Here is a 57,325-nt window from a genome sequence, read left to right on the forward strand (position 1 = left end):
CGCCGGCCCGCGGGGGCGGCCTGGCCCCCGCCGCCGACAAGGCGGCCGGGTCCGCCCCTGGGGGCCACGGCACCATCGGCGGCGCCCCCCCCCCGGCGGGGGGGGGGCGCGCCTCTCCGTATGTGTACGGCTCAGTCCTCGCCGAGGTAGGCCTTGCGGACCGAGTCGTCGTGGAGCAGATCCTGGCCCGTGCCCGAGAGCACGATATTGCCGATCTCCATGACATGGCCCTGGTCGGCGAGCGACAGCGCGGCCTGGGCGTTCTGCTCGACGAGCAGAATGGTGGTGCCCTGGGCCTTGAGCTCGACGATCGTCGCCATGATCTTCTGCATCATGATCGGGGAGAGACCCATGGAGGGCTCGTCGAGCATGAGCAGCTTGGGCTGGGACATCAGCGCGCGCCCCATGGCGAGCATCTGCTGTTCGCCGCCGGAGAGCGTGCCCGCGGCCTGCTTGCGACGCTCACCCAGGATGGGGAAGAGGTCGTAGGCGCGCTGGATGTCCCTCTCGATTCCGGCCCTGTCGTTGCGGAGGAAGGCTCCGAGCCGCAGGTTGTCCTCGATCGTCATGCGCGGGAAGATGTGCCGCCCCTCGGGGGAGTGGGCGAGTCCGAGCGAGACGATCTGGTGGGCCGGGGTCTTCTTCAGCGACTTGCCGTTGAACTTGATCTGGCCGCCGACAGGCTTGAGAAGGCCTGAGAGGGTGCGCAGCGTGGTCGTCTTGCCGGCGCCGTTGGTGCCGATGAGGGTGACGACCTCGCCGGCTTCGACGCTGAACGAGATGCCCTTGACGGCCTCGATCTTGCCGTAGGCGACGCGCAGGTCCTCGACTTCGAGAAGTGCGGTCATCAGTCGTTCTCCTTGCTGGCGGACTCGGCGGGTCCGGTGGACCGCGCTGCGCCGGTTTCGGCCGCTTCCACTTCGGCCACTTCTTCGTCGCCGGGGGCGCCTTCGAAGGGCTCGCCGAGGTAGGCGGCGATGACGCGCTCGTCGCCCTGGACGGTCTCGCTGTCGCCCTCGACGAGCTTCTCGCCCTGGACGAGAACCGCCACGCGGTCGCACAGGTTGAAGATGAAGCGCATGTCGTGCTCGATGACGAGTACGGCGATGCCCATGTCCCGGATGGCGAAGACGAGTTCTTCGGTGGCCCGGGTCTCCTGCGGGTTCATGCCGGCCGTGGGCTCGTCGAGGAGGAGCAGGCCGGGGTCGCTGGCGAGTGCGCGCGCGATTTCGAGCTTGCGCTGTTCGCCGTAGGGGAGGTTGCGGGCGAGGTGTTCCGCCTTGCCCGCGAGGCCGATGAACTCGAGGAGTTCCATGGCCCGTGCCCGGGACTTGGCTTCGGCCTTGTGGAAGCCGGGGCCGCGCAGGAGGGCGGACCAGAGGCCTTCCTTGGTACGGGTGTGGCGGCCGACGAGCACGTTTTCCAGAACGCTCATGTTGCCGAAGAGGCGGATGTTCTGGAAGGTTCGCGCGACGCCCGCCGCCGTGACCTTGAAGGACTTGGCGGGGAGGACGGTGCCCTTGTAGCGGACCTCGCCCTCTGTGGGGATGTAGAGACCGGTGAGGCAGTTGAAGAAGGTGGTCTTCCCCGCGCCGTTGGGGCCGATGAGGCCGACGATCTCGCCGCTGTTGACGGTGAGGTCGACCGAGCGTACGGCGGTGAGGCCGCCGAACCGCATGGTGACGCCGCGGGCGTCGAGGACCGTCTCGCCGGGCGCCGTGGCCGGGGCGGTGTCCTTCGTGGTGGTGTCGGTGGTCATGGATCAGGCCCCTGTCTTGCTGAGGACTGCGGGCGCTTCCGCGGATTCGTGGAATTCGAGCTGGCGGCGCCGGTTGGGGATGAGTCCCTCGGGCCTAAAGCGCATCAGGAGTACGAGCGCGAGGCCGAAGGCGAGGAGCTGGTAGTCGCCGAGGAACTGCAGCTTGGCCGGGATCAGGTAGAGCAGCGCGGCGCCGACGAGCGGTCCGCTGATGGTGCCCATGCCGCCGAGGACGACCGCGGCCAGCAGGAAGGCCGAGTTCGGCGGGACGACGTGGGCGAACTGGTACTGCTCCGGCGTCACCGTGTAGGTGACGTGGGCCTGGACCGTACCGGCGAGGCCGGCCAGGGTCGCACCGAGAGCGAACGCGATGAGCTTGACCCGGAAGCCGTTGATGCCCATGGCGAGCGCCGCGGTCTCGTCCTCGCGGATCGCGATCCAGGCGCGGCCGATGCGGGAGTCTCCGCTGCGGCGGAAGACCACCACGACGATCAGGGTGATCAGCAGCATCAGGAAGAAGTAGTTCGCGAACCGGCCGATGGTGATGCCGAAGATGCTGTGCTCGAGTCCGAAGTCGAAGCCGAACATCTGCAGGTTCGGGATCGACGAGATGCCGTTGGACCCGTTGGTGATGTCGGGGCCGGAGGTGCCGTCGAGGTTGTTGACGGTGATCCGGAAGATCTCACCGAAGCCGAGCGTCACGATCGCGAGGTAGTCGCCGCGCAGTCGCAGGGTCGGGGCGCCGATGAGGACGCCGAAGACCATGGATGCCGTGGCGCCGACGAGGACCGCCCCCCAGAAGGGGAGGTGGATGTCGAACGGCGAGGACGGCGACCCGGAGACCATGGCCGCGGCGTACGCGCCGACGCCGAGGAAGGCGACGTAACCGAGGTCGAGGAGTCCGGCGAGGCCGACGACGATGTTCAGACCGAGGGCGACGGTCGCGAAGATCAGGATGTAGACGCCGATGGTCGCGTACTGGTCGTCGGACTGGGTGAAGGGGAACGCCGCGGCGGCTGCGAACGCGCCGGCCATCGTCACGTTGCGGTGCTTGGCGGTGATCGCGGACACCCGTCCGACCAGGCCGGACTTGAAGAGGGCGGCGAAACCGAAACCGGCGGTGATGAGGAAGCCGATGAACAGTTCGTCATACTCGGTGCCGATGCCGTACGTGAAGACGATCAGGCCGAAGCTGAGAGCCGCGATGATGATCAGGATCTCGACGTAGGAGGGCAGCTTGCGGGCGGGTGCCGCGGTGCCGGTGGCGTAGGCAGCCTTGGCGATGGTGATGCGGTTGCGCCGGTTGTGCTTGTACCGCTGCCACCAGCTGTCATCCGGGTCCGCCGGGTCGACCTTCGGCCGCTCGAAGGGCAGCGACCGGGCGCCGATGAGGGCGACGAGGCTGACGATGCCCGCGAAGAAGCCGCCGGGCTCCAGGTTGGCGAGGCCGCCGAGCTGCGTGCTGATCGCGATCAGCGTGAACCAGGTGGTTGCGAAGGCGGCGTAGGCGGAGAGCCTGATCGCCGGGTCGGCACCGGCGGGAGCGAGCCACTTCAGGCCCTTGACGCCGTATGAGGAGAGTCCGAACAGGGTGGTCAGGGCGCCCGCGACGAGGACGAGCCACTGGAGTCCGCCGGGGTAGCCGTAGACGGTGAGGTCGCCGGGGAAGGCGGCCGTCCAGGTCCAGGCGAGGAACGCGGAGATGACGGTGAGTGCGCCGCCTCCGGTCGCGACGGCGCGCGCGATGTTCGGCGGGAGGGAAATGCGGCCCGTCTGTGCGCTGTCGGCCGGGGTCCGCGGGGTTTCCGCGGTGGGGGTCTGTGTCGTCATCGGTGTCACGCCCTGTCCGCGACGCGCTCGCCGAGGAGGCCTTGTGGCCTGACGAGGAGCACGACGATGAGAAGTACGAAGGCCCAGACGTCGGCCCAGGACTGGCCGCCGAGCTGCTGCATGCCGGGGATGTCGTTGATGTAGGCCGTTGCCATGGTTTCGGCGATGCCCAGGGCGAGACCGCCCAGCATGGCGCCGTAGATGTTGCCGATGCCGCCGAGGACGGCTGCGGTGAACGCCTTGAGGCCGAGGATGAAGCCCATGCGGAAGTTCACTTCGCCGTACTTGAGGCCGTACGCGACGGCTCCGACGGCGGCGAACGCCGCGCCGAGGGCGAACGCGACCACGATGATGCGGTCGGTGTTGATGCCCATGAGCTTGGCCGTGTCCGGGTCCTGGGCGGTGGCCTGCATACCGCGTCCGGTCCGGGTCTTCATGACGAAGAAAGCGAGGATCGCCATGCAGATGGGGGCGGCGATCAGCAGGAAGATGTCACCGGTCTGGATGGTGACGCTGCCCAGGTGGAAGGGGCCGCCTGAGATTTCGGGGAAGGTGCGGGAGGACTTCGCCTCGGGGTACCAGGCCCACACCGCCTGCTGAAGGGCGAGGGAGAGGCCGATGGCGGTGATGAGTGGTGCGAGGCGTGGTGCGGTGCGCAGCGGCCGGTACGCGAAGCGTTCCGCGCCGACCGCGATGGTGGTGGCGACGATGATCGCGCCGATGAGCATGAGTGGCAGGGCCAGCCACATGGTGGTGCCGGTGGGAAGGATGAGCCAGACCGTGAGGGCCCCGAACCCGCCGGTCATGAAGATCTCGCCATGGGCGAAGTTGATGAGCTGGACAATGCCATAAACCATCGTGTAGCCGATGGCGACGAGCCCGTACATGGATCCCAGTAGCAGGCCGTTGACCAGCTGTTGCGGCAGTTCGTGCACCGCAGGTCCTCCGAGTCTTTCGACGGATGTGACACCGCGCGGGGCGCATGGTCTTGCGGCGCCCCGCGCGGCAGGTGAGGTGTTACGGAGTGAGGATCAGCCGGCGAACGTGCCCGACTTGACGGCCTTCCAGGCAGTTCCCTCGTACTTGTAGACCGTGAGCTGCTTGTTGGTGGCGTCGCCGTACTCGTCGAAGGCGACCTTGCCGGTCACACCGTCGAAGGAGACACCCTGCAGGGCCTCGACGACCTTGGCGCGGGCGTCGGAGGGAAGCTTGCCGTCGTTGCCCTCGACGACCTTCTTCACAGCCTCGATGATCGACCAGGCGGAGTCGTACGAGTAGCCGCCGTAGGCCTCGTAGGCCTCCTTGTAGCCGCCGGCCTTGTAGTTGGCCACGAAGTCCTTGGCCGAGGGGAGCGTCTCCACCGGCGCACCGACGGAGGTGGCGAGGTCACCCACGCCCTCCTTGCCGGAGAGCTTGATGAAGTCGGCGCTGTAGATGCCGTCGCCGCCGACGAGCGGGATCGCGGCACCGGACTTCTTGATCTGCTTGCTGAGCGGGCCCGCGACCGGGTACTCGCCGCCGTAGTAGACGACGTCGGCCTTGGAGCTCTTGATCTGGGTGACGACGGCCGCGAAGTCCTTGGTGTCAGGGTTCACGTGCTCGGTGCCGGCGACCTTGCCGCCGAGCTTCTCGAACTCCGCCTTGAAGGTGGCGGCGAGACCGGCGCCGTACGTCTTCTTGTCATCGATGATGAAGACGTTCTTCTTCTTGGCGTCGTTGAAGAGGTACTGCGCTGCGAACGGGCCCTGGATGGCGTCCGTGGTCGCGGTGCGGAAGTAGGACTTGTACGGACGGGCCTTCTCGCCGCTGTTCCACTTCGGTCCCTGGGTGAGGGCCGGGTTGGTGTTGGCGGGCGAGACCTGGGCGAGCTTGGCGTCGTCGAAGACCTTCTGCATGGACTCGGCAACGGACGAGTTCAGCGGGCCGACGACACCGAGGACGTCCTTGTTGGCGACGAACTTGGTGGCGTTCTGCTGTCCGGAGGACGGCTGCGCCTGGTCGTCGTAGGCCTCCACCTTGAAGGTGACGCCGTCGACGAACTTCTTGGCGTTGGCCTGCTTGGCCGCGAGGTCGACGGAGTTCTTGATGCCGAGGCCCAGCGCGGAGAGCTCACCGGTCAGCGGGGCATCGATGCCGATGACGACCGTGGTGCCACCGCCGCCCTCGGCCCCGCTATTGCTGTCGTCGCGCGAGCCACAGGCGGTGAGCGCAAGGGCTCCCGCGGCGAGCGTAGCCGTCATGGCTAGTAGCGAACGTTGACGCACGATCAGTCCTTTCACCTGGCACGGCCGTCCCCCACGGGACGTACCGAGTCGAGCGCTGGAACCGAACTGAAGGTAATCCGGTGGCGCGGTGACTGGCGGTGACTCTAAGCGCGGTATTGGGGGAGGTGGAGTGGTCTGGCCAAGGATGTGACGCTCTTGTTATGCCACGGCGTAATGCATAGCGGACTTTCGTGGGGGGAAACGGGGAATTCCGGCCGGTTCGTCTTGTCCACATACTGAGAACGTGCAGGACCGTTCGGCGGTTTGAGTCCTGACGTCCGATCTTGGTGGCACGCAGTGCCAACAGTTCTGGCCAGGCCTCTGGCGTACCGCTCGCCCAGAATGTAACTGTGTTCCTGCATTGCGCGCGCATTACGCAGTGTTACGTCGAGGAAGGGGAGTCCGGCATTCCGTGCCACTTTTCCGCATTCGGACACATGGACCATGATGAGCACTTTGCGTGGCTTTTCACTACTCACAGTGAACGGCGCCGCCGGAGTGGTGGAGACCCACAGACCTGCGGAGTTCTGCGTGATCCGCTCGACCGTGACCGGTGGTCCCGAGACGGTGGTGACCGTGACGGTGAACTCGAACGAGTCACGTCCGGCGACCTGCCGGGCGGGTGCTTCGTAGGCGACGGCGACCGCCTGTGCCGGCCATGGCGTCGGGGGAGGCGGGGGAGGCGTCGGCCGGGTCAGACAGAGGTACGACACGCCTGTGGCGATGACGGCCACGGATGCGGCGGCGATGACCATGGAGCGATGCCGCCCGGCGAAGTCGCCCGCCCGGCTCTGCCAGGGGCCGGCCGGGTGGGGGGCGTCGGCGTCGCCCGGCGCGTAGGTGCCCTCGCCCGGCTCCACCGGGCCGACTCCGCTCATTGCCAGGGGCCCCCGGTCGGACTTCCGCTGCGGTGGCGCTCCGCGCAGCGGACCGCGGCCAGGGTGTCGATCAACTTCCGTGCGGCGGCGGCCCCTTGGCGCTTCTGCTCGGCGCGGGCGGCGGCCGTCACGTCCAGCAGAATCTCGTTCTGCCCGCCGGACAGGCCCATGGCCTGGTAGTCGAGGCCGGCCTGCCCGCCGCCGTCGAGGACGACCCGCGCCCAGTGGGAGATCAGCCGCTCGCACAGTTCCCGCGGTGGGGTGGTGCGCGAAGCCGGCGATGCGGAGTGGGTGGGACTGCCCCCGCAGCCGGTGAGGACGGCCAGGAGTGCGACGGAAGCGCACACCGCGGAGTGCCTTGCTCGGCGTGGTGGTCCTGGCCCCATGCCGCGACGCTAGCGGGGGGTGCCGGGAGAGGGCAATGGTGTGCCGGGTGCCGCCGGACGCGCGGTCCGGCGGCACCCACCCGGGGAGGCTGCGCGGGCTACGGCAGCTTGGCGAAGGGGGAGAGGAACGCGCGGGCGCCGGGGGTGTCCAGGCGGTAGGAGACATTCGTGGCGTAGCACGGGCCGTCGCCCGTGATGGTGGTGGCGACCAGGGTGCGCTTGCCGTCCAGGGTGGCGAAGTTGGGGCCGCCGGAGTCGCCGTAGCAGGCCCCGCCGTTGCCCTGGGGCGCGGTCATGGCCAGTCGCACCCAGGCGTTGTTGAGTGCGTCGAAGGTGACCGGGGCCTTCATCCGGACGCCGCCGCCGGGGTGGGTGTGGCCGCCGGGGCCGCGTGCGGCCTCCTGGGTTCCGTACCCCGCGACGAAGAACGAGGTGTCGTGCAGTCCTTGCGGGCCCAGCGCGTTGAGTGCTCCGGCCTTGGGGAGAGTGGCCGGGGTGAAGGTCCAGCGGGCCTTGACCTGGGCGGCGGGCAGCTCGATGACGGATATGTCGTGGTTGTCCGAAGCGGGGCCCGGGTAGTCGGGGTGGCTGTGGGCGCTGCCTTGGACCGCGACGGCCCTCGCCACGGCCGCCGGGTCGCCGGGGTGTTCGGCGGCGGCCTTGTCGAGGCCGGCCTGCACGTCCTGGTCGAGGGAGACGTAGAACTTCACGTTCGCCGGCCAGTCGGTGGTGCAGTGCGCGGCGGTCAGGAAGGTGTCCGCGTCGATCATGGTGCCGGAGCAGACCCAGTCGACCCGGTCGGGGGTGGCGGGGTTGTCGTCGTTGTCCCAGGTGGCGACGAGGGCGCCGACCTCGGTGCGCTCCGGCGCGGGCGTGGCGTTGTACGAGTTGATCGCTGAGGACGGCAGTGCCGCGCTGAGGACGAGTGCGCAGGCTGCCGCGGTGGCGGCACTCAGGCGTACGGGAACGGCAGTCAAGGGGAGACCCTTCGAGTCACGGGACGGGGGTTCTCCTGTGGGGTGGTCGACAGTGAAGCGCGCGTGTGGGGCGTGCGGCAAGAGTGCCGGGATTCTTTGGCTGTTGCTTGACTGATTCCTGTGACCAAGGGGAAGTCGGCATGGATTTGCGGTCCGGTGCCGGTGTGGGGCGCCGGACCGCTGTGCCGGTCAGCCCGTCGTGCCGTCCGGGTTCACGTCCCGCAGCAGACAGGTCAGTCGCGCCGTGCAGACCCGCTTGTCCTGCTCGTCGGTGATGACGATCTCGTACGTCGCCGTGGTGCGACCACGGTGCACCGGTGTAGCGACGCCGGTGACCAGGCCGGAGCGGACGCCGCGGTGGTGCGTGCAGTTGAGATCCACACCGACGGCGATCTTGGTGACCCCGCCGTGCAGCATCGAGCCGATCGAGCCGAGGGTCTCGGCGAGCACGGCGGACGCGCCACCGTGCAGCAGTCCGTACGGCTGGGTGTTGCCCTCGACCGGCATCGTGCCGACGACCCGGTCCGCCGCTGCCTCGACGATCTCGACGCCCATGCGGTTGCCCAGATGTCCGGCGGAGAAGAGCGCGGGCAGATCAACCCCGAGCGCGGCGTATTCGTCGATGACCTCTTGAGGGAACTTGACGGTTCTCTGCTCGCCCATGCGGCCCGGCTCCGATCTCAGTACGTCGCGTGCGGTGTGCACCGTCTTATCAGATGCCTGAGCGAACGCTTAGCCCGGTGGTCTCATTCCCGGTGCTCGAACCGGACGATCACGGACTTACTGACCGGGGTGTTGCTGACGTCGGCGGTGGAGTCCAGCGGGACCAGCACATTGGTCTCCGGGTAGTACGCGGCGGCGCAGCCCCGGGCGGTGGGGTAGTGCACCACGCGGAAACCGGCGGCCCGGCGCTCCACGCCGTCCTTCCACTCGCTGACCAGATCGGTGTACGAGCCGTCCGCCAGGCCCAGTTCACGCGCGTCTTCGGGGTGCACCAGGACGACCCGGCGGCCGCCCTTGATGCCGCGGTAGCGGTCGTCGAGACCGTAGATCGTGGTGTTGTACTGGTCGTGCGAGCGCAGCGTCTGCAACAGCAGCCGGCCCGCCGGAACCTTCGGGAACTCGACCGGCGCCGCGGTGAAATTGGCCTTGCCGGTGGCGGTGGGGAAGCGCCGCTCGTCGCGCGGGGCATGCGGGAGCGTGAAGCCGCCGGGGCGGGCGATCTTCGCGTTGAAGTCCTCGAAACCGGGCACCACGCGCGCGATGCGGTCGCGGATGGTCCCGTAGTCCTTCTCGAAGTCCTCCCAGGGCGTCAGCGAGCCGGGGCCGAGCACCGCGCGCGCCAGCCGGGCCACGATCGCCGGTTCGGACAGCAGATGCGGGCTCGCCGGTTTCAGATTGCCTCGGGAGGCGTGCACCATTCCCATCGAGTCCTCGACGGTCACCACCTGCCTGCCGCCCGCCTGTACGTCCTTGTCGGTGCGGCCGAGGGTGGGCAGGATCAGCGCCCGGGCGCCGGTCACGGCGTGCGAGCGGTTCAGCTTGGTCGACACATGGACGGTGAGCCGGGCCCGGCGCATCGCCGCCTCTGTGACCTCGGTGTCGGGGGTGGCGGCCACGAAGTTGCCGCCCATGGCGAAGAAGACCTTCGCCTCGCCGTCGCGCAGCGCCTTGATGGACCGTACGACGTCGAAGCCGTGGTGACGCGGCGGCGCGAAGCCGAACTCCTTCTCCAGCGCGTCCAGGAAGGCGGGGGAGGGCCGCTCGAAGATGCCCATGGTGCGGTCGCCCTGGACGTTGGAGTGCCCGCGCACCGGACAGACGCCGGCGCCGGGGCGGCCGATGTTGCCGCGCAGCAGCAGGAAGTTGACCACCTCACGGATGGTCGGCACGGCGTGCTTGTGCTGGGTCAGTCCCATCGCCCAGCAGACGATGGTGCGCTTCGAGGCGAGGATCATGGCGAGGGCTCGCTCGATGGCGGCACGGTCGAGCCCGGTCGCGGCGAGCGTCTCGTCCCAGTCGGCCCCTCTGGCCGCGGCCGCGAACTCCTCGTACCCATGCGTGTGTTCGCGTACGAACTCCTCGTCGACCGCGCCCGCAGTCTCAAGGATCAGCTTGTTCAGCAGCCGGAACAGGGCCTGGTCGCCGCCGATGCGGATCTGCAGGAACAGGTCGTTGAGCGCGACGCCCTTGATCATGCCGCGCGGCGTCTGCGGATTCTTGAACCGCTCCATGCCCGCCTCGGGCAGCGGATTCACCGAAATGATCTTCGCGCCCGCGTTCTTGGCCTTCTCCAGAGCGCTGAGCATCCGGGGGTGGTTGGTGCCCGGGTTCTGCCCGGCGACGATGATCAGGTCCGCCTGGTGGAGATCCTCCAGCGAGACGCTGCCCTTGCCGATGCCGATCGTCTCGGTGAGCGCCGATCCGGAGGACTCATGGCACATGTTGGAGCAGTCGGGGAGATTGTTGGTGCCGAATTCGCGGGCGAAGAGCTGGAGCAGGAAGGCGGCTTCGTTGCTGGTGCGGCCCGAGGTGTAGAAGAGCGCCTCGTCGGGGGAGGCCAGCGCCGTGAGCTCCTCCGCGATGATCGCGAAGGCGCGCTCCCAGGTCACCGCCTCGTACCGGTCGCCACCCTGCGGCAGATACACAGGCTGCGTGATCCGGCCCTGCTGCCCCAGCCAGTAGCCACTGCGTGAGGCGAGGTCCGTGAGGGGGTGCGCGGCGAAGAAGTCGGGTGTGACGCGGCGCAGCGTCGCCTCCTCGGCGACGGCTTTGGCGCCGTTCTCGCAGAACTCCGCGGTGTGCCGCTTGTCGCCCTCCGGCCAGGCGCAGCCCGGACAGTCGAAGCCGTCCTTCTGGTTGACCCTGAGGAGCGCCTGCGCGCTGCGGACCACGCCCATCTGCTGCTGGGCGACGCGCAGTGTGTGCCCGATGGCGGGGAGCCCCGCGGCCGCGTGCTGCGGGTCCGCGACCTGCGGCGCGTCCTGGACCGGATCGCCTGTCGGCGGCTTGCTGGCCATCGCGCTCTCCCTCGAGCCTGCTTCTGCGGTACGTCTTCGATCCTGCCACGGTTCCGGTCATGGACGGCAATGACCGCGGGTCGGGATTGTCAGTGGTACGTGGCAGGATCGTGTGCGTGGCTGAGACGGCATCGAAGAAGATCGCAGACAACCGACCGCGCCTGCTCCTCATGGACGGGCACTCCCTGGCGTACCGGGCGTTCTTCGCGCTGCCCGCGGAGAATTTCACGACCGCGACCGGTCAGCCGACCAACGCGATCTACGGCTTCGCCTCGATGCTGGCGAACACGCTGCGCGACGAGTCGCCCACGCATTTCGCGGTGGCGTTCGACGTGTCCCGCAAGACGTGGCGCTCGCAGGAGTTCCCGGAGTACAAGGCGAACCGCTCCAAGACCCCTGACGAGTTCAAGGGTCAGGTCGAGCTGATCGGGGAACTGCTCGACGCGATGCACGCCGACCGCTTCGCGATCGACGGCTTCGAGGCGGACGACGTGATCGCCACCCTGGCCACGCAGGCCGAGGCGGCCGGCTTCGAAGTGCTGATCGTCACCGGCGACCGCGACTCCTTCCAGCTGGTCTCCGAGCATGTGACCGTGCTGTACCCGACCAAGGGCGTCTCGGAGCTCACCCGCTTCACCCCGGAGAAGGTCTTCGAGAAGTACGGACTCTCGCCGCAGCAGTACCCCGACTTCGCGGCGCTGCGCGGCGACCCGTCGGACAACCTCCCGGGCATTCCCGGCGTCGGCGAGAAGACGGCCGCGAAGTGGATCAACCAATTCGGTTCGTTCGCCGATCTGGTCGAGCGTGCGGAGGAGGTCAAGGGCAAGGCCGGGCAGAACCTCCGCGAGCATCTGGAAGCTGTCAAGCTCAACCGCCACCTCACGCAGCTGGTGCACGACGTCGAGCTGCCCAAGGCCCCGCAGGACCTGGAGCGCGTTCCGTACGACCGGGCCGCCGTCAAGGGCGTGCTGGACGTGCTGGAGATCCGCAACCCGAGCCTGCGTGAGCGCCTCCTCGCCGTCGACCCGGGCGCCGAGGCCGAGGAGCCCGTCGCCCCGGCTGCCGGCGTCGAGCTGGACGGCGCGGTCCTGGGCTCCGGCGAGCTCGCGCCGTGGCTGGCGGAGCACGGCACGCAGCCACTCGGCGTGGCCACCGTCGACACCTGGGCACTGGGCACCGGCAATGTCACCGAGATCGCGCTCGCCGCGGCCTCCGGAGCGGCCGCCTGGTTCGACACCACCCAGCTCGACGAGTCCGACGAGCGGGCCTTCGCCGCCTGGATCGCGGACGCCGGCCGGCCCAAGGTCATGCACAACGCCAAGGGCGCGATGCGGGTCTTCCCCGAGCACGGCTGGAGCGTCGACGGCGTCACCATGGACACCGCCCTCGCCGCCTACCTCGTCAAGCCGGGACGCCGTTCCTTCGCACTGGACGCACTCGCCATCGAGTACCTGGGCCGTGAGCTCGCCCCCGCCCCGGCCGACGGCCAGCTCGCCTTCGGCACGGACGAACAGGCCGAGGCGGAAGCCCTGATGGCGCAGGCCCGCGCGGTCCTCGACCTCGGCGAGGCCTTCACCGAGCGGCTGCGCGAGGTCGGCGCGGCCGAGCTGCTGGACGACGTCGAGCTGCCCACCTCCGCCCTGCTGGCCCGCATGGAACGGCACGGCATCGCCGCCGACCGCCCTCATCTGGAGGCCATGGAGCAGCAGTTCGCGGGCGCCGTGCAGCAGGCCGTGAAGGAGGCGCACGCCGCCGTCGGGCACGAGTTCAACCTCGGCTCGCCCAAGCAGCTTCAGGAAGTCTTCTTCGGCGAGCTGAACCTCCCCAAGACCAAGAAGACCAAGACCGGTTACACCACGGACGCGGACGCGCTGGCCTGGCTGGCGGCCCAGACCGAGCACGAGCTGCCGGTGATCATGCTGCGCCACCGCGAGCAGGCCCGTCTGCGGTCCACGGTCGAGGGCCTGATCAAGACGGTCGCGGCCGACGGCCGGATCCACACCAGTTTCAGCCAGATCGTGGCGGCGACCGGCCGGCTCTCCTCCACCGACCCGAACCTCCAGAATGTGCCGGTGCGCACCGACGAAGGCCGGGCGATCCGCCGCGGCTTCGTCGTCGGCGAGGGCTTCGAGTCGCTGATGACCGCCGACTACAGCCAGATCGAGCTGCGCGTGATGGCGCATCTGTCCGAGGACGAGGGTCTGATCGAGGCCTTCACTTCCGGGGAGGACCTGCACACCACCGTCGCCTCCCAGGTGTTCGGTGTGGCGAAGTCCGCGGTCGACGCGGAGATGCGCCGCAAGATCAAGGCCATGTCGTACGGACTGGCCTACGGCCTCTCGGCGTTCGGCCTCTCCCAGCAGCTGAACATCGAGGCGGCCGAGGCGCGCGGCCTGATGGACACCTACTTCGAGCGGTTCGGCGGCGTCCGGGACTATCTGCGGCGCGCCGTCGACGAGGCCAGGGCCACCGGCTACACCGAGACGATGCTCGGTCGCCGCCGCTATCTGCCCGACCTGAACAGCGACAACCGCCAGCGCCGCGAGACGGCCGAGCGAATGGCGCTCAACGCCCCGATCCAGGGCACCGCCGCGGACATCGTCAAGGTCGCCATGCTCCATGTCGACCGTGCGCTGACGAAGGCGAAGCTCTCCTCCCGGCTGCTGCTCCAGGTGCACGACGAAATCGTCCTGGAGATCGCTCCGGGCGAGCGCGACCGGGTCGAGTCGCTGGTGCGCAAGGAGATGGCCGCGGCCGTGTCGCTGCGCGCGCCGCTGGACGTCTCGGTGGGTGTGGGCACGGACTGGGAGTCCGCGGCGCACTGACCACCCCCGGGGGCGCTGCCCCCGGACCCCCGCGCCCCAAACTCCCCCAGACTTCGTCCGGGGGGACCCACGAGGCTGAATGTGCGGCTGGGCCGCACATTCAGCCCGTCCGGCGGGGGACAGACCCGCCGCAGGCGCAGCCCGACCGACCCGCCCTCAGACCCGCTCCACCGCGCGCCCCCGCAGCCGCATCCCCGCCCCGTACCCCACAAGGCCCACCGCGAGCCCCGCGCCCGCCCCGAAGCAGGCCGTCGGGATGATGTCGAGGGGCGAGTTCGCCCACCCGTAGTACGCGTACCAGCGCGCACACCGCTGTACGACGCCGAGCAGCACGCACACCGCCAGCAGCGATCCGGCGAGCCACCGCCCCCGCCCGTCCAGCACCGGCACCGACGGGGGCGCGGCGACCGCGGGCTGTCGGCGCAGCGCCGACACCGTGAACCACACCAGCGCCACCATGGCCAGCGCCGAAGTGCCGTACTGTGCATACGAATACACCGGCAGCCCCGCCGCCGTCTCATTGAGCACCGGCAGCAACTCCGTGCCCCACCGGTCGTGGTGGGTGAAGGCGTCCCACACGACATGCGTGCTCGCGCCGATGACCGCAGAGACATAGAACCGGAGCGCGAGCGCCAGAGGCCGGTCCGCGCGCGGCCCACGCCCTCGTACGAAGGCGTGAACACGCCCCTGCCAGGTGGTGGGCAGCAGAGCCAGCAACGGCTCACGCACCATCAGCCACACCGCTGCCAGCACCGCTGTGATCGCCACATCGACGGTCAGCACCCCGAGAGGGGTGTGGGTGACGTTGCCGAACTCCATCGCGCCCGGAATGGCGTTGGCCGCGAAGTACGTCATGTCGGGGGCGAACGAGCCCATCACGAGCGCCGAGGCGAGCAGCGGACCGCGCGCCACCCCGTCCCTGCGGATTCCCGGCAGCACCGCGGCGGCATGGCTCAGCGTGAACGGCATGGTCGTCCCCCTGGTGACCGTTGTTGATCAATGGCGCCCAGTATGCGTGATGTTCCGACTCCGGATTCCTGGGCGACCTGGAGATGGCGGACTGGTGAAAAGCGGTCAGGGGCCGGTGTTCCGCGGCGTGGAGTTGCCGTAGGGTCACCTGAGGCCTCGCGCTGGGGAGCGCGGGCAGCCGCCGATGGGGAGGGAACAGACGTATGGCAGCGCAATTCGGCCGCCGACTGCGCAGGGGAGCGACCACGGCCGCTGTGGCCGCGGCCGCTGTGGCCGCACTCTCCGCCTCACAGGCGCCCGGCATCACGCATGCCACCACGGGCGACAGTCAGGGGGCTTCGGACGCCACCCCGCCCTCCGGCACCCCGGTCACCGGCAACTCCCCGTATTACACGGACCTTCCACCGCTGAACACCCCGAACAAACCGGGCACTTCGATCGATCTGCCCGCGACGGGCACGACGGAAGCGGGCATACCCGCAACCGTCCTCGCGGCGTACAAGCAGGCTGAGCGGACCATCGCCGGCTCGGACCCCGGCTGCCATGTCCCGTGGCAACTGCTCGCCGCGATCGGCAAGGTGGAGTCCGGCCAGGCGCGCGGCGGCCGCGTGGACGCCGAGGGGACCACGCTCTCGCCGATCCTCGGCCCGGTCCTCAACGGCGTCGGTTTCGCGAACATTTCGGACACCGACAACGGTGCGTACGACAGCGACTCGACGCACGACCGCGCGGTCGGCCCGATGCAGTTCATCCCGTCCACCTGGGAGACGTGGGGTCAGGACGCCAACGGCGACGGCCGCCGGGACCCCAACAACATCTACGACGCCGCACTCGCCGCCGGACGCTATCTCTGCGCCGACGGCCGCGACCTGGCGGTCAAGTCCGACCTCGACCGGGCGATCCTCGGCTACAACCACTCGCGGGAGTACCTGCGTACGGTTCTGTCCTGGTTCGAGTACTACAAGCGCGGCACGCACGAGGTCCCGGACGGCACCGGTGTGCTGCCGATCTCCAACGGGCCCGACGGCTCCGGGGCCGGCTCCGGCTCCGGACCGAGCCACCCGCCCACCCCCGCGCCGGGCGCCGGCACTCCCAGCCAGCAGCCCAGCACCCCGCAGCCCGGCGGCACCCCGACGCCCACGCCCCCGTCGACGCCCACGCCTCCGCCGACACCTCCGGCGTCGCCCGTCAGCGGCATCGAGAACGCGGGCACTGGCGAGCTGACCGCTATGGCCGGCCGCGAGTTCACCACGCGTGCCACCGTGCGTGTGAAGAACGCCGCCGGGCGGCCCGTCGCGCAGCAGGCCGTCCGGTTCCAGATCGTCGGCGACACCGAGGCCCGCTTCACCGGCGACAAGGCGAGCGTGGTCCTCTACACCGGTGCGGACGGAACGGTCACCGCGCCCGCTCTCCAGGCGGGGGAGAAGGCCGGCGCATTCACCGTCCGGGCCACCGTGGTTCTCGTCAACCGCACGCTGCCGCCCGTGAACTTCGCAGCGACCGTCACCCCCCGCGCCGCCGATGTGATCGCCCGGACCGACGACAAGGTCCTGACGGCCGCCCCCGGCGCGGAGTTCGCGGACATCGTCGAGGTCAAGGCCACCTACAAGGGAGCCGTCGCCTCGGGCGTCGCCGTCACCGCCACCATGATCAAGTCCGCTGAGGACCCGGCCGTGAACGACAAGGGCCCCTACTTCAAGGATGCCGACGGCAAGACGATCCGCACGCTCACGGAGCTGAAGACCGACGCCAACGGCGTGCTGAAGCTCCCGAAGATCTACGCGGACGACCAGACCGGCACCTTCCTGCTCCGCCTCACCACGCCGGGCGGCGGAAGCGTGAACATCGAGCTGAAGGTCGCCGCCCCAGCCGCCTGACACGTACCAGCGATTCCCGCACCGCCCCTCCGCCGCCGTCGGCAGAGGGGCGGTGCAACGTGTTCTCATCTCGCGGCTCCATTGCTACGGTGCCTCCGCCCTGACACCGCATCAGGTCCACATCGGATCCGAGCCCACCGGGAGGCCGAGCATGCGCGCCCTCGTCGCCGCCGCCATCGGGCTGGCCGCCGCCCTCGCCCTCGTCCTCACCATCACCGCGATCGGTGCGCCGCCCGGCGAGACATCCCCCAAGCCGCTGCTGACCACCGTCCCCGGCCCCAAGAAGTAGGAGGGCCGCACCATGCGCCGCCGCGCGAGCCTCGTACTCCTCGCCTTCGCCGTCTTCTTCGCCGCGCTCTCCCCGCTGCTGCGCTGGTACGCCTTCCCACGGCTCGCGAAGATCCCGCCCGGCCAGTACCAGGAGATGGTGCTGGAGGCGAAGCCCGCCATCCTCCTCGACTACGGCTCGCTCACGGCGAAGGAGGTCGAGAAGGTCACCATCGTGCAGACCCTCAAGGGCAATGTGGAGGAGTCCGAGAAGATCGAGCGCAGCGCGGGCAGAGACGTCGTCGTCTGGGACGGGCTCTCCTACGTCCAGGGCCCCGACGGCAAGATGGTCTCGCAGATCCCCGAGCGGTACATCTTCGACGCCCACAGTCAGGCGCCCGTGCACGCGACCGGCGAGATGGTGGACGGCGACGCCGTACGGCGCGAGGGCATCGAATTCAAGTGGCCGTTCCTCACCGAGAAGCGGGACTACGAGTACTTCGACGCCCAGGCCCGTACGTCCGCGCCCATCCACTACAAGGGGACGCAGAAGTTCCGCGGGCTCGACGTCTACTACTTCGAGCAGACCATCCCGTGGACCAAGGTGCCGTACCCGAAGAAGATGCCCATCCCCGGGATCGACGCGACGACGCTGGAGAAGCAGACGGGAACCACCCGCTGGTACACGACCAAGCGGATGTTCTGGGTCGACCCGGTCACCGGCGCCCCCGTCAACGGCGAGGAGATCCACAAGGAAGAGCTGCGCGGCGGTACGCTGCTGGGCGGCCGGGACAAGGTCACCGCGTTCGCCGGGCATGTGAAGATGCGCCCCGACTACATCGACTCGACCGTCGAACTGGTCAAGTCCCAGCGGCAGTTGGTGCTGCTGATGACCTCGTACCTGCCCTGGGGCCTCCTCGCGGGCGGTGGCACGCTGCTGGCGCTAGCGCTGGTCCTGGAGGCGCGCAGCCGCAGGCCGCGGACGCCTACGGCGGAACGCGAGCCGGAGCCCGTTCCCGCCTGACGGCCGGCCACGTCAGCCTCCGGATTGCCTCCCGAGGCGCGCCTTGGTGTGCCGGGTCGGCTCCGCCGTCGAAGGATCCTCGGGCCAGGGGTGCTTGGGGTACCGGCCGCGCAGTTCCGCCCGTACGGAGCGGTATCCGTCCTTCCAGAAGGACGCCAGGTCCGCGGTGACGGCGGCGGGCCGTCCGGCGGGCGAGAGCAGATGCACCAGCACCGGCACGCCCGCGACCGTGGGCGTCTCCCGCAGCCCGAACAACTCCTGGAGCTTCACCGCCAGGACGGGCTGCGCCCCGCCGTACTCCACCCGGATCCGCGAGCCGCTCGGCACCTCGATCCGCTCCGGCGCCAGCTCGTCGAGACGGGCCGCGTCCCCGCCGGCCCAGGGCAGCAGCCGCTGGAGAGCCTGCCCGGCCTGGACGCGCCCGAGATCGGCCCGCCGCCGGGCCCGGGCCAGCTCCGGCTCCAGCCACTCGTCGGTACGGTCCAGCAGCGCGGCGTCCGACACATCGGGCCAGGGCGCGCCCAGTTCCCGGTGCAGAAAGGCGAGCCGCTCGCGCAGGCCCTCCGACTCGCGCGTCCAGCGCAGCAGCCCGAGGCCCTCGCGCCGCAGCCCGTCCAGCAGAGCTTCGCGTACGAGAGCGGGATCCGGGTCCTTGAGAGCGCGTACGAACAGCTCCACCGCCCCCAGTCGCTCCACCTCCCGTGCGACGACGTCGCCGTTCTCCCAGTGGACCTCCTGGCCTGTGACGAGCAGATGCGCGGCGGCGCTGCGGGCGCTCTCCTCGTCGATGACGGCGGCCAGCCGCACCCGCGCGGAGGCCGCGTGCGCGGGACGGTCCGCGACGGCGACGGCCAGCCAGGGCGCGCTGCGCAGCCCCGATCCGGCGAGGAGCTCGCCGCCGGTCCCGGAGGCCATCAAGAACGCGCCTTCGCCACGGGCTTTGGCCACGCGCTCGGGGAAGGCGAGGGCGGTGACGATCCCGGCGGCGACGTCGTCGGAGAGCGGGTTTTTCCCCAGGGGGGAAATCTCCGCACCGTCCGCCGCGGCTGACAGCCGGCGTGCCTCCTGGCGCCAGCGCGTGGCGTACGCGTCGCCGCCCCGCCGCGCCGAGCGCCACGCCGCCGCCAGGTCGTCCCCGTACTCCCGCGGCGGCTCCTCACTGAGCAGCGCCACCACCTCGGCGGCCCGGCGCGCGCCCACCTCGTGCGCGCCGTCCAGCAGCGCCCGCGCCAGCCGTGGATGCACGCCCAACCGGGCCATCCGTATGCCCCGTTCGGTCGCCCGGCCCGCCGCGTCCACCGCGCCGACCGCGGACAGCACCGAGCGCGCCGCGGCCAGCGCACCGGCCGGGGGCGGGTCCAGCAGCGCGAGGCCCGAGGCCGCCGGATCGCCCCAGCAAGCCGCCTGCAGGGCGAACGCCGTCAGGTCGGCGACCTTGATCTCGGGCGACGGGAACCGCACCAGCCTGGCGTCCTCCGCCTCGGACCAGCAGCGGTAGACAGTGCCGGGAGCCTCCCGGCCGGCTCGTCCCGCCCGCTGCCGCGCCGCCGCCTGCGAAGCTCGCACCGTGGTCAGCGCGCTCAGACCTCGCGCATGGTCGGTGCGAGGCTCGCGCGCGAGCCCCGCGTCCACGACGACCCGTACGCCCGGCACGGTCAGCGACGACTCGGCGACCGACGTCGCGAGCACGACCCGGCGCCCCGAGCCCCCGGACAGCACCGCGTCCTGCACCGCCGCGGGCGCCCGCCCGTGGACCTGGAGCACCTCCGCCTCCGCATTCCCCAACTGGCCCGCCACCCGGGCGATTTCACCGACCCCGGGCAGAAAACACAGCACGTCACCGGCGTGAGCGGCCAGAGCCCTTCGAACCACACCGGCCACATGGGTCAACAGCGCCGGATCGACCCGCATCCCGTGCGGCGGCCGCACCGGCCGCGCGGGAGGGGCCCACACCACCTCCACCGGATGCGCCACGCCATGCGCCTGAACCACGGGCGCATCGCCGAGCAGCCGCGCCCAGCCCTCCGCGTCCGTGGTCGCCGAGGCCGCCACCAGCCGCAGCTCGGGGCGGAGCGTGGCGCGTACATCCAGCAGAAAGGCGGCCACCGTGTCCGCGTCCAGATGCCGCTCATGGCACTCGTCGAGGATCACCACATCGACCCCGGACAGCTCCTGATCGCGCTGCAGCCGCTGAAGCAGCACACCGGTGGTCACCACCTCCACCACCGTCCCGCGCCCCACCACGCGCTCCCCGCGCACCGTGAAGCCGACCTTGCCGCCGACCTTCTCGCCCAGCATCCACGCCATCCGCCTGGCCGCGGCCCGCGCCGCGATCCGGCGCGGCTCGGCGACCACGACGCGTGCGCCGCGCTCGGCGAGGACCAGTGGCACGAGGGTGGTCTTGCCGGTTCCGGGCGGCGCGCACAGCACGGCGCACCCGTGCTCGTCCAGCGCCCGCTCCAGGGCGGGCAGGGCGGAGCGTACGGGCAGACTGCCGAGGGCTTCGTCGCGGATCACCGCCCCAGTCTCGCAAGAGTCCTGAGGCAGTCCCGAACAAGTCCTGAGACCGAACAAGCCCTGAGGCCGACGCCGCCTCAGTCGCGCTCGCAGACGAAGATCGCTGTGCCCGGGATCAGATTCCCGCGCAGCGGGGACCAGCCGCCCCACTCCTGGGCGTTCCAGGCGGGCCACTCGGGCTCGACGAGATCCACCAGCCGAAAGCCCCCGGCCACCACGTCCCGTACGCGGTCGCCGATCGTCCGGTGGTGCTCCACGTACACCGCACGACCCGCCTCGTCCTGCTCGACGTAGGGGGTGCGGTCGAAGTACGAGGCGGCCACAGAAAGGCCCTCGGGGCCCGGCTCGTCGGGAAACGCCCAGCGGATCGGGTGGGTGACCGAGAAGACCCACCGCCCGCCCGGCCGCAGCACACGCCGCACCTCTCGGAAGACATTGACCGGGTCCGCGACGAACGGCACCGCCCCGTACGCCGAGCACGCGATGTCGAAGGAGCCGTCCAGGAAGGGCAGCGCCCCCGCGTCCGCCTCGACCAGCGGGACGTCATCGCCGATCCGCAGCGCGTGCTGGAGCTGCCGGTGGGAGAGGTCCAGGGCCACCGGGCGCGCGCCCTGCGCGGCCAGCCAGCGCGAACACTGCGCGGCGCCGGCGCCGATCTCGAGGACGTCGAGCCCCTTCAGCGAACCGGCCGGACCCAGCAGCCCGGCCTCCGCCTCGTCGAGGCCTTCTGGTCCCCATACAAAGCGGTCGTCGCCAAGGAACGCGCCGTGTTCGGTCTGGTACTCATCGGCGTTCCGGTCCCACCAGCCGCGGCTGGCGCGGCTGCTCTCCGAGTCGCCGGCGTTACGGCGGGTGGCTTCCGGTTCGAAATCTTGGAACATCGTCACCGTCGTTGTAGTTTGCGTTCAGCGCGACCAATGGCGGCCATTGTGGCCTCGGCAAACATTAGTTGTGCCGGGTATGGGGCGTTCCGCCCCGGGTGTGCGCCTTCGCGCATTGACCGTGTCCGGCTGCCCCCGTATGCTACAAGTTGCGCTGCGGGCCTGCGCGCCTCAGACAGAGCAGGTCGCGCTCGCATCTGTATGTATGTCCCCTCGGTTCACGAGGCGCCTCCTTCTCACGGGCGGCGCTTCCTAGGCTGTCCGGCTTCTGCAGCTGCGATACGGGCTCTCGGCGTAGCAGTACCTACGACTCACCGTCCGTACCGGAGCCCTTTCCCACATGACGAGCAGCACCGAGACCACCGCCACCACTCCGCAGGTAGCGGTCAACGACATCGGTAACGAGGAAGCCTTCCTCGCCGCGATCGACGAGACGATCAAGTACTTCAACGACGGCGACATCGTCGACGGCGTCATCGTGAAGGTCGACCGGGACGAGGTCCTGCTCGACATCGGTTACAAGACCGAAGGTGTCATCCCGAGCCGCGAGCTCTCGATCAAGCACGACGTCGACCCGAACGAGGTCGTCAAGGTCGGCGACGAGATCGAAGCCCTTGTTCTCCAGAAGGAGGACAAGGAAGGCCGCCTGATCCTCTCGAAGAAGCGCGCTCAGTACGAGCGTGCCTGGGGCACCATCGAGAAGATCAAGGAAGAGGACGGCATCGTCACCGGCACCGTCATCGAGGTTGTCAAGGGTGGTCTCATCCTCGACATCGGCCTCCGTGGCTTCCTGCCGGCATCTCTCGTCGAGATGCGCCGTGTCCGCGACCTCCAGCCCTACGTGGGCAAGGAGCTCGAGGCGAAGATCATCGAGCTGGACAAGAACCGCAACAACGTGGTCCTGTCCCGCCGCGCCTGGCTCGAGCAGACCCAGTCCGAGGTTCGCCAGACGTTCCTCACCACCCTGCAGAAGGGTCAGGTCCGCTCCGGCGTCGTCTCCTCGATCGTCAACTTCGGTGCCTTCGTGGACCTGGGTGGCGTCGACGGTCTCGTCCACGTCTCCGAGCTCTCCTGGAAGCACATCGACCACCCCTCCGAGGTTGTCGAGGTCGGCCAGGAAGTCACCGTCGAGGTCCTCGACGTCGACATGGACCGCGAGCGCGTCTCCCTGTCGCTCAAGGCGACGCAGGAAGACCCGTGGCAGCAGTTCGCCCGGACCCACCAGATCGGTCAGGTCGTCCCGGGTAAGGTCACCAAGCTCGTTCCGTTCGGTGCGTTCGTGCGCGTCGACGAGGGCATCGAGGGCCTGGTCCACATCTCCGAGCTGGCCGAGCGCCACGTGGAGATCCCGGAGCAGGTCGTCCAGGTCAACGACGAGATCTTCGTCAAGGTCATCGACATCGACCTCGAGCGCCGTCGCATCAGCCTCTCGCTGAAGCAGGCCAACGAGTCCTTCGGTGCCGACCCGGCCTCGGTCGAGTTCGACCCGACGCTGTACGGCATGGCCGCGTCGTACGACGACCAGGGGAACTACATCTACCCCGAGGGCTTCGACCCGGAGACCAACGACTGGCTCGAGGGCTTCGAGACCCAGCGCGAGGCGTGGGAGGGCCAGTACGCCGAGGCGCAGCAGCGCTTCGAGCAGCACCAGGCCCAGGTCATCAAGTCCCGCGAGGCCGACGAGGCCGCTGCTGCCGAGGGCGCTGCCGCCCCGGCCGCCAGTGGCAACGCCGGTGCGGGTGTCACGGGTGGTTCGTACTCCTCGGAGTCGGACGACAACTCCGGCGCCCTGGCGTCGGACGAGGCCCTGGCTGCCCTGCGCGAGAAGCTGGCCGGCGGCCAGAGCTGACGCTCTGACCCCAGCTGGTAACTAGCTGAAGTAAGGCCCGCTCCCTCTGGGGAGCGGGCCTTACTGCGTTGTGCGGTGCCGTGGTGGCGCGTGCCGTGGCGTTATGGCGTGCCGTTATGGCGTGACGGGGATGTTCGTCAGGCCCTTGCCACCGCTGACGGTGTTGCTGGCGTAGACGGTCGTCGGGCAGCTGGAGCTGTGGTTGGTGACATTGATGGCGAGCTGCCTGGAGCCGGAGGCTCCGCGCAGATCGGAGGTGTTGCCACGGAAGACGGTGTCGCAGCCCCAGCCGCTCTGCTGGGTGTGGGTCTCGAAGCCGTTGTTGGTGGTGTTCTTGCCGGTGTTGTTCTCGACCAGGGTCTTGTTGCCCTTCACGTCGATCCATGAGTCGTCGAAGTTGGCGCCGGTCAGGCCGCGGCCGTCGAAGGCGTTGCCGATGATCTTCGCGCCCGTGGTGCCTTCCTTGATGTCGACGGCCTCGCCGCCGACGTCCGGGCCGATGGTGTTGCCCAGGATCTGTACGTTGTCGCTCTTGTCGGAGAGCGTGTTCGCGGAGCCGACATAGACGCCCTCGCCCATGCCGCGGCCGTTGTTGTCGGTGTCGTAGATCCGCGAGTTCTTGATGACGCCGTTGCGGCTGGACTTGCGGAAGTGGACGCCCTCCATGTCCAGGCCGTGCACGGTCACCGAGTCGATCACGACGCCGTCGGCCGAGTCGGTCATGATCCCCTTCTGGCCGCCGGTGACGGTGATCCCCTTGACGGTCCAGTACGACGCGCCGTTGAGATGGAGACCGTAGCCGCCGCCGGCCTTGAGGACCGCCTTCGAGGAGCCGGTCAGGGTGATACGGGCGCCGGAGGTGCCGGCGGCGGTGGTCTTGAAGTTTCCGGTGTAGGTGCCGTCCGCGAGCTGGATCGTGTCGCCGGGGCGGCCTGCGGACAGTGCCGACTTCAGCTGAGCGGCGGTGGTCACATTGATGACCGCGGCGGCATCCGCGGGTGCGGCCAGTAAGGACAGACCGCCGGTCGTGAGTACGCCGGCCAACAGGGCGGGGAGCAGCCTTCGGGTGCGCATGGGGGGTGCCTTCCCGTTCTCGTATATAGACGATGGATGTGTTTCTGAATCACTGGCTGCCTCGTGACGGTAGGGACGGGTTGTAGACATGTCAAGGTCTGGACCAGATCGCGGTGACACCCGCCTCCGTGAACTGAGCTTCCCCTTCGATGTGTTCATCGCGTGAGGCGGGAATGCCCGTGCGTCACCAGGCGTTCTTCTGTACGAACACGAGGAGGAGCGTTAATCGTGCTTGATCCGCAGGGTTTGTACGAATGGGAGCCGAAGGGCCTCGCCGTCGTCGACATGGCGCTCGCGCAGGAGTCGGCCGGCCTGGTCATGCTGTACCACTTCGACGGATACATCGACGCGGGGGAGACCGGCGACCAGATCGTCGACAACCTGCTGGACACGCTGCCGCACCAGGTGGTGGCCCGTTTCGACCACGACCGGCTGGTGGACTACCGCGCCCGCCGCCCGCTGCTGACCTTCCGCCGCGACCGCTGGAGCGCGTACGAGACCCCGACCCTGGATGTCCGGCTGGTCCAGGACGCCACGGGCGCGCCGTTCCTGCTGCTGTCGGGCCCCGAGCCTGACGTCGAGTGGGAGCGCTTCGCCACCGCCGTCCGGCAGATAGTCGAGCGGCTCGGCGTGCGCCTCGCGGTCAACTTCCACGGCATTCCGATGGGCGTCCCGCACACCCGCCCCGTCGGCCTGACCCCGCACGGCAACCGCACGGACCTCATGCCGGGCCACCGCAGCCCCTTCGACGAGGCGCAGGTGCCGGGCAGCGCGGAGTCGCTGGTCGAGTACCGCCTGATGGAGTCGGGCCACGACGTCCTCGGCGTCGCCGCGCATGTGCCGCACTATGTCGCACGCTCCTCCTACCCCGACGCCGCACTGAGCGCCCTGGAGGCGATCACGGCCGCGACGGGTCTTGTCCTGCCAGCCATCGCGCATTCGCTGCGTACGGAGGCGCACCGCACCCAGACCGAGATCGAGCGGCAGATCGGTGAGGGCGACGAGGAGTTGGTCGCGCTGGTGCAGGGCCTTGAGCACCAGTACGACGCGATGGCGGGCGCCGAGACCAGGGGCAGTCTGGTCGCGGAGCCGGTGGACCTGCCGTCCGCCGACGAGATCGGCCGCGATTTCGAACGCTTCCTCGCGGAGCGGGAGGGTGACGCATAGCCCGCTCGCGTAGGCTGCGGGCATGCTGAAGGTGGGCCTGACCGGCGGAATCGGTGCCGGCAAGAGCGAAGTCTCCCGACTCCTCGCGTCGTACGGAGCAGTGCTGGTCGACGCCGACAAGATCGCTCGTGAGGTCGTCGCGCCCGGTACGCCCGGACTCGCGGCCGTTGTCGAGGCCTTCGGCCCGGAGATCCTCAACCCCGACGGCACCCTGGACCGGCCCAAGCTCGGCTCGATCGTCTTCGCCGACTCCGACCGCCTGGCGACGCTGAACTCGATCGTCCACCCACTGGTCGGGGAGCGTTCCATGGAGCTGGAGAAGGCCGCGGGGCCGGACGCCGTCGTGATCCATGACGTACCGCTGCTCGCCGAGAACAACCTGGCGTCGCTGTACGACGTGGTGGTCGTCGTCGACGCCTCGCCCGAGACGCAGCTGGACCGGCTGGTACGGCTGCGCGGAATGGCGGAGTCCGAGGCGCGTGCGCGGATGGCGGCCCAGGCCACGCGCGAGCAGCGGCGAGCCATCGCCGATCTGGTCATCGACAACGACGGGCCGCTGGAGAACCTGGAGCCGCAGGTACGGAAGGTCTGGGCGGAGCTGACCCAGCGCGCCGCCGCGCAGCCCGGCTCCCGTTAGGCATCTTGATCGGAATACCCTTGCCGGACGCGGTGTTGGAACCGGGCAGCAAGGGGAAGGATGCGACCGTGCCCAAGAGCAATCCGGAGACGCACGTCATCGACTACCGAGCGGCCGAGCAGTTGCTGGCCGCGAGGGATCCGCGCGGCGCCGTGAAACTGCTGGACTCGGTGATAGCGGCCCATCCGGAGAACACCGCGGCCCGGCTGTTGCGTGCCCGCGCCTTCTTCGCCGCGGCCCAACTGCGCCCGGCCGAGCTTGAATTCGAGCTGGTCCTGGAGCGCGAACCGGACAACGCCTTCGCCCACTTCGCACTGGCCCGCACGTACGAGCGGGCCGGCCGTCCGGAACAGGCCAAGCGCCATTTCCGCCTGGCGGCGGCGCTGGACCCGAAGCCGGAGTATGTAAAGGCCGCGCGCTTCGACGCGGAGGCCTGACGTTCGCGGCCCGACGTTCGCGGCCTGACATTCGATGCCCTGCCTCTCGCGGCCCGGCCTTTCTTTGATCCGCCGGCCGTCCAGCTCCAGCGATGGGGGCGCGCGCGTCTAGGGATGGGGGCGCGGGCCGCGGCCGCCGTGGTCCGGTTCGTACGGCGGGACGTCGCGGCCCGGCTGGTAATGCGGCCCCTGGTGGATGTGCCGCAGGACCATGAACAGATCAACGGTGACGATCAGCAGCAGCACCCCGCAAGCCACCGCCCAGCCGGGGCGCGCCGCGAGGGCGAAGGCCGCCGTGCCCGCCCCAGCCCAGATCAGGCCCCATACACTCAGCCAGAGCCGCAGCCGCAGGGGACTGCGTGCAGTTGTCGGTTCACTCCCAGTGCGCATGGCAATCGCGTCTCCTACTCCAGGATGCACCCCGAAGCTGATGCCGACGTCGAGGAGCCGAGCAGTGGAAAAGCAGTCATGGGAGAGCACAGCCGTCCGTCGGGCCAGGATCCGCGGATGCCTGCTCGGCGGGGCGATCGGGGACGCCCTGGGCAATCCGGTCGAGTTCCTCTCCCTCGGCGCGATCCGCGGGATGTACGGCGAGCAGGGTGTGACCACACTCGTATCGGATTCCGACGGCGTGACCGGGCGGATCACGGACGACACGCAGATGACGCTGTTCACGGCCGAAGGGCTGATCCGTGCGCAGGCCAGAGCGGCCGGGAAGGGCATCGGCGGCGGCGAGACGGCCTGCGTGCGCAACGCCTATCTGCGCTGGCTGGACACACAGAACTACCCGGCCCCGCCCGAGCCGGCTGAAGGCGACTACGTCAGGACAGGATGGCTCAGGCGCCAGCCCTTCCTGTACGCGCGGCGGGCACCCGGCAATGCCTGTCTGACCGGGCTCGCTCAGCGGTATGTCCCGGACGTGACGGCCGTGTTGGGGGATCCAGGTCCGGTGAACACCGGCTCCAAGGGCTGCGGCACCGTCATGCGGTCGGCGCCCTTCGGGCTGGTCGGGGCGGAGCCCCGGCGGGCGTTCGAGCTGGCCGCGCACTGCGCGCAGATCACCCATGGACACCCGACCGGCTATTACGCGGCCGGGGCGTTCGCCGCGATCATCGCGCACCTGATGCAGGGCGATTCGGCCGAGGGCGCGGTGCTGCGGGCGATGGAGCTGCTGCGCGGCTACGAGCTGCACGAGGAGACCACGGCGGCGCTCCGGGCGGCAGTGGACCTGGCGGCGGGCGGCGGCCGGCCGACCGCCGAGAAGGTCGAGTCGCTGGGGGCGGGCTGGGTCGCCGAGGAGGCCCTGGCCATCGCCGTCTACTGCGCCCTGGCCCGTACGAACGACGTTGCCGAGGCCCTGCTGCTTTCGGTCAACCACTCGGGCGACAGCGACTCGACCGGGAGCATCTGCGGAAATCTGCTCGGCGTGCGCTACGGCGACGTACAACTGCCTCCATCCTGGCTGGTGTTGACCGAAGGGCGGGGCGTGATCGCCGAGCTGGCAGAGGATCTGGCCCTGCAGACCGAGTACGCCACGGTGGGGTACGGCGAACCGGTGCATCCGAACGACCGGTATCCGCACAACTGATCTGCGTATCCGGGGCATCCCGCCCCGGGTAACCCGGGTATCCCGTCCCGGGTAGCCCGGATATCCGGGACGGTGAGGGGGAGGAGTCGCTGGTGACGACCGCGTTGGTGGAGCTGCCGGAGGCGGACGAGCTGGCAGAGGCGCTGCTGGATCTGGCGGTGCCGCACGAGGACATCAATGAACTCCTCGCGCTGCGTGGCCCGATGACCGCGGACCCCGTGCTGCGCGGGCTGCTGGAGACGGGCGTCCGCGAGCTGCTCCACGACATGGGCAGGATCGGCGGAGGCGGCGAACTGCCGCGGATGCCCGACGGCTCGGGCGTTCCGGCCCGCTGCTTCCCGGTGTACGTCCTTGTCGCGGCCCTCCCGTACGTACGGGCCTACCACCGGGAGCGTTCCGTGCCGGAGGACGTCTCCCGTCACACGCTGGCCGACCTCGGCCGCCATATGACCCTTCACCGCAGGCGCCGGGGCGCCGGCGGACTGTCGATACCGGGCTGGCTGGGGCTGCACTTCCGGGGCGAGATCTACCAGCTGGGGCGGCTGCAGTTCCAGCGGTCCCGGCTCGACGGGCGGACCGGCGAGACCGTGCGGGCGGCCGGACTGCCGTTCGGGCCGGGGGACTTCGCGCTGGATGTGCACATCCCCGACTTCCTCGGACCGATCACGCCCGCCGCTTGCGACCGGTCTCTCGCCCGGGCCGGGGAGTTCTTCGCGCGCCACTTCCCCGAGGAGAACTACCGGGTCGCCACCTGCCACTCATGGCTGCTCGACCCACAGCTCGCCGAGTATCTGCCGAAGGACTCCAACATCGTCCGCTTCCAGGACCGCTTCCGTTCCGCGTACGAGAGGAGGGAGGCGGAGGACGGCGTTCCGGTCGGCTTTGTGTTCGGCGATCCGGATCTGCCGCTCGACGCGCTGCCGCGCCGTACGACGCTGGAGCGCGCGATCGGCGACCATCTGCGGGCAGGCCGCCACTGGTACTGCGGGCACGGCTGGTTCGAGCTCTGAGGGCCGTGCTCTGAGGGCCGTGCCGGTCGAGGAAGGTGGAAGTTCTTGAAGTCGGGGCCCGGGGGCGATGAGTCCCGGGCCGCCTCCCGGTCTACCTCTGCGAAAGCACCACGAAAACGCTTACCGGGGGAGACCACGATGTCCGCAACGACCGCCGCCGCCGCAACGACCGCCGCCGCCACCACCGGGACCACCCTGGGCCGCCGCTCGCACCTCGCCGTGCGTACGCTCCAGATCGTGCTCGGGGTGTTCATGGCCATCGCGAGCGCCGCGCCCAAGCTCGTCGGGCACTCCTCCGCGGCGGAGTCCTTCGACAAGATCGGCTTCGGCGACTGGTTCATGTATCTGACGGGCGGTCTGGAGCTGGCCGGCGCGATCGCGCTGGTGATCCCGATCCTCTCCGGGCTTTCGGCGCTCGCCTTCATGGGCCTGATGATCGGCGCTTTCATCACTCAGGTGACGGTGTTCGACGGTCAGTACGCGATCACGCCGGTCATCCTCTTCGTCGTCTTCGGCGGGATCGCCTGGGTGCGGCGCAATCACACGGCGGAGCTCGTCGCTCTCGTACGCAAGCGTCTCTAGCCGCAGGGGGTTCCGCTCGGTCTGCTCGCCCGCTCAGGAAGGGCCGCACCCGCGACGGGGTGCGGCCTCCTCCGTTCCGCATCACCGGAGTCCCGCCTCCCGCCTCACCGGACCTGTGGCGCTTGAGGCTGGTCCGAGGGGGTATACCGGGCATACCGTGGTATTTGACATCCGGCTCGGACGGTAGGGGGTGCCCTGATGGTCGAGGAGCTGGTGACGGCCGGGATGGTGGCCGCGTCCGGCTGTCTGGCGTATGTGATGGCGGCGGCCAAGGTGGTCAAGCAGTACGAGCGAGGCGTGGTCTTCCGCCTCGGCCGGCTGCGCAAGGACGTGCGCGGACCCGGCTTCACCATGATCGTGCCCATCGTGGACCGGATTCGTAAGGTCAATCTGCAGATCGTGACGATGCCGGTGCCCGCGCAGGACGGGATCACGCGGGACAACGTGACGGTGCGGGTCGACGCGGTGATCTATTTCAAGGTCGTCGACGCCGCCGATGCCGTGGTGCAGGTGGAGGATTACCGGTTCGCGGTCTCGCAGATGGCGCAGACGTCGTTGCGGTCGATCATCGGCAAGAGCGATCTGGACGATCTGCTGTCGAACCGCGAGAAGCTCAATCAGGGACTGGAGTTGATGATCGACAGCCCGGCGATCGGCTGGGGCGTGCAGATCGACCGGGTGGAGATCAAGGACGTCTCACTGCCGGAGGCCATGAAGCGGTCGATGGCGCGGCAGGCGGAGGCGGACCGTGAGCGGCGGGCCCGGGTCATCAACGCGGACGCCGAGCTCCAGGCATCCAAGAAGCTGGCAGAGGCGGCCGGCGTGATGTCGGAACAGCCCGCGGCGCTCCAGCTGCGGCTGCTCCAGACCGTGGTCGCCGTCGCCGCGGAGAAGAACTCCACCCTGGTACTGCCCTTCCCGGTGGAGCTGCTGCGCTTCCTGGAACGGGCGGCTCCGCAGCCAGGGCAGCCGGAGGGAGAGGAGTCGCACGGCGGTTCACGGGCCGTGGATGCGCAGGCCGAGTCCCAGCCGCCGCAAGTGGAGTCGCGGTCACCGCAGTCACCGCAGTCACAGCCCGAACAGGCACCCGCAAAGGCACCGCCACCGCCGCAGGCCGTCCCGCCGCTCGCGCCGCCCGCGGCCTGAAGACCCGTCGTAGCAGCGTTGCCGCAGGTCGCGAGGCGATCGGGAGACTGTCGGTGCCCATTGTCAGACCCCACCCGTAAGGTCGTAGATCGAGTACTTCGGTACATCCGCATACGACCTGTGGGTGGGAGGTGACCCTGTGACGCCTGTGACGTCCGACAAGCTGCGCCTGTTGGAGACGCTGCACACCTGTGCCGCGGTCTTCATTCCGGCACCGCTGCCACGTGAGGGCCGAGTCGCCTTCTGGGATCCGGGCAGCGACCGGCTCCGGGGCGCGGCCGACGAGATCACCGTCGTAGGCCGCGACGACTCAGGCACGGGCGCAGGCGTGGGCGGAGGCACAGACACCGGCGCAGACACCGGCACAAACACGGACACCGGCACAGACACCGGCGCAGACACCGGCACAAACACGGACACCGGCACAGACACCGGCGTCCGCAGTCGCACCGTCCCCGCCGTGCTGCTGCCGGTCGCCGAGGCCCTACCCCTGCTGACCCGCGCCCGCCACCACCCGGCCGCGCACCCCGCCGCGGCCTGCTGGGGCGCGGCCGCTCTGCACGCCGTCCATCTGGTGGCGCGCGGCAGGCTGCTGCCCGGACTGACCGCGGCCGATCACGACGCGTGGCGCGCCGGGCCCCTGGACGCGGACGACATCGCCCAGCTGCGGGCCATCGCCGCCGCCATGCCGTACGAGGCGCATGCTGTCCCCGTCCCCGTCCCCGTCCCCGACCTGCGGCCGTTGCAGCTGGCCGACCCCGAGACGCTGGTGAGGTCGTTCTTCGACGCGGTGGCCGACACCCTGCCGCGTACGCCGGCTGCCGCGTACGCCGCGGGGGCGCCGTTCGCGGCAGCCTCCGCCCAGCATCTGCCCGGGGCGCGGGAGTGGGCGGCGGAGGCCGCCGCGGGCATGGACGCAGGGGTGCGGATCTCGCTGCGCCTCGACCTGGCCGCGTTCGAGCTCTTCGACATCGGGGAGGAAGACGGAGCGGAGCGCAATGCAGGGGCGGCCCTCGTCCAGGTGCACAGCCTCGCCGATCCGACGCTCGTCATCGACGCGGACCGGCTGTGGGCGGGCGACGGGGACGAGCACTTCGGGCCGCGCGCCCGGATCGACGCGGTGCTGGCGCTGCGCCGCGCGGCCCGGGTCTGGCCGCCGCTCGCCCGCCTCCTCGAGCGGGACGTGCCCGATGTGCTGCCGCTCACCGAGGACGAGTTGTACGAGCTGCTGGGACCGGGGGCGGCCCGGCTGGCGGCGGCAGGGGTGGCCGTCCACTGGCCGAAGGAGCTGGCTCGTACGCTCTCGGCCGCCGCGGTCGTACGGCCCGCGCCCGGCTCGGCGACGGACGGCACACCCTTCTTCGACAGCGACGAACTGCTGAAGTTCAACTGGCAGTTGGCGCTCGACGGCGATCCGCTGACGGAGCGGGAGATGGACGCGCTGGCCGAGTCGCACCGTCCGATCGTGCGGCTGCGGGACCAGTGGGTGGTGGTCGATCCCGATCTCGTACGCAAGGCGCGCAAGCGGGAGTTGGGGCTGCTGCAGCCGGTCGACGCGCTGGCGGTGGCGCTGACCGGCACGGCGGACGTGGACGGCGAGACGGTGGAGGCGGTGCCCACGGGCGCGCTGGCCACCCTGCGCGACCGACTCACCGCGGCCTCCAGCCCGGTCGCACCCCCGCCGGCCCTCGCCGCCACGCTGCGCGACTACCAACTGCGGGGCCTCGCCCGGCTCGACCTGATGACCTCGCTCGGGCTCGGCGGCTGCCTCGCGGACGACATGGGCCTCGGCAAGACGGTCACGGTGATCGCCCTCCATCTCCACCGCGACCGCACGGCCCCGACGCTGGTCGTCTGCCCCGCCTCCCTCCTCGGCAACTGGCAGCGGGAGATCACCCGCTTCGCCCCCGGCGTGCCGGTGCGCCGCTTCCACGGCGCGGACCGCACCCTGCCAGAGCTCGACGGCGGCTTCGTGCTCACCACGTACGGCACGATGCGCACCAGCGCGGACCGGCTGGCCGCGCACACCTGGGGGATGGTCGTCGCCGACGAGGCGCAGCACGTCAAGAACCCGTTCTCGGCGACCGCCAAAGCCCTGCGCACCATCCCCACCCCGGCCAGGGTCGCGCTGACCGGCACGCCCGTCGAGAACAACCTCTCCGAGCTGTGGGCGCTGCTGGACTGGACGACCCCAGGACTGCTCGGCCCGCTGAAGGCATTCCGCTCCCGCCACGCACGCCTCGTGGAGAACGGCGAGGACGACGACGCGGTCGAGCGGCTGTCCCGGCTGGTCCGCCCCTTCCTGCTGCGTCGCAAGAAGTCCGATCCGGGCATCGTGCCCGAGCTGCCGCCGAAGACGGAGTCCGACCATCCCGTGGCGCTCACCCGGGAGCAGGCGTCGCTGTACGAGGCGGTCGTACGGGAGGCGATGGCGGCGATCGAGAGCGCGGAGGGCATCGCGCGGCGCGGGCTCGTGATGAAGCTGCTGACCGGCCTCAAGCAGATCTGCAACCACCCCGCGCAGTATTTGAAAGAGCACAGCCTGAAGGAGCACAGTGCGGGGGACGGCACCGCACGGCTGGCCGGCCGCTCCGGCAAGCTGGCACTCCTCGACGAACTCCTCGAGACGATCCTGTCCGAGGAGGGCTCGGTCCTGATCTTCACCCAGTACGTCTCCATGGCCCGCCTGCTCTCGGCGCACCTCGCGTCCCGGGCGATCGGGTCCCAACTCCTCCACGGGGGAACGCCGGTGGCGGAGCGCGAGCGCATGGTGGACCGCTTCCAGTCCGGCGAGGTCCCGGTCTTCGTACTCTCCCTCAAGGCGGCCGGCACCGGCCTGAATCTGACCCGGGCGGGCCATGTCGTGCACTTCGACCGCTGGTGGAATCCTGCGGTGGAGGAGCAGGCGACGGACCGGGCCTACCGCATCGGCCAGACACAGCCGGTGCAGGTCCACCGGTTGATCGCGGAGGGCACGGTGGAGGACCGGATCGCCGACATGCTCGCCTCCAAGCGGGCGCTGGCCGATGCGGTCCTCGGCTCCGGCGAGGCGGCTCTGACCGAGCTGACCGACCGTGAGCTGGCCGACCTCGTCTCGCTGCGGAGGCCGTCATGACGCCGCGCACGCCTTCCCGTCACGACGACCGCCGGCGGACGTTCCCGGCCCTGGAGCCCCGCACGGGCGAGGAGTTCGCGTCCAGCTGGTGGGGCAACGCCTGGGTGGAGGCGCTGGAGGACACGGCACTGGACCGGGCGCGGCTGACCCGGGGCCGTGCGTACGCGGGCCGCGGCCATGTCGACGCGATCACGGTCACGCCGGGCCGGGTCATGGCGTACGTCCACGGCAGCAGACCGCGCCCGTACCGCACGGAGATCCGCCTCCGTACGCTCACCGACGCCGACTGGGACGACTTCCTGGCCGCGGCGGCGGCTCGCCCGGACCACATCGCGGCGCTGCTCGACAAGGACGTACCGCATGCGCTGGCAGCCGTGGCGGACCTCCTGCCCATGCCCGGCGACATGATCCCCGACTGTTCCTGCCCGGACGACGGTTACCCCTGCAAGCACGCGGCCGCGCTCTGCTACCAGACGGCCAGGCTGCTGGACGAGGACCCGTTCGTGCTGTTCCTGATGCGCGGCCGCGGTGAACGCGAAATCCTCGCCGACCTCTCCCATCGCAACGCGACCCGCTCGGCGGCCGAGCGGACCAGCGCCGCGACTGCCACGCCCGTGCCGACGGTCCCGGCCCACGAGGCCCTCGCCCCGCGCACGCTCACGGCTCTACCGCCCCCGTTCCCCGCGCCCGGCCACCCGGGCCGCCCACCGGCCTACCCCCACACGCCCGGCGCGCCCGACCCCCTCGCCCTGGACCTCCTCGCCACCGAGGCGGCCGCCCGCGCCCACACCCTCCTCACCACCGGCGCCGACCCCACCGCAGAGCTGACCCAATGGCAGGACGCGGTCCGGCTCGCCGCCGCCCACCCCGGCTCGGGCCTGACCGCCTCCACCCGCGCCCTCTACCGCGACCTCGCCGCCGCCACCGACCACACCCCCACCGACCTGGCGCGCGCGGTGGCCGCCTGGCGGCAGGGCGGCCGCGAGGCCCTCGCCGTACTCGAAGAGCCCTGGGACCCGCCCGCCGGCCCCTTCGACCGCGCCCGCCCGGCCCTGATCGCCGCCGACTTCCCCCACTTCCGCCCCTGGCGCAACCACCTCTCCACCCGCTCCCTCCAGCTCCGCTTCGGCCGCGACGGCCTCTGGTACGGCTACGAGTCGGACCCGGACCGCGAGGACTGGTGGCCCCGCGGCACCCCCGACGCCGACCCGGTGGGTGCGCTCACCGCACTGCTGGACAGGTGACCGACAAGGCTTCCTGCACCTCGGTCCGATCGCGTCGCCGCCGAACGGACACCGCCCGCGCCGAACTGGCCGAGGCGCAACGGTCCGCGGACGAGGAAACGGCCGCCGACATCCAGGCCGAATAGCGCTCCCGCATGCGCCGCACCCTCCGAGCGGACCCGGAGGCCGCGGCGGAACTACGCGCGCGCATGGGCAGGCTGCCGAAGTCCACGTACACCTGTGGTGTGCCGGCGTCCAGGAACGCCACCAACTCGGCCAGGAGCGGGCGTTCGTCCGGCCGACCTCATCAGCTCGTGAGGATGACGAGTTGCTGGGTCGCTCGGGTCATCGCGACATAGCGGTCGACCGCTCCTTCGATGCCCGTGCCGAACGCCTCCGGGTCGATGAGGACGACCAGGTCGAACTCGAGCCCCTTCGACAGCTCCGGGGTCAGCGACCGGACGCGGGACGTCGTCCGGAATGTGGGATCGCCGATGACGCAGGCGATCCCGTCGGCATGTGCGGCGAGCCAGGTGTCGAGGATCGAGCCCAGATCCGAAGCAGATCCGTGTACGACGGGGACGTCGCTGCTGCGGATGGAGGTCGGCACGTTGGCGTCCGGGAGCACGGCCCGGATGACCGGCTCGGCTTCCGCCATGATTTCCTCCGGCGTCCGGTAGTTGATGCTCAGGGAGGCCAGGTCGATCCGGTCGAGCCCGATCCGCTCGAGCCGTTCCTGCCACGACTCCGTGAACCCGTGCCTGGCCTGGGCGCGATCCCCGACGATGGTGAAGCTCCGGGACGGGCACCGGAGCACCAACATCTGCCACTCTGCGTCGGTCAGTTCCTGAGCCTCGTCCACGACGATGTGCGCGAACGGGCCGGCGAGCAGGTCCGGGTTGGTGCTGGGCAGTGCGGTCTCGTCGACCAGGGTGTCCTGCAGGTCCTGTCCGCGCAGCATCGTCACCGCACCTTCACCGTCGGCATCGGCCTCAAGCAGGGCGTCGATGACGCCGGCCATGTGCTCGCGTTCGGCGGCGACAGAGGCATTGTGCCGACGCTTACGTCGCGACGCCTCCGGGTCTCCGAGCCGCTGCCGTGCCGCGTCCAGGAGCGGCAGGTCGGACACCGTCCAGGCCTGGGCGTCCTCGCGCTGCAGCTTCGACACGTCATCGGGGCTGAGCCAGGGAGCGCACTTTCGCAGGTAGGCGGGTACCGACCACAGGTCTCCGACGAGGTCGGCCGCTTCGAGCAGCGGCCACGCGCGGTTGAAGGTCGTGAGCAGTTCCCTGTTCTGCAGCAGCGACTTGCGGAGCAGGGCAGCCGAGGCTTCGCCGTCGTGCTTGTCCACCAGGATCGTGAGCAGCTCCTCCCAGATCTGGTCGCGCGCCTCGTTGTGCGGAGTGCCGGGTGCTGCTTCGAACGCCACGGCCCAATCGTCGGCGCTCAGCCAGATGTCGGACCAGTGGGTCGAGACCGTCATCCCCTTGGCGGGCGGCTCCTCGTAGAACCTGACGGCCGGTTCGATCGCCTTCACCAGGTTCGCGGACGACTTCAGGAGGGCCACGTCCGGGTCGGCCTCGATCGCTGCTGCGGCTCCCTCGGCGACGAGGTCCCGCAGGGTGCAGGTCTGCACGCCCTCCTCTCCGAGGCTGGGGAGGACGTCGGCGACGTAGCCCAGGTAGGGCTGGTGCGGACCGACGAACAGCACGCCGCCCCGGCGGTGACCGAGGCGAGGGTCGGAGTAGAGGAGGTAGGCGGAGCGGTGCAGAGCGACGACGGTCTTCCCCGTACCCGGACCGCCGTCCACGACGAGAGCGCCGCGGGATCCCGCGCGGATGATGGCGTCCTGGTCGGCCTGGATGGTGCCGAGCACGTCTCGCATCCGTGCCGACCGGTTGCTGCCCAGGCTGGCGATGAAGGCGGACTGGTCGTCGAGCGCGGCGTGCCCGGCCAACCCGTCCGAGGCGAACACCTCGTCCCAGTAGTCGCTGATCCGGCCGCGGGTCCAGCGATACCTGCGGCGGCTTGCCAGACCCATCGGGTTGGCGTGGGTGGCTCCGAAGAACGGCTCAGCCGCGGGGGAGCGCCAGTCGAGCAGCAGCCGACGGCCCGCGCTGTCCTTAAGGCCAAGTCGTCCGACGTACACGGGCTCGGGGTCGTCCGCGCCGACCATGCGTCCGAGGCACAGGTCCAAACCGAAGCGACGCAGTGCGCGCAGGCGAGCGGTCAGCCGGTGGATCTCCATGTCCCGGTCCATCGCCTGCCGGCCCACGCCGCCGGGCGCCTTGAGCTCGGCATCGAGGCGGTCGGACAACTCGGCGATCGACTGCTCGAGGCACTCCGCGATGGCCGCGAAGTGCTGCTCATCGCTGTCGATCAGCGTCGGGTCGGCCTTGGGAGAGAGGCGGTCGGGAAGGTCGAACGCGCTGGTAGTCAGGGAGTTCACGTCATCAGCTCCGATTTGAGGCCGCTTGCAACCATTGCGCGCAGCAAGGCGTCTGGACCGGCGTGACGAACCTGGTGGCCATGGCGGGCAACGCTCCGCCTGAGTGACCCCGTGGCTGTTGTCGGTTCAGGTCGCCAGGGTTTGCAGGTTCTCGTGTTCTGCTTCTGCGTACTGGCTCGGCGATCCCGCGTGGTTCACGCGGACACGGGCGGCCTTTCCCGGTTGATCGTGTCGAGCAGCAGCTTCGCGGCCGCCGTCGCCCCGTCGGTGCCGATCGTGGCGGCCACGGCGGTCGCTCGTGCGCGGGTCTCGGGTGTCAGGGCCGTACTGAGCGCGGCCGACAGGGACTCGGTGTTCGGGGTCGGACCGACGTGTGCCGCGCCGATGCCCAGCTCTGCCACCCGGCCCGCCCAGTACGGCTGGTCCGCCCCCTGGGGTACCACCACCTGAGGAGCGCCGGCCCGGGCGGCTGTCGTCGTCGTACCCGCGCCGCCGTGGTGCACAACGGCGGCAACCCGGCCGAACAGTGCCTGCTGGTTGACCTCGCCTACGACGAAGCAGTCGTCCCGGTCGTCGATCAGGGCCAGGTCGGCCCAGCCGCGGGCCACGACCGCGCGGCGGCCCTGCGCGCGGATCGCCTCGATGGCCACCCGGGCGACGTCCGTCGATGTGTGCATGGGCATGCTGCCGAAGCCCACGTACACCGGTGGTGTGCCGGCGTCCAGGAACGCCGCCAACTCGGCCGGGAGTGGCCGTTCGTCGGGCAGGATCCACGCGCCGGTCTGGACGACGTCGAAGTCCGGCGTCTCCTGCAACGGGTCCAGGACCGGGTCCGTAGCCAGCCACGGCTGGTCGCCGATGACGTAGTCGCGGACGTTGTCCACCGGTGGCAGGCCGACCGACACCCGGTTGGTGTTGAGCGCCTCACCGAACAGCGCGTTGATGCTCTGGACGTCCAGGTCCCACAGCACCCGGTTGTCGGTCACCTCCGGCGGGAACGGCCGGCCCCGATACGCCAGCGGCGGGCGGTGCGGCGAGGGCAGGGTGAGCTGCTGGAAGGTCACGGACACGGAGGGGATGCCCAGTTTCTCGGCCACCGACCGCGCGCCGGCCGCGGCCGGCATCATGCCGGTCGCCACCAACACATCACATCCCTCGGCCGCCGCGGTGACCGCCTCCAACTGAGTGGCGATCACCTCGGCCGCGTACCGGGGCATGGATGACGGCGGCGGCGCCGCCTTCGTCAGCGCGCGCGCCGACGGGCCGACCGGCACCAGCGGCACGCCGACGCCGGCCAGCCGCTGCGCGAAGTCCTCGTCCGGCGGCGCGCACACCCGCACCTCCGCGCCGAGTGCCCGCAACCGCACCGCGAGCCCCAGCAGCGGTTCGACGTCCCCGCGCGACCCATACGTAGACAGCAACACGCGCACTTCGTGACTCTCCCATTTCCGCAGGTTCTGGCCTCGGCCGCCGATTCTGCGGCATGACCCGGGCCTTGCCGCAAGGCCCCCCGTGCGCTATATGTTGAGAGTGGAAAGGAGTGGGTACTCCCCTTTCCCCTTTGTCGTCCGCTGTGGACGGACAACCTCCTCGCGAAGCGGTGTACCGCCGCGTACGGACTTCTGCACCCTCTTCACGAGCCAGCGGCCGGCGATCAGTCCGAGGCTGTCAGCCCGTCCGGTGATGCCCCTACGAAACCGCATCCGCATCCGGGCCTGCTGCCCTCGAATTCCGGCCTACGTCGAGACGAAGCAGCGGGCGATCCGTCATGAGGGAGAACTGCGGGAGAACTGCGGGAGAACTTCCCACTGCGAAGCCGGATTTCGGCAGGCAGCCGTCGACAGTTCCGGAATGCCGCCGGCGTGGGGGAGGGACGAGTGTCCCGCCGGACGGCCGGTTGGGACAACCACTGGTCATCCCAACCGGCTGGGTGAGTCAGCCGTCGAAGTCGAGGTAGTGGACACCTGTGAGTTGTTGCGATTTCGCCCATAGGGCTCGGGCCGCGTCGAGGTCGCGGCCTGGGCCGGTGAACGCCGCGGGCTGCACCCGCGGGTGGAGCTTGGGGCCGGTCGGGCCGTAGAAGCTGTCCGGCGAGGCGTCGGGGGAGGTCGCGGCGTAGAGGATCGGCACGACAGCGTGTTCCGCGGGCCGTCCGATCAGCGCCGCCGCCGTCTTCGTCACCAGCCGCAGCGCGGGTGAGGGGTAGGTGGTGTGCAGCGGTGTCTTCGCCATGCCCGGGTGGGCGACGAAGCTTGTGACCGTGGAGCCGGACGCTTGCAGGCGACGGTGGAGTTCGCGGCCGAAGAGCACGTTGGCGAGCTTCGAGCGGTTGTAGGCCCGGCCCGGTGAGTAGGTGCCGGTACCGTCGAGACGGTCCAGGTCCAAGGCGGCGCTCGTATACAGCGCGGACGAGACGACGACGATCCGCGGATCATGGCTTCTGCCGAGCAGATCCAGCAGCAGACCGGTCAGCGCGAAGTGGCCCAGGTGGTTCGTCGCGAACTGGCTCTCCACGCCCTCGGCGCTCAGCGTGAGCGACTGGCTGCTGATCCCGGCGTTCCCGATCAGCAGGTCGACCGCCGCGAACCGGTCGTGCACCGCGGCCGTGAACCGGTGGACCGAGGTCAGGTCGAGCAGGTCGAGTTCCATCACCACCGCTTCACCCGGACCTTGGGCCAGTTCGGCGCGTATGTGTTCGGCCTTGGCCGTGTTCCTGACCGCCATGACTACTTGTGCGCCCTGGGCGATAAGCGATCGTGTGATCGCCAGCCCGAGACCGCTTGCGGCGCCCGTGACTATGGCGGTACGTCCGGCCAGGTCGGGCATGTCATCGGTGGACCATGAGAGGGCAGGAAGCTCGGGAGAACGAGTGCTCATGGGCCGACGCTAAACTTTGACATCAGTGTCAAGGTCAAGGAAGCGTCCGGGCGGTAAGCGACTGCGAGTGGAGAAGCATGAGGATCAGCGAGCTGAGTCGAGCGACCGGCGTCAGCGCCCGCTCGCTGCGCTACTACGAGCAACAGGGCATCCTCACGTCCGAACGGCGGGCCAATGGGTATCGCGACTACGGACCTGAAGCGCCCGAAGTGGTCTTCCGCATCCGCGCGCTGCTGGCCATCGGCCTGCCGACCGACAGGATCCGCGACATCCTCCCCTGCGAAGGCGCGGCGGGACGGCAGCCCGAGGTCTGCTCCACACTGCTGGCGGAGATCCGCGAGATCCGGGACAGCGTCTCCGAGCAGGCCGTGGAGCTGTCCCGTACCAGCGACGCCCTTACCCGCTACCTCAGCGAGAACTTCGCCTGACCGGGCCTGTGTTGCCCGCCGCTGTCTAGGCTGGGGCCATGGCACTCCATGATCCGGCCAGCGAGCTGATGGCCGACCCCTACGCCGTGTACGCGCGGCTCCGCGAGGCCGGGCCCGTCCATCGCATCGCCGGGACGGACGGGCTGCCGGCCTGGCTGGTCACTCGCTACGACGACGTACGCCAGGCACTCGCCGATCCCCGGCTCTCCCTGGACAAGCGCAACGCGGCACCCGGGGGCTACCGGGGGATGGCGCTGCCGCCTGCGCTGGACGCGAATCTGCTCAACATGGACCCGCCGGACCACACCCGCATCCGGCGTCTGGTGTCCCAGGCGTTCACCCCGCGACGCATCGCGCAGCTGCGCGAGCCGATCCGGAAGACAGCCGACCAGCTGCTGGACGCCATCGCCCCGCACGGCCGCGCCGACCTGATCGCCTCGTACGCCGCGCCGCTGCCGATCAACGTCATCTGCGACCTGCTCGGCGTCGCCCCGGAGGACCGGCGCGATTTCCGGGCGTGGACCGACGCCCTGGTCGCCCCGGATCCTGCGGAGCCGTCACGGGCGAAGGAAGCGATCCGGAGCATGCTGGCGTTCTTCACCCAGCTCATCGCCCGCAAGCGCGCCGAGCCGGCCGACGACCTGCTCTCCGCCATGATCGCGGTACGCGACGAGGAAGACCGGCTGAGCGAGGACGAGCTGATGTCCCTGGCCTTCCTCATCCTGTTCGGCGGATACGAGAACACCGTCCACCTCATTGGCAACGCCACCCTGGCCCTGCTCGACCACCCCGACCAACTGACCGCTGTGCGCGCCGACCCTGGCCGACTGGGCGGCGCCGTCGAGGAGTTGGCCCGTTACGACGGCCCCGCACCGCTGGCCATCCGCCGTTTCGCCGTCGAGGACATCGCCATCAGCGGCGTCACGATCCCGGCCGGCGACACCGTCCTGCTCTCCCTCGCTGCCGCCCACCGCGACCCGCACCGTTTCGCCGACCCCGACCGCCTCGACATCGGCCGCGACGTCACCGGTCACCTCGCCCTCGGCCATGGCATCCACTACTGCCTGGGCGCCCCCCTGGCCCGGATGGAGACCGAGATCGCTCTCGCCGCGCTGCTGGAGCGGTTTCCGCGGCTGGAGCTCGACGTCCCGTACGTCGAACTGCGGTGGCGGCCGTCGATGCGTGCCCGAGGGCTGCTCACCCTTCCCGTGCGCTACTGATCAGAAGTCGGCGAGCGTCGGCTCGTCCAGCCGGGCCACGGAATCCTGCGCGTACGCCGTCACATACGCCTCCCGGATCCGCTCGATCTGCGGGTCGCGTACGCGTGCCTCCGCAGCCGGGTAGAGCAGGATCAGCTCGTACGAACGCTCCCGCTCGATGGTGCCGTTGGAGTCCCGCCACTGTCCGCGGCCGTCCTGGACTGTCAGCCCGGACGGGAAGCTCGGCGTGACATTCCTGTCGATGAACGCCATGAACTGCCGGTCGGTCACATCGGGTCCGCCGTCGGGCCGCTCCGTGCCGAAGAAGAGCCGCGTCTCGATGTACGCGGCACCGCGTGCCCCCGTGGCAGAGGGCCTGGACGCCTTGGCCTGTTCACTGCCGAGCGCGGCGGTGGAGGCGGGTGCTCCCACGGCCAGTACGGCAACGGTGGCGCCGGCGACGGCGAGGAAGTGCGCTGCTTCAAGGTGGGCACGGGGAGCGGGTCCTTTCCATGGTGCGCCGCAGGGCGGCCACCACGCGCGTTGTGGCTCAGGCAAGCGGGCCACGAAACAGGGCGCGGGCAAGCCGAATTCGTCTGGAAACCACCCGTACGAGGTCTGGCCACCGACGGGGCCGCGTCGAACAGCACCCTCGAGGCCGCGTGGTCACGACCGGCCGCGTGCGGCCACGACCGTGCCGTGCGGTCACGACCGCCAGTTCGACAAGGCGCACACTCGAAAGAGTGAAAGGTGTATGTGCCATAACCCTATTGGTCTCATGGCGTTATTCCGGTGCGGGCGAGTGCCCGTGAACGTCTTCTGAAGGCAGGGAACCCATGAGGCAGGTTCACCGAAAGGGTCTGGCCACCGTGATGCTCACGGGTGGCGCGCTCGCCATTTCGGGCTACGCGCACGCAGACTCGAACGCGGACGGCGGTGCGGCCCGTTCGCCGGGACTGCTGGCCGGCAACACGGTGCAGCTTCCCGTGAACGTCCCGGTCAATGTGTGCGGCAACACGGCCAATGTCGTCGGACTGCTCAACCCGGCCGCCGGAAACTCCTGCGCCAACGCAGGCCGGAGCGGCGGGGGTTCGCAGACCGGGGCAACCGGCGCCACCGCCCGGAGCGGTGACAGGAATTCCCCCGGGTTCCTTTCCGGAAACAGTGTCCAGGTCCCCATCGACATCCCCGTCAATGTCACCGGGAACTCCGTGAACGTCGTCGGCATCGGGAACGCCGCGGTCGGCAATTCCTCGTCCAACACCCCCGGCAAGCCGCCGGTCCGGCCGCGGCCCGCCACCCCGCCGAGGACCGCAACGCCGCACACCCCCGCGCCGCAGCCCGAGGCACCCGGCCCCGACGTGGCGCTCGCCCACACCGGTGCCGGACCGGTCGCGTACACCGTGCCCGCCGGTGCGGCGATGCTGCTCGGCGGCGTCGTGCTCTACCGCCGGTTCCGGCCCGCCCAGCAGTCCGGGCGCCGCGCCTAGTCCGGACGCTCCGCCTAGTCCGGGCGCCGCGCCTAGTCCGGACGCTCCGCCTAGTCCGGGCGCTCCGCCTCGGCGCGCCAGGACGCCAGCACCCCCTCGATCACCGCCGCCACCCGCCTCCGTGCCTCGTGGCGGGCGACCCCGGCCATCAGCAGGGTGTCGTACTCCGTATCGAGATGCCGTACGGACGCCCGCACCGCGGCCGTCACCGCACCCACCTCCATGGAGCGGCCGGCCGCGGTGCGGCCCACCCGGCCGCTGCCGCGCACCGAGGCGTGCGCCGCGACGTCCTGGGCGCGGGCGGACGGACAGCCGGGGAACAGCCGCAGTATCTCGGCGGCGAGGGCGGCGGTGAACCGTACGTCCTCGGCCGTCCTGCGCGCCGCGTCCCTCTCACGGCGGCGCGCCCGCGCATCCGCGTCCGCCAGGCACGCCGACTCGGCCCGGGCCAGCGCCGCCTCCTCGACGAGCAGCCCCTGACGTTCGTACCGCTTGCGGCGGCGGTTGCGGCGGACCACCACCGCCCACAGCGAACTCGCCTCGCGGGCACGGCGGGTGAGCGCCGCACTGCCACGGGGCAGATACACCAGGTGAGCGAGGTCCGCACAGTCCAGACAGACGGGCGCGTTGAACTCCAGCAGATGCAGCGGAAGAGGGCCCTGACGGCACTCCGCGCAGTGCCGCTGCTTCAGTGGTTCGATCACCACCAGGTCCATGCCCGGAGCGTACCCACCAGGTACGCTCCGCTCCCATGACGCTGCTGCACTGTGCCGTGCTCGACGACTACCAGGGTGTCGCGCTCTCCATGGCGGACTGGTCCACCCTCGCGCGCCAGGTCGAAGTCCGTTCGGTGCAGAGCCACTTCACCTCCGAGGACGAGGTGGCCGAAGCCGTCGGCGACTGCGAGATCCTCGTCGCGATGCGCGAACGGACCCCCTTTACCGGATCGCTGTTCGCCCGCCTGCCGCGACTCAAGCTGCTGATCACCTCCGGCATGCGCAACGCCGCCATCGACCTCGAAGCAGCGGCCAGGCACGGCGTCACCGTCTGCGGCACCGCCAGCAACTCCGAACCGCCCGTCGAGCTGACCTGGGCGCTCATCCTCGGTCTGGCCCGCCAAGTGCTGCGGGAGGGCTCGGCTTTCCACCAGAACGGCCCCTGGCAGTCCACGGTCGGCGCAGATCTGCACGGCCGCCGGCTCGCCCTCGTCGGCCTCGGCAAGATTGGCGCGAAAGTCGCCCGCGTCGGCCAGGCCTTCGGCATGGAGGTGACCGCCTGGAGCCAGAACCTCGACGACGAGCGGGCCGCCGAGCACGGAGTCGTACGCGCACACTCCCTCGGGGAGCTGCTCGAAACCGGTGACTTCGTCTCCGTACATGTGCAGCTCAGCGACCGCACCCGCGGTCTGATCGGGGCGAGCGAGCTCAAGCGGATGCGGCGCACCGCATATCTCGTCAACACCTCGCGGGCCGCGATCGTCGACCAGGCTGCGCTGGTGCGGGCGCTGCAGGACGGCTGGATCGCCGGGGCGGGCTCCGACGTCTTCGAGACCGAGCCGCTGCCCGCCGACGACCCGCTGCGCACCGCGCCGAACTTCCTCGGCCTGCCGCACCTCGGCTATGTCACCCGGCGCAACTACGAGGGGTACTTCCAGCAGGCCGTCGAGGACATCGCCGCGTATCTCGCAGGACGGCCGATGCGTACGCTCAGCGCACGCCCGGCGCAGCCGCCCCGATGAACTCCGACAGCGTCTCGCGGGCCTGCTCCGAACGCCGCGACCGGTCCGCCTCGTCGGGGGCCTCGTGCATGCAGTTCGTCACCTCGAAGGCGGACGCGGCAAGCGCAAGCGCCTGGGCGTCGTCACAGACCAACTGGACGCGGATCAGCGCCTGATGGGCCGCAGAGCGCAGCCGGTACGAGTCGATGCGCGCCTCCTCCGCGACCGCGCTGCCCGGCGATTCCCGGGCCCGGTGCCAGCGGTCGTTCTGGCCGCGACGGTAGTCGACGAGCGCGCCCGCGAAGGCGCTGTACGCGGAGATCCGCTCCTGACGGAGCTGTTCGGCGCGACTGAGGGCTGCGGTGCGCTCTGCGGCCTGCCGCTGGAAGAAGTGGGTGGCGATCGAGCCCAGCAGGGTGCCTATGACCGCGATGACGGCTGTCTCCATGGTGCGTACTCCCCAAGGCATCTGAGCAAGGCATCTGAGCAGGGATCTGATCAGGGATGTGAATAATCGTTCGAGCGTGGGCCGGAGGTCTTGCTAGCTTGATCGACGTGGCGAAACTCAATCAGATCATCGCAGTCGAGAAAGGCGTCAAGTCCAAGGCGCACCAGGACCTGACGGCGGCCCATCACGGGCTGCAGAAGCCTGCGTTGCTCGCTGGCATCTCGCGTACGTACCAGCCCAAGGACGAGGAGGGCGAGCAGCTGCCGCCCGAGTCGACCCGAGTCCAGGTCAAGGCCGAGGACGTGCTGCGCGAGACGGCGAAGACGCTGACCCGGCTGTTCGACGTGACGGCCACCAAGGACTGGGCCAACTGCACCGCCCGCGCCGATGTGACGGTGGACGGGCGCGTCCTGGTGAGCGAGGTGCCGGTGGCGTATCTCCTCTTCCTCGAGAAGCAGTTGACGGACATCAACACCTTTGTGCGCAAGCTCCCGGTGCTCGACGCCTCGGAGTCGTGGACGCAGGACCCGTCGACCGACGCATGGAAGACCGAGTCGGTACGCACTCTCCGTACGAAGAAAGTCCCCCGCAATCATGTGAAGGCCGAGGCCACCGAGAAGCACCCGGCGCAGGTCGAGGTGTACTACGAGGACATTCCGGTCGGTTACTGGACGACCGTGAAGTTCTCCGGGGCGCTCCCGGCCCGGCGGATCAACGAGCTGCTGGAGCGGGTGGAGAAGCTGCAGCAGGCTGTGAAGTTCGCCCGCGAGGAGGCGAATGGCGCGGAGGTCACCGACCAGCGGGTGGGCGACGCCGTATTTGGCTATCTGTTCGGGTAGCCTCAAAGATTCCCCGTCCGCCTTCGTGCGGACGGGGTGCGCGAGGAGCGCAAGCTGAAACTGAAGCTTGTCGTGACTGCGCGGTTCCAGTGGAGGTTCGAGTCCTCCCCGCGGCACTTTCCGTAACTACGGGCCGCGGTAGCCCAACTCGGCAGAGGCAGACCGCGATCAATCTCAGACTATTGCTCCAGACTCAGCATTCGCCGCCGATCGCCGGATCGACCGGGCCCGGGCCCTGGTGCGTCGAAATGCCGGTTCAAGTCCGGCCCGCGCAGCTCAATGTGCGGTGGTCCAAAGGCAGGACGCGGCGACATAACGACTGACTCGGGTTCTCAAGCGTGCCGGCGTGTGACATGGGCGGCATCACAGGGCTCGGGGGCCGGCTACGCCCCCGGGCCCGCTCCTGTTTACGGTCCCTTTCCGGGACGGCCCCGAATGAGACTCCGCGGCCCGCGAAGAAGCGCGCGACGAAGCGCGCGCGAAGACCTCCAGCGAGAGGTACCAAGATCGTGAGCGTACGGGAGGACCCTGCGCGTATCAGGTACCTTGGGGCGGTTTTCGCGACAGTGCGGGCGGGTGTTCGCAAGGGAACGCCGGGGTCTCGCTGGGGAGTTGGAGGGGTTCCATGTTCGGACAGATCATCGGGAGCGGTAAGCAGGGGCAGGGGCAGGGGCGTACGCGTACGGCGATGGTCCTGGTCGGGTGTCTGGCGGCGCTCGCGACGGTGCCGTCCGCCGCGAACGCCACTCCCGGCAGCGGCGTCTCTGGGACGGTGCTCGCGCAGGGCGTGTCCCAAGAGACGCTGAAGCTGAAGGCCAAGGGGCGTACCGATGTGGTGGTACGGACGATCACGGTGGCACCGGGCGGCTCCACCGGCTGGCACCACCACCCCGGGCAGCTCCTCGCCGTGGTCAAGTCCGGGACGCTGACCCGGACGCTGGACGACTGTTCCGTCGAGGTGACTCCTGCCGGTACGGCGTTCATCGAGCCCTCCGGCCCGAAGCACCGGCACATCGGGCGCAACCTGGGCAGCGAACCGGTCGTGCTGTACGTGACGTATCTGCTGCCCGCCGGCAGCCCGCTGTCCGTCGACGCGGACGCGCCGGCCTGCGCCGGAGCATGATGGACGGGTGCGACTCGAAGCGATCACCTGGGAGCGGCTGACCGAGGTCCTGGCCGACCGGGTCATGGCGGGGAAGGCCGAGGACGGCAGTCCCTGGCTGCGGGTCGGCATCGACGGGGCGCCCGCCGCGGGGACAGGTGAGCTTGCCGAGGGGGTCGCAGAGGCGCTGCGGGTGCGGGGGCGGAGCGTGCTGGTGGCCGGGACGAGTGGGTTTCTGCGGCCCGCCTCGCTTCGGTACGAGTACGGGCGCGAGGACGCCGACACGTACTACAGCGGCTGGTTCGACACCGGGGCGCTGTGGCGGGAGGTCTTCGGGCCCCTGGAGGCCGGTGGCAGCGGGCGGGTGCTGCCCGATCTTTGGGATCCCGTGACCGACCGGGCGACGCGCAGTCCGTACGTCGAACTCCCGTCCGGAGGCGTGCTGTTGCTGCACGGGCCGTTCCTGTTCGGGCACTGGTTCCCGTTCGATCTGAGCGTGCATCTTCGGCTCTCGCCGGCGGCGCTTCGGCGTCGTACGCCGGAGAGTGAGCGCTGGACACTGCCCGCGTTCGGTCGGTACGAGGACGAGGTGGGGCCGGCGGAGGCCGCCGATGTGGTCGTACGAGCCGACGATCCGCGTCACCCCGCGTGGGGCGGCCTCCGCTGAGCCTCAGGGCTGGGGGCCGCCCCGGCTCGGTCTCAACCGGGCTCTGCGGTCGGCAGCCGATCGGATTCGCCCGGGCTCTGCGGTCGGCCGCCGATCAGCGTCACCGCCTCCGCGCCCGCCCGGCAGCCCTCCGCCGCGGCCGTCGGCGCATCCGCCCCGGCCAGGCGTGCGGCGAGGAACGCGCCGGTGAAGGCGTCGCCCGCGCCCGTCGAGTCCACCGCGGCGGCCTGGACCGGTGGGACGCGCGCCGTGACCGCGCCGGACTCGGCGACCAGCGCGCCGTCCGCGCCCAGCGTGACGACCGTCAGCGGGACCAGGCGGCTGAGCTTCGCGGCCGCGTCGGCCGGGTCGGGCAGGCCGGTGAGGAGGCGGGCCTCTTCGGCGTTCGGGAAGAGCACGTCCGCGCCCGCGAACGCTGCCTGCACGCGGTCCACGCCCAGCTCCGTGATGAAGCCCGCCGAGGCCGGGTCCACGCTCACCGTGACGGCACGGGCCCGCGCCGACTCCAGGGCGAGGCGGGCCAGTTGACGGCTGGCGGGGGAGAAGAGGAGATAGCCGGAGAGGTGCAGATGGCCGACGCCGTCGAGCAGCGACGGCGACCAGTCGGCAGGGGACATACGCAGCACCGCACCGCTGTCGGTGAGGAACGTCCGCTCGGCGGTCGCGTCGACCAGCGCGATGACCGTGGCCGTCGGGGCCTCGGTGTCCGCGACGAGGAGCGGCCGTACGCTCGCGGCGCGCAGCCGCTCCTCGTGCCAGCCCGCCTCGTCGCGGCCGACCCGGCCGAGGAGACGTACGTCCGCGCAGCCCCAACGCACCGCCCAGCACGCCGCATTGGCGCCCGCCCCGCCGGGCAGGATGCGGATCCGCGCCGCCGTGTCCGTCCCCCGGACGAACGAAGTGAGATGCGGGTCCCCCCGGCCGAAGGCTGGGGGAGGCCCCTGGTGCCGGGCCACGACATCGGTGACCACATCGCCGATGACCAGCAACCCGGCGGCGGCGACCGTCACAGCGCCGCCGCGATCCGCGCCGCCAGCCGCACGTTACCTCGCACCGCCGCCACATTGGCCTCCAGTGAAGCCCCCTGTGTCCGCCGCATCAGATGGTCGAGCAGGAACGGCGTCACGGCCTGGCCGCTGATCCCGCGCTCCCGGCACTCGTCCAGCGCCTCGCCGAGTACCCGGTCGTGCAGCGCCGGGTCCAGCTGCTCCGCCTCCGGGACCGGATTCGCGACGATCAGAGCCGAATCCGGCCCGCCCAGCGCCTCCTTCGCCCGGATCACCTCCGCCACCTCCTCCGGCGTACGGACCGTCCAGTCGACCGGCTGGCCGGAGGAGGCCAGATAGAAGCCGGGGAAAAGGCCGGTGCCGTATCCGAGAACCCCGATGCCCAGCGTCTCCAGCCGCTGCAGCGTCGCCGGCACGTCAAGGACCGACTTCACGCCCGCGCACACCACCGCGATCCGGGTCTGCGCCAGCACCCGCAGATCCGCCGACTCGTCCTGCGTCTCGGTCCACTCGCGGTGCACCCCGCCGAGTCCGCCGGTCGCGAAGACCCGGATCCCGGCACGCGCCGCCAGGAAGGCCGTCGCCGACACGGTCGTCGCCCCGCTCACCCCGGCCGCCAGCGCGGGCGCGAGGTCCCGCTGCCCGAGCTTGCGTACGTCGTCGTCTCCCGCTACCCGCTCCAACTCCCGCTTGTCCAGGCCGATATGGACCTTTCCGTCGAGTATCGCGACGGTGGCGGGGACGGCGCCCCCGGACCGTACGATCGCCTCCAGCTCCTCGGCGACGGCCAGATTGCGCGGACGCGGCAGCCCGTGCGCGATGATCGTCGACTCCAGGGCCACGACGGGCCGGTGCGCGGCCAGTGCTTCTCGTACTTCCGCGGATACTTCCGTCACTTCCGTGGTCAGCAGCATGTCCCATCCCTGGCACGGGAGCGCCGCGCCCAAACCCGAACCAGAGCGCTCAGCCGCGCTGCGGCAGCCCGCAGTCGGTCCGTCCGCGCGAGGGCCGGACAGTTCCGGCCCACGGTAGGCAGGAGCGGAACGGTCAGCTGAGTGCTCTGCGTACCGCGAGTGCGGCCATCGGCAGCAGCATGCAGGCGCCGACCACGTTCAGCCAGCCGTAGCTCGCCTGCGCGACGATCAGTCCGGCGGCCGCTCCGCCGATGCCAGCCGCCGTATTCATGGTCAGGTCGGACAGGCCCTGCACGGCGGCCCGTGCGGGCTGTGGCACAGAGTCGGTGAGCAGCGTGGAGCCGGACACCAGGCCCGCCGACCAGCCGAGTCCGAGGACGAAGAGCCCGGCGGCGGTCTGCCCGTGGCTCGCCCCCGCCGTACCGGCGAGCAGCGCGGCCGTGCAGAGCAGCCCGACCGCGAGGCCGATCACCGCGAGCCGGCCGACCCGGTCCGCCAGCCAGCCCATCACCGGCGAGAACGCGTACATGCCCGCGATATGGCCGCTGATCACGAGGCCGATCAGCTCGATGCCCGCGCCGTGGTGGCTGAGTGCGACCGGAGTCATCGTCATGATCGACACCATCGCGGTGTGTGAGACGGCGACGGTGACCAGCGCAAGCCGGGCCATCGGCGACTCACGCACGGCCCGCATCCCCGCTCGCAGCGAGCGCCCCTCGGGGGAGCGGTCGGCAGGGGACAGTGCACGGGCGGTCAGCAGCGGATCGGGGCGCAGCAGGACGAAGACCATGACCCCGGAGACGAGGAACACCCCGGCCGCCCAGAAGAACGGCCCCGCGGCCGCCGGTATCCCGAGCCCGGACACGCTGCGGCCCGCGGGCGCCGCGATATTGGGGCCGAGCACCGCGCCGATCGTGGTCGCCCACACGACATTGGAGATGGCCCGGCCGCGCCGCTCGGGCTCGGCAAGGTCGGCTGCCGCGAAGCGCGCCTGGAGATTCGCCGACGAGCCCGCGCCGAAGAGGGCCATGCCCAGGAGCAGCAGCGGAAAGTTGTCCACCACCGCGGCCAGCACGACCACGCCCGCGCCCAACGCGCCGAGCAGATAGGCGAGTACGAGCCCGGGCCGCCGCCCGCGGGCCGTCATCAGCGCGGCCAGCGGTATGGACAGCAGCGCGGTCCCTGCCACGGTGGCGGTCGGCGCGAGACCGGACAGGGCCTCGGTCCCGCTCACCTGCTGCGCCAGCACGGTGGCGAGCGCGATCCCGGTCGCGACGCCGAGCCCGCCGAGGATCTGGCTGGCGATGAGCACCGCGGTGATCCGCCGCCGCAGCGCGGGCAGCTCGTCGGCCGACACCGGAGCGGGGGCGGCTGCCTTGTCGATCGACGTCACCGCGCGTCCGCCGTTCCACCGCCGGCCGCGAGACCGGCGAGACCGCCCCCGAGGGGGATCGCGAACGCGGCGGCGAGACCGGCCACGAGGGTGGCCGCGAGAGCGGTCACGAAGGCGGCAGAGCTCCCGGCCGCCGTGGTCGCGGCAGCGGCGACCGCTCCCGTAACGGTCGCGGCAGCAGCGACCGCTCCCGCAACGACCGCGGCAGGCGCATCGGATATGTCAGGCGCGTCAGGGCTGATGGTCACTGGCGCAGTGTGCCAGCCCGTACGCGCGTACGACATCGAGTACCCCTACATCCGGACCGGCGCCTCGGTGCCGGCCCCCGTCCTGCCCCCGTCAGAACAGCGGCTCCGGCAGCACCCCCTCCAGTGCCAGCAGCTTCCGCTTGGTCTCCAGGCCGCCCCCGAACCCGCCCAGCCCGCCGTCCGTCTCCACCACGCGGTGGCAGGGCACCACCACCGGCAGTGGATTGGAGCCCATCGCCGCGCCCACGGCCTGCGCGGCGCCCGGCTGGCCAACCCGGGCCGCCAGGTCGCCGTACCCGACGACCGTGCCGTACGGCACGCCGTCCGCCAGCTCCCGCAGCACCTGCCGGTTGAACCCGCCGGACAGCGACCAGTCCAGCGGCAGCTCGAACTGCCGCAGTCCGCCCGCGAAATACGCCTCCAGCTGGCGTACCGGCTCGGCCAGCAGGCCCGTAGCGTCCTGAACCGGCTCCGCGCCGAGCCGCCCCGCCAGCTGCCCGAGCGCCCTGTCCCGTATCGCCGCGTCAGCATGGAAGACCACGCTCACCAGGCCCTCCTCGGTCGCGGCGAGCAGCAGCGGCCCGATGTCCGTGCCCACGACGGTCCACTCGAAGCTCTTCATGCGAACCACCGTACGACCGGGCACTGACAGTGCCGGTTCAGTCCACCGCGTCCCGGACGACGTCCGGGTTGTTGGTGATGATGCCGTCCACCCCGAAGCCGTCCACGCGCGCCGCGCCCGCCGCGTCGTTCACGGTCCAGGTGCTGATCCACAGCCGCTTGCCGTGCGCGCCCTTGAGCCGGTGCACCGCGGCCACGTACTCGGCCGAGATGGAGGTGTGCGTCGGGTTGATCTGGTCGGTGAACGCCGCGTACGACGGCAGATCGGCCACCGCGGGGGTACCGAGGAAGCCCGTCGTGATGTCGGGCCGCTGCTGGTGCACGGCCTTCACGGTGTCCGCGCCGAAGCTCTGGATGACCAGCTTGTGCTTGACGTGGTGGCGATCGAGCCAGCCCTCCTCGTGCAGCACCCGCAGGGTGTCCTTCTCGATGCCCGGGTAGAGCTCCGGCTTCTTGATCTCCAGGAGCAACTTCTGGCCGTTGTCGTCGACCCGGTTCAGATACTGCTTGAGCGTCGGCACTCGCGCACCCGCCCACTTCGGGCCGAACCAGCTGCCCGCGTCCAGCGTGGCGATCTCGGCGGCCGTGAAGTCCTTGATCTTCCACGGCGCGCGCCCGGGGAAGCGCTGCTCCACGTCGGTGGTCCGCGCCAGGGAGTCGTCGTGGACGACGACCAGCTCGCCGTCCTTGGTGCGCTGAACGTCGTTCTCGACCCAGGCGAAGCCCATGCCGACGGCGAGATCGATGGCCGCGAGAGTGTTCTCGGGCGCGTACGCGGAGGCGCCACGGTGGGCGATCACAAGGGGGACACAGTGTCGGCCTGCGGTCTGGGCCGTGGTCTCGGCGGCCTCTGCGGTCTCGGCCGCGGGGCCCGGAAGCAGCAGTGCGCTGACTCCCAGGACGGCGGCGGCCGTTGCTGCGGCGGGTCGTGCGTACACCTGGACTCCTCACGGGGTCGGGTCGCGGACGGGCCGAGGGTGGCAGTTGACGGCCAACGAGGAACAGGCGAAGTATGGCCAGAACGTGAACGGATCCGCCCGGAGCGCATCACGTGTCGGTTTCTGTGTCGATAAATCTCCGTTCAATTGTTTGCTTACCGTGGCGAGAGCCCTACTCTCGCCCCCGGACCAGACGTTCCGTCAGGGATCGCGGGGATCACAAGGAGCGAAGGGCTTACCGGCATGCAGGGGACTGTCGACGGATTCAGCTACGGCCTCGTCACACCCGTGGCGGCCTACTTGATGGCGTGCCTAGGCGGGGCCCTCGGCCTCCGCTGCACCACCAGGTCCATCCGCAACGGGGGCTCCTTCAAGCCGGGCTGGCTCGCCCTGGGCGCGACCGCGATCGGCTCGGGCATCTGGACGATGCACTTCATCGCGATGATGGGGTTCACCGTCGCCGAGGCCCCCATCGGCTACGACGGACCGACGACCTTCGCCAGCCTGGCGGTCGCCATCGTCATGGTGGGCATCGGGATCTTCATCGTCGGATACCGCGGCGCGACCCCCATGGCCCTGGTCACCGGCGGGACGATCACCGGCCTCGGCGTGGCCTCCATGCACTACCTCGGCATGGCCGGGATGCGACTGCAGGGACGCCTCGAGTACGACACCCTGACCGTCGCCCTCTCCGTGGTCATCGCTGTCGTGGCCGCCACCTCGGCCCTCTGGGCGGCCGTATCGGTCCACGGCTTCCTGGCGAGCCTCGGGGCGAGCCTGGTGATGGGCATCGCCGTGAGCGGCATGCACTACACCGGGATGGCGGCGGTCAGCGTCCATCTGCACGGGGCGGCCGGCCCGGCCGGCACCGGCGACTCCGCCGCCACCCTGCTCGCGCCCATGCTGATCGGCCCGGTGGTCTTCCTGCTCCTCGCCGCAGTGGTGGTGATGTTCGACCCGCTGCTCGTCATGGGCGATCCGGACGGACGGCGGACCGCCCAGGGGGTGCCCGCCCGCCCCGGAGTGCCGGCGCAGCGCGCCGGGCAGCGGCAGGGACAGCCCGCGGGCTGGGCCGCCGACCGGTCCCCTCGCCGGGGCTCGCCGCGGTCCGGCGACTGGTGAGTGCCTGAGGCCACAGCGGATCGCCCCCGGTTGTCAGTGGTGGGTCGTACGGTGGATCCATGCGGCCCGTTTCCAAGATCGAACGCACGGTGGCGCCCTTCGAGGTCGTCAGTCCCTACCAGCCCAGCGGCGACCAGCCGACGGCCATCGCCGACCTGGAGCGGCGCATCCGCGCAGGTGAGAAGGATGTCGTCCTGCTGGGTGCGACCGGCACCGGCAAGTCGGCGACCACCGCCTGGATGATCGAGAAGCTTCAGCGCCCCACCTTGGTGATGGCGCCGAACAAGACCCTGGCCGCCCAGCTGGCGAACGAGTTCCGCGAGCTCCTGCCGAACAACGCGGTGGAGTACTTCGTCTCGTACTACGACTACTACCAGCCCGAGGCGTACGTCCCGCAGTCGGACACCTACATCGAGAAGGACTCCTCGATCAACGAAGAGGTCGAGCGGCTGCGCCACTCCGCGACGAACTCCCTGCTCACCCGCCGTGATGTGATCGTGGTCGCCTCCGTCTCGTGCATCTACGGCCTCGGCACCCCGCAGGAGTACGTCGACCGGATGGTGCCCCTCAAGGTCGGCGAGGAGATCGACCGCGACCAGCTGCTGCGCCGCTTCGTCGACATCCAGTACACGCGCAACGACGTGGCCTTCGCGCGCGGCACCTTCCGGGTCCGCGGCGACACCATCGAGATCTTCCCGGTCTACGAGGAGCTCGCCGTCCGCATCGAGATGTTCGGCGACGAGATCGAGGCGCTTTCCACCCTCCACCCGCTCACCGGCGAGATCATCAGCGAGGACGATTCGCTGTACGTCTTCCCGGCGAGCCACTACGTGGCGGGTCCGGAGCGCATGGAGAAGGCGATCAACGGCATCGAGGCCGAGCTCGAGCAGCGCCTCGCCGAGCTCGACAAGCAGGGCAAGCTGCTGGAGTCCCAGCGGCTGCGCATGCGCACCACGTACGACATCGAGATGCTGCGCCAGATCGGCTCCTGCTCGGGCGTCGAGAACTACTCGATGCACTTCGACGACCGCGACCCCGGCACCGCGCCCAACACCCTCCTCGACTACTTCCCCGAGGACTTCCTCCTCGTCATCGACGAGTCGCATGTCACCGTGCCCCAGATCGGCGCTATGTACGAGGGCGACGCGTCCCGCAAGCGCACGCTGGTCGACCACGGCTTCCGGCTGCCGTCCGCGCTCGACAACCGACCGCTGAAGTGGGAGGAGTTCCAGCAGCGGATCGGCCAGACGGTCTATCTGTCGGCGACCCCGGGGAAGTACGAACTCTCCCGCGGCGACGGCTTCGTGGAGCAGATCATCCGTCCCACCGGACTGGTCGACCCGCAGGTCGTCGTCAAGCCCACCGAGGGGCAGATCGACGACCTGGTGCACGAGATCCGCCTGCGCACCGAGAAGGACGAGCGTGTCCTGGTCACCACGCTCACCAAGAAGATGTCCGAGGACCTCACCGACTACTTCCTCGAACTGGGCATCCAGGTCCGGTACCTGCACAGTGACGTCGACACCCTGCGCCGGGTCGAGCTGCTGCGCGAACTGCGCGCCGGTGAGTACGACGTGCTGGTCGGCATCAACCTGCTGCGTGAGGGACTCGACCTCCCCGAGGTGTCACTGGTGGCCATCCTCGACGCCGACAAGCAGGGTTTCCTGCGTTCCGGCACCTCGCTGATCCAGACCATCGGCCGCGCGGCGCGCAATGTCTCCGGCCAGGTCCACATGTACGCCGACTCCATCACCCCGGCGATGGCACAGGCCATCGACGAGACCAACCGCCGCCGGGAGAAGCAGGTCGCGTACAACACCGAGCGCGGCCTCGACCCGCAGCCGCTCCGTAAGAAGATCAACGACATCGTGGCGACCATCGCGCGCGAGGAGGTCGACACCGAGGAGCTGCTCGGCAGCGGCTACCGCCAGGCGAAGGCGGAGAAGCCCGGCAAGGGCGCCAAGGCACCGGTCCCGGTGCTGGGCGGCCGCGGCGGCAGGACGGGCGAGGTGCTCACCGACCGGCCCGCGGCCGAACTGGCCGGGATCATCGAGGAGATGACCGACCGGATGCGCGCCGCCGCCGCCGACCTGCAGTTCGAGATCGCCGCACGGCTGCGTGACGAGGTGAGCGAGCTGAAGAAGGAGCTGCGCCAGATGAAGGAGGCGGGCCTCGCCTGAGCCCCGCACACCTGGTGTGTTTCAAGACCGACACAAAAACGGGCCAATTCTGCTGCGCCGTTCGAGCTACTGCGTAGGGTTTCAGTCCAACCGCCCAGACAGGCGGCCGAGGGGAACGTTCTGAGAGGGGACAGCGCGTGAGCGTCAACTTGTCCAAGGGACAGGGCATCAGCCTGCAGAAGGCCGACGGGGGCGAACTGAGTGCGGTGCGGATGGGCCTGGGCTGGCAGGCGGCCCCTCGCCGTGGACTGTTCGGGTCGCGCACCAGAGAGGTCGACCTCGACGCGTCGGCCGTGCTGTTCGCCGACAAGCAGCCGGTGGACGTGGTCTTCTTCCGCCACCTTGTCAGCGACGACGGCTCGGTCCGGCACACCGGAGACAACC

General features: G+C 70.2%; 51 protein-coding genes (1 of these 51 cut by a window edge). 25 read left to right on the forward strand and 26 right to left on the reverse strand.

What is annotated here, in order from left to right; genetic code table 11:
* Positions 1–131: 131 nt before the first annotated feature.
* The 9 genes from ACFYWY_RS17990 to ACFYWY_RS18030 all read right to left on the reverse strand — a co-directional run bounded on the left by ACFYWY_RS17990 (position 132) and on the right by ACFYWY_RS18030 (position 11,114).
* Positions 132–848, reverse strand: a complete 717-nt coding sequence (locus tag ACFYWY_RS17990) for an ABC transporter ATP-binding protein (protein ID WP_389186976.1) — start codon at positions 846–848, stop codon at positions 132–134.
* Positions 848–1,759, reverse strand: coding sequence for an ABC transporter ATP-binding protein (locus ACFYWY_RS17995; protein WP_389186979.1), 912 nt, complete (start codon positions 1,757–1,759; stop codon positions 848–850). The genes ACFYWY_RS17990 and ACFYWY_RS17995 overlap by 1 nt, the downstream gene beginning before the upstream one ends.
* Positions 1,760–1,762: 3 nt before the next feature.
* Positions 1,763–3,589: a branched-chain amino acid ABC transporter permease gene (locus ACFYWY_RS18000; RefSeq protein WP_389186982.1), complete on the reverse strand. Its 1,827-nt coding sequence runs from the start codon at positions 3,587–3,589 to the stop codon at positions 1,763–1,765.
* 5 nt (positions 3,590–3,594) lie between these two features.
* Complete coding sequence (locus ACFYWY_RS18005; protein WP_389186985.1) at positions 3,595–4,524, reverse strand: branched-chain amino acid ABC transporter permease; 930 nt, start codon at positions 4,522–4,524, stop codon at positions 3,595–3,597.
* A gap of 96 nt (positions 4,525–4,620) precedes the next feature.
* A complete protein-coding gene (locus ACFYWY_RS18010) occupies positions 4,621–5,853 on the reverse strand; it encodes a branched-chain amino acid ABC transporter substrate-binding protein (protein WP_389186988.1) in 1,233 nt (410 codons plus the stop codon).
* Between the two features lie 874 nt (positions 5,854–6,727).
* On the reverse strand, positions 6,728–7,078 hold the full coding sequence (locus ACFYWY_RS18015) for a hypothetical protein (RefSeq protein ID WP_389186991.1): 351 nt from the start codon (positions 7,076–7,078) through the stop codon (positions 6,728–6,730).
* 137 nt (positions 7,079–7,215) lie between these two features.
* The gene (locus ACFYWY_RS18020) at positions 7,216–8,094 is read right to left on the reverse strand and encodes a trypsin-like serine protease (RefSeq protein WP_389186994.1); all 879 of its coding nucleotides are present in this window, start codon (positions 8,092–8,094) and stop codon (positions 7,216–7,218) included.
* A 189-nt stretch (positions 8,095–8,283) separates the two neighbouring features.
* A complete protein-coding gene (locus tag ACFYWY_RS18025) occupies positions 8,284–8,757 on the reverse strand; it encodes a PaaI family thioesterase (protein WP_389186997.1) in 474 nt (157 codons plus the stop codon).
* 83 nt (positions 8,758–8,840) lie between these two features.
* Positions 8,841–11,114, reverse strand: a complete 2,274-nt coding sequence (locus ACFYWY_RS18030) for an FdhF/YdeP family oxidoreductase (protein WP_389186999.1) — start codon at positions 11,112–11,114, stop codon at positions 8,841–8,843.
* A gap of 116 nt (positions 11,115–11,230) precedes the next feature.
* Between ACFYWY_RS18030 and polA the strand changes: the two genes are divergently transcribed.
* Positions 11,231–13,939, forward strand: coding sequence for a DNA polymerase I (polA, locus tag ACFYWY_RS18035; RefSeq protein WP_389187002.1), 2,709 nt, complete (start codon positions 11,231–11,233; stop codon positions 13,937–13,939).
* A 156-nt stretch (positions 13,940–14,095) separates the two neighbouring features.
* On the opposite strand, the gene ACFYWY_RS18040 is transcribed toward polA, so the two are convergent.
* Positions 14,096–14,908 (reverse strand): DUF4184 family protein, encoded by an 813-nt coding sequence (locus ACFYWY_RS18040; RefSeq protein WP_389187005.1) that lies wholly within the window; start codon positions 14,906–14,908, stop codon positions 14,096–14,098.
* A gap of 203 nt (positions 14,909–15,111) precedes the next feature.
* Here ACFYWY_RS18040 and ACFYWY_RS18045 point away from each other — a divergent pair, with 203 nt between their 5' ends.
* The 3 genes from ACFYWY_RS18045 to ACFYWY_RS18055 all read left to right on the forward strand — a co-directional run bounded on the left by ACFYWY_RS18045 (position 15,112) and on the right by ACFYWY_RS18055 (position 18,076).
* Positions 15,112–16,785, forward strand: a complete 1,674-nt coding sequence (locus tag ACFYWY_RS18045; RefSeq protein WP_389187008.1) for a lytic murein transglycosylase — start codon at positions 15,112–15,114, stop codon at positions 16,783–16,785.
* Positions 16,786–16,936: 151 nt separating this feature from the next.
* Positions 16,937–17,074 (forward strand): SPW_0924 family protein, encoded by a 138-nt coding sequence (locus ACFYWY_RS18050; protein WP_360873925.1) that lies wholly within the window; start codon positions 16,937–16,939, stop codon positions 17,072–17,074.
* Between the two features lie 12 nt (positions 17,075–17,086).
* Positions 17,087–18,076, forward strand: a complete 990-nt coding sequence (locus tag ACFYWY_RS18055; protein ID WP_389187012.1) for a DUF3068 domain-containing protein — start codon at positions 17,087–17,089, stop codon at positions 18,074–18,076.
* Positions 18,077–18,088: 12 nt separating this feature from the next.
* Here ACFYWY_RS18055 and hrpB read toward each other — a convergent pair whose 3' ends face one another.
* Both hrpB and ACFYWY_RS18065 read right to left on the reverse strand, forming a co-directional pair.
* Positions 18,089–20,593, reverse strand: a complete 2,505-nt coding sequence (gene hrpB / locus ACFYWY_RS18060) for an ATP-dependent helicase HrpB (RefSeq protein WP_389187015.1) — start codon at positions 20,591–20,593, stop codon at positions 18,089–18,091.
* A 77-nt stretch (positions 20,594–20,670) separates the two neighbouring features.
* Entirely contained in the window at positions 20,671–21,474 is an 804-nt protein-coding gene (locus ACFYWY_RS18065) for a class I SAM-dependent methyltransferase (protein ID WP_389187473.1), read from the reverse strand.
* Between the two features lie 340 nt (positions 21,475–21,814).
* Here ACFYWY_RS18065 and rpsA point away from each other — a divergent pair, with 340 nt between their 5' ends.
* Positions 21,815–23,323: a 30S ribosomal protein S1 gene (gene rpsA, locus ACFYWY_RS18070; protein ID WP_389187018.1), complete on the forward strand. Its 1,509-nt coding sequence runs from the start codon at positions 21,815–21,817 to the stop codon at positions 23,321–23,323.
* A 114-nt stretch (positions 23,324–23,437) separates the two neighbouring features.
* On the opposite strand, the gene ACFYWY_RS18075 is transcribed toward rpsA, so the two are convergent.
* A complete protein-coding gene (locus ACFYWY_RS18075) occupies positions 23,438–24,397 on the reverse strand; it encodes a right-handed parallel beta-helix repeat-containing protein (protein WP_389187021.1) in 960 nt (319 codons plus the stop codon).
* A 228-nt stretch (positions 24,398–24,625) separates the two neighbouring features.
* On the opposite strand from ACFYWY_RS18075, the gene ACFYWY_RS18080 reads away from it, so the two are divergent.
* From ACFYWY_RS18080 to ACFYWY_RS18090, 3 genes are all read left to right on the forward strand, one after another.
* Complete coding sequence (locus ACFYWY_RS18080) at positions 24,626–25,564, forward strand: PAC2 family protein (protein WP_389187024.1); 939 nt, start codon at positions 24,626–24,628, stop codon at positions 25,562–25,564.
* Between the two features lie 22 nt (positions 25,565–25,586).
* Positions 25,587–26,201 (forward strand): dephospho-CoA kinase, encoded by a 615-nt coding sequence (gene coaE, locus ACFYWY_RS18085; protein WP_389187027.1) that lies wholly within the window; start codon positions 25,587–25,589, stop codon positions 26,199–26,201.
* Positions 26,202–26,269: 68 nt separating this feature from the next.
* Entirely contained in the window at positions 26,270–26,638 is a 369-nt protein-coding gene (locus ACFYWY_RS18090) for a tetratricopeptide repeat protein (protein WP_389187030.1), read from the forward strand.
* A 108-nt stretch (positions 26,639–26,746) separates the two neighbouring features.
* Here the strand turns inward: ACFYWY_RS18090 and ACFYWY_RS18095 are convergent, their stop codons facing one another.
* Positions 26,747–27,028, reverse strand: a complete 282-nt coding sequence (locus tag ACFYWY_RS18095; RefSeq protein WP_389187033.1) for a DUF6343 family protein — start codon at positions 27,026–27,028, stop codon at positions 26,747–26,749.
* Between the two features lie 40 nt (positions 27,029–27,068).
* Between ACFYWY_RS18095 and ACFYWY_RS18100 the strand changes: the two genes are divergently transcribed.
* The 7 genes from ACFYWY_RS18100 (at position 27,069) to ACFYWY_RS18130 (ending at position 35,448) form a co-directional block, all read left to right on the forward strand.
* A complete protein-coding gene (locus ACFYWY_RS18100) occupies positions 27,069–28,226 on the forward strand; it encodes an ADP-ribosylglycohydrolase family protein (protein ID WP_389187036.1) in 1,158 nt (385 codons plus the stop codon).
* A gap of 92 nt (positions 28,227–28,318) precedes the next feature.
* Positions 28,319–29,236, forward strand: a complete 918-nt coding sequence (locus ACFYWY_RS18105) for an acyltransferase domain-containing protein (RefSeq protein ID WP_389187039.1) — start codon at positions 28,319–28,321, stop codon at positions 29,234–29,236.
* Between the two features lie 138 nt (positions 29,237–29,374).
* Positions 29,375–29,818 (forward strand): DoxX family protein, encoded by a 444-nt coding sequence (locus ACFYWY_RS18110; RefSeq protein WP_389187042.1) that lies wholly within the window; start codon positions 29,375–29,377, stop codon positions 29,816–29,818.
* 198 nt (positions 29,819–30,016) lie between these two features.
* The gene (locus ACFYWY_RS18115; RefSeq protein ID WP_389187045.1) at positions 30,017–30,964 is read left to right on the forward strand and encodes a slipin family protein; all 948 of its coding nucleotides are present in this window, start codon (positions 30,017–30,019) and stop codon (positions 30,962–30,964) included.
* A gap of 139 nt (positions 30,965–31,103) precedes the next feature.
* Entirely contained in the window at positions 31,104–34,079 is a 2,976-nt protein-coding gene (locus ACFYWY_RS18120; protein WP_389187048.1) for a DEAD/DEAH box helicase, read from the forward strand.
* Positions 34,076–35,323: an SWIM zinc finger family protein gene (locus tag ACFYWY_RS18125; RefSeq protein ID WP_389187050.1), complete on the forward strand. Its 1,248-nt coding sequence runs from the start codon at positions 34,076–34,078 to the stop codon at positions 35,321–35,323. The genes ACFYWY_RS18120 and ACFYWY_RS18125 overlap by 4 nt, the downstream gene beginning before the upstream one ends.
* Positions 35,320–35,448, forward strand: a complete 129-nt coding sequence (locus ACFYWY_RS18130) for a hypothetical protein (RefSeq protein ID WP_389187054.1) — start codon at positions 35,320–35,322, stop codon at positions 35,446–35,448. Before ACFYWY_RS18125 ends, ACFYWY_RS18130 begins: the two co-directional genes overlap by 4 nt.
* 161 nt (positions 35,449–35,609) lie before the next feature.
* Here the strand turns inward: ACFYWY_RS18130 and helR are convergent, their stop codons facing one another.
* The 3 genes from helR to ACFYWY_RS18145 all read right to left on the reverse strand — a co-directional run bounded on the left by helR (position 35,610) and on the right by ACFYWY_RS18145 (position 40,628).
* Positions 35,610–37,751, reverse strand: a complete 2,142-nt coding sequence (helR, locus tag ACFYWY_RS18135) for an RNA polymerase recycling motor ATPase HelR (protein WP_389187057.1) — start codon at positions 37,749–37,751, stop codon at positions 35,610–35,612.
* A gap of 194 nt (positions 37,752–37,945) precedes the next feature.
* Complete coding sequence (locus ACFYWY_RS18140; RefSeq protein WP_389187060.1) at positions 37,946–39,181, reverse strand: glycosyltransferase; 1,236 nt, start codon at positions 39,179–39,181, stop codon at positions 37,946–37,948.
* A 505-nt stretch (positions 39,182–39,686) separates the two neighbouring features.
* On the reverse strand, positions 39,687–40,628 hold the full coding sequence (locus ACFYWY_RS18145; RefSeq protein ID WP_389187063.1) for an SDR family NAD(P)-dependent oxidoreductase: 942 nt from the start codon (positions 40,626–40,628) through the stop codon (positions 39,687–39,689).
* A gap of 77 nt (positions 40,629–40,705) precedes the next feature.
* Here ACFYWY_RS18145 and ACFYWY_RS18150 point away from each other — a divergent pair, with 77 nt between their 5' ends.
* Positions 40,706–41,056 (forward strand): MerR family transcriptional regulator, encoded by a 351-nt coding sequence (locus tag ACFYWY_RS18150; RefSeq protein WP_389187066.1) that lies wholly within the window; start codon positions 40,706–40,708, stop codon positions 41,054–41,056.
* A gap of 38 nt (positions 41,057–41,094) precedes the next feature.
* The gene (locus ACFYWY_RS18155; protein WP_389187069.1) at positions 41,095–42,276 is read left to right on the forward strand and encodes a cytochrome P450; all 1,182 of its coding nucleotides are present in this window, start codon (positions 41,095–41,097) and stop codon (positions 42,274–42,276) included.
* On the opposite strand, the gene ACFYWY_RS18160 is transcribed toward ACFYWY_RS18155, so the two are convergent.
* Entirely contained in the window at positions 42,277–42,693 is a 417-nt protein-coding gene (locus tag ACFYWY_RS18160; protein WP_389187476.1) for a DUF3574 domain-containing protein, read from the reverse strand. It lies immediately after the preceding gene.
* 398 nt (positions 42,694–43,091) lie between these two features.
* Between ACFYWY_RS18160 and ACFYWY_RS18165 the strand changes: the two genes are divergently transcribed.
* Positions 43,092–43,745, forward strand: a complete 654-nt coding sequence (locus tag ACFYWY_RS18165; RefSeq protein ID WP_389187072.1) for a chaplin — start codon at positions 43,092–43,094, stop codon at positions 43,743–43,745.
* A gap of 50 nt (positions 43,746–43,795) precedes the next feature.
* On the opposite strand, the gene ACFYWY_RS18170 is transcribed toward ACFYWY_RS18165, so the two are convergent.
* Entirely contained in the window at positions 43,796–44,461 is a 666-nt protein-coding gene (locus tag ACFYWY_RS18170) for a DUF2293 domain-containing protein (RefSeq protein ID WP_389187075.1), read from the reverse strand.
* A gap of 35 nt (positions 44,462–44,496) precedes the next feature.
* On the opposite strand from ACFYWY_RS18170, the gene ACFYWY_RS18175 reads away from it, so the two are divergent.
* Positions 44,497–45,483, forward strand: a complete 987-nt coding sequence (locus ACFYWY_RS18175; protein WP_389187078.1) for a D-2-hydroxyacid dehydrogenase family protein — start codon at positions 44,497–44,499, stop codon at positions 45,481–45,483.
* On the opposite strand, the gene ACFYWY_RS18180 is transcribed toward ACFYWY_RS18175, so the two are convergent.
* The gene (locus ACFYWY_RS18180) at positions 45,452–45,910 is read right to left on the reverse strand and encodes a hypothetical protein (RefSeq protein WP_389187081.1); all 459 of its coding nucleotides are present in this window, start codon (positions 45,908–45,910) and stop codon (positions 45,452–45,454) included. The two genes, ACFYWY_RS18175 and ACFYWY_RS18180, sit on opposite strands and share 32 nt — an antisense overlap.
* Positions 45,911–46,017: 107 nt before the next feature.
* Between ACFYWY_RS18180 and ACFYWY_RS18185 the strand changes: the two genes are divergently transcribed.
* The 3 genes from ACFYWY_RS18185 to ACFYWY_RS18195 all read left to right on the forward strand — a co-directional run bounded on the left by ACFYWY_RS18185 (position 46,018) and on the right by ACFYWY_RS18195 (position 48,518).
* Entirely contained in the window at positions 46,018–46,749 is a 732-nt protein-coding gene (locus tag ACFYWY_RS18185; RefSeq protein WP_389187084.1) for a hypothetical protein, read from the forward strand.
* Positions 46,750–47,437: 688 nt separating this feature from the next.
* Positions 47,438–47,872 carry a cupin domain-containing protein gene (locus tag ACFYWY_RS18190; RefSeq protein WP_389187479.1) on the forward strand — a complete coding sequence of 145 codons (435 nt, stop codon included), beginning with the start codon at positions 47,438–47,440 and terminating at the stop codon, positions 47,870–47,872.
* 7 nt (positions 47,873–47,879) lie between these two features.
* Positions 47,880–48,518 carry a uridine kinase gene (locus tag ACFYWY_RS18195; protein WP_389187086.1) on the forward strand — a complete coding sequence of 213 codons (639 nt, stop codon included), beginning with the start codon at positions 47,880–47,882 and terminating at the stop codon, positions 48,516–48,518.
* Positions 48,519–48,550: 32 nt separating this feature from the next.
* On the opposite strand, the gene ACFYWY_RS18200 is transcribed toward ACFYWY_RS18195, so the two are convergent.
* The 6 genes from ACFYWY_RS18200 to ACFYWY_RS18225 all read right to left on the reverse strand — a co-directional run bounded on the left by ACFYWY_RS18200 (position 48,551) and on the right by ACFYWY_RS18225 (position 53,639).
* Complete coding sequence (locus tag ACFYWY_RS18200) at positions 48,551–49,528, reverse strand: carbohydrate kinase family protein (protein ID WP_389187088.1); 978 nt, start codon at positions 49,526–49,528, stop codon at positions 48,551–48,553.
* On the reverse strand, positions 49,525–50,439 hold the full coding sequence (locus ACFYWY_RS18205; protein ID WP_389187091.1) for a pseudouridine-5'-phosphate glycosidase: 915 nt from the start codon (positions 50,437–50,439) through the stop codon (positions 49,525–49,527). The genes ACFYWY_RS18200 and ACFYWY_RS18205 overlap by 4 nt, the downstream gene beginning before the upstream one ends.
* A 133-nt stretch (positions 50,440–50,572) precedes the next feature.
* Positions 50,573–51,832, reverse strand: coding sequence for an MFS transporter (locus ACFYWY_RS18210; protein ID WP_389187094.1), 1,260 nt, complete (start codon positions 51,830–51,832; stop codon positions 50,573–50,575).
* Entirely contained in the window at positions 51,829–52,080 is a 252-nt protein-coding gene (locus tag ACFYWY_RS18215) for a hypothetical protein (RefSeq protein ID WP_389187097.1), read from the reverse strand. The genes ACFYWY_RS18210 and ACFYWY_RS18215 overlap by 4 nt, the downstream gene beginning before the upstream one ends.
* Positions 52,081–52,171: 91 nt before the next feature.
* Positions 52,172–52,702 (reverse strand): methylated-DNA--[protein]-cysteine S-methyltransferase, encoded by a 531-nt coding sequence (locus ACFYWY_RS18220; RefSeq protein WP_389187099.1) that lies wholly within the window; start codon positions 52,700–52,702, stop codon positions 52,172–52,174.
* Between the two features lie 37 nt (positions 52,703–52,739).
* Positions 52,740–53,639, reverse strand: a complete 900-nt coding sequence (locus tag ACFYWY_RS18225) for a glycerophosphodiester phosphodiesterase (protein ID WP_389187101.1) — start codon at positions 53,637–53,639, stop codon at positions 52,740–52,742.
* Positions 53,640–53,882: 243 nt separating this feature from the next.
* Between ACFYWY_RS18225 and ACFYWY_RS18230 the strand changes: the two genes are divergently transcribed.
* The 3 genes from ACFYWY_RS18230 to ACFYWY_RS18240 form a co-directional block, all read left to right on the forward strand.
* Positions 53,883–54,761 carry an MHYT domain-containing protein gene (locus tag ACFYWY_RS18230; protein ID WP_389187104.1) on the forward strand — a complete coding sequence of 293 codons (879 nt, stop codon included), beginning with the start codon at positions 53,883–53,885 and terminating at the stop codon, positions 54,759–54,761.
* A 59-nt stretch (positions 54,762–54,820) separates the two neighbouring features.
* On the forward strand, positions 54,821–56,941 hold the full coding sequence (gene uvrB, locus ACFYWY_RS18235; protein ID WP_389187107.1) for an excinuclease ABC subunit UvrB: 2,121 nt from the start codon (positions 54,821–54,823) through the stop codon (positions 56,939–56,941).
* 137 nt (positions 56,942–57,078) lie between these two features.
* A protein-coding gene (locus ACFYWY_RS18240; protein ID WP_389187110.1) for a TerD family protein crosses the window boundary here: on the forward strand, positions 57,079–57,325 show its beginning. 332 nt of this gene lie beyond the right edge of the window; the window shows 247 of its 579 coding nt (coding positions 1–247); it begins with the start codon at positions 57,079–57,081; its stop codon lies beyond the right edge, outside the window.

The organism is Streptomyces sp. NPDC002870, from assembly GCF_042888505.1.
Taxonomy (GTDB): Bacteria; Actinomycetota; Actinomycetes; order Streptomycetales; family Streptomycetaceae; genus Streptomyces.

What these genes read in the sequence shown, in the direction of transcription:
- ACFYWY_RS18025 (WP_389186997.1), bottom strand. Translation starts at nt 8,757, where the DNA reads ATGGGCGAGCAGAGAACCGTCAAGTTCCCTCAAGAGGTCATCGACGAA.
- ACFYWY_RS18230 (WP_389187104.1), top strand. Translation starts at nt 53,883, where the DNA reads ATGCAGGGGACTGTCGACGGATTCAGCTACGGCCTCGTCACACCCGTG.
- uvrB (WP_389187107.1), top strand. Translation starts at nt 54,821, where the DNA reads ATGCGGCCCGTTTCCAAGATCGAACGCACGGTGGCGCCCTTCGAGGTC.
- ACFYWY_RS18045 (WP_389187008.1), top strand. Translation starts at nt 15,112, where the DNA reads ATGGCAGCGCAATTCGGCCGCCGACTGCGCAGGGGAGCGACCACGGCC.
- ACFYWY_RS18175 (WP_389187078.1), top strand. Translation starts at nt 44,497, where the DNA reads ATGACGCTGCTGCACTGTGCCGTGCTCGACGACTACCAGGGTGTCGCG.
- ACFYWY_RS18095 (WP_389187033.1), bottom strand. Translation starts at nt 27,028, where the DNA reads ATGCGCACTGGGAGTGAACCGACAACTGCACGCAGTCCCCTGCGGCTG.
- ACFYWY_RS18065 (WP_389187473.1), bottom strand. Translation starts at nt 21,474, where the DNA reads ATGTTCCAAGATTTCGAACCGGAAGCCACCCGCCGTAACGCCGGCGAC.
- ACFYWY_RS18115 (WP_389187045.1), top strand. Translation starts at nt 30,017, where the DNA reads ATGGTCGAGGAGCTGGTGACGGCCGGGATGGTGGCCGCGTCCGGCTGT.
- ACFYWY_RS18205 (WP_389187091.1), bottom strand. Translation starts at nt 50,439, where the DNA reads ATGCTGCTGACCACGGAAGTGACGGAAGTATCCGCGGAAGTACGAGAA.
- ACFYWY_RS18155 (WP_389187069.1), top strand. Translation starts at nt 41,095, where the DNA reads ATGGCACTCCATGATCCGGCCAGCGAGCTGATGGCCGACCCCTACGCC.
- rpsA (WP_389187018.1), top strand. Translation starts at nt 21,815, where the DNA reads ATGACGAGCAGCACCGAGACCACCGCCACCACTCCGCAGGTAGCGGTC.
- ACFYWY_RS18000 (WP_389186982.1), bottom strand. Translation starts at nt 3,589, where the DNA reads ATGACGACACAGACCCCCACCGCGGAAACCCCGCGGACCCCGGCCGAC.
- ACFYWY_RS18165 (WP_389187072.1), top strand. Translation starts at nt 43,092, where the DNA reads ATGAGGCAGGTTCACCGAAAGGGTCTGGCCACCGTGATGCTCACGGGT.
- ACFYWY_RS17995 (WP_389186979.1), bottom strand. Translation starts at nt 1,759, where the DNA reads ATGACCACCGACACCACCACGAAGGACACCGCCCCGGCCACGGCGCCC.
- ACFYWY_RS18150 (WP_389187066.1), top strand. Translation starts at nt 40,706, where the DNA reads ATGAGGATCAGCGAGCTGAGTCGAGCGACCGGCGTCAGCGCCCGCTCG.
- ACFYWY_RS18220 (WP_389187099.1), bottom strand. Translation starts at nt 52,702, where the DNA reads ATGAAGAGCTTCGAGTGGACCGTCGTGGGCACGGACATCGGGCCGCTG.
- ACFYWY_RS18055 (WP_389187012.1), top strand. Translation starts at nt 17,087, where the DNA reads ATGCGCCGCCGCGCGAGCCTCGTACTCCTCGCCTTCGCCGTCTTCTTC.
- ACFYWY_RS18125 (WP_389187050.1), top strand. Translation starts at nt 34,076, where the DNA reads ATGACGCCGCGCACGCCTTCCCGTCACGACGACCGCCGGCGGACGTTC.
- ACFYWY_RS17990 (WP_389186976.1), bottom strand. Translation starts at nt 848, where the DNA reads ATGACCGCACTTCTCGAAGTCGAGGACCTGCGCGTCGCCTACGGCAAG.
- ACFYWY_RS18100 (WP_389187036.1), top strand. Translation starts at nt 27,069, where the DNA reads ATGCCGACGTCGAGGAGCCGAGCAGTGGAAAAGCAGTCATGGGAGAGC.
- ACFYWY_RS18030 (WP_389186999.1), bottom strand. Translation starts at nt 11,114, where the DNA reads ATGGCCAGCAAGCCGCCGACAGGCGATCCGGTCCAGGACGCGCCGCAG.
- coaE (WP_389187027.1), top strand. Translation starts at nt 25,587, where the DNA reads ATGCTGAAGGTGGGCCTGACCGGCGGAATCGGTGCCGGCAAGAGCGAA.
- ACFYWY_RS18145 (WP_389187063.1), bottom strand. Translation starts at nt 40,628, where the DNA reads ATGAGCACTCGTTCTCCCGAGCTTCCTGCCCTCTCATGGTCCACCGAT.
- ACFYWY_RS18050 (WP_360873925.1), top strand. Translation starts at nt 16,937, where the DNA reads ATGCGCGCCCTCGTCGCCGCCGCCATCGGGCTGGCCGCCGCCCTCGCC.
- ACFYWY_RS18180 (WP_389187081.1), bottom strand. Translation starts at nt 45,910, where the DNA reads ATGGAGACAGCCGTCATCGCGGTCATAGGCACCCTGCTGGGCTCGATC.
- ACFYWY_RS18075 (WP_389187021.1), bottom strand. Translation starts at nt 24,397, where the DNA reads ATGCGCACCCGAAGGCTGCTCCCCGCCCTGTTGGCCGGCGTACTCACG.
- ACFYWY_RS18190 (WP_389187479.1), top strand. Translation starts at nt 47,438, where the DNA reads ATGGTCCTGGTCGGGTGTCTGGCGGCGCTCGCGACGGTGCCGTCCGCC.
- ACFYWY_RS18040 (WP_389187005.1), bottom strand. Translation starts at nt 14,908, where the DNA reads ATGCCGTTCACGCTGAGCCATGCCGCCGCGGTGCTGCCGGGAATCCGC.
- ACFYWY_RS18110 (WP_389187042.1), top strand. Translation starts at nt 29,375, where the DNA reads ATGTCCGCAACGACCGCCGCCGCCGCAACGACCGCCGCCGCCACCACC.
- ACFYWY_RS18170 (WP_389187075.1), bottom strand. Translation starts at nt 44,461, where the DNA reads ATGGACCTGGTGGTGATCGAACCACTGAAGCAGCGGCACTGCGCGGAG.